Genomic DNA, 52,392 nt, shown 5'->3' on the forward strand with positions numbered 1-52,392 from the left:
GACTTATCTAGCTATAGCCTAATCATCCACTGCGGTGGTTGTATGCTAAATGATAAGGAAATAGAATCTAGAATGCTTATGGCCAAAAAAGCCAATATCCCATTTACAAATTATGGTACATCTATTGCTCATATGAATGGAATATTAAATAGAAGTATAAAACCTATTTATAAGGATTAGAACTTGTGGAACATTTTTGTTCCACTTTTCTTTTACTTGTAAATTCCAATTAATTATTCCATTATAACTTCATAAAAAATATTTGTAAAAGAAGATTATTTAAAAAAATAGTTATTTTCATCTTGTTATGATATAATCTAATTCGAAGGTGGGAGATATTATGGATTTAATTGCTGAGATTATTTTTGGAATTCTTGAGCTATTGGATTGTCTTGGACCAGTATGTTGTGAAATTGGTAAAATGGAAGCAAATCCAGAATCAAGAAAAAGAATTAAAATTTTTATACACATCCTTTTAGTTATACTTATAGCAGTATTAATAACAATTTCATTAGTTTATAGAAAAGGTATTTTTAGTATAGTTTCTGTATCTTATTTATGCTATGTTTCCTTATCTTATTATTTAATCTTTTTCTTTAGAGAAATAATGTATAGACCTAGGGTAATTCCTTATGTTTTATGGCCATTAAGAATATTAAAATATGCCTTTGCAATTGCATTAATTGTTATGGCAAATCTATTATTAACTAATCCTTATGCTAAGGGATGGTTAATTGGTGGTGCAAGTGTAGCATTATTCTTTTATGTATGTATAGATATCCATAGAATTGCAAGATTCTTTCAGGAGTAATAATCACTTATTGAATATATACAAAAATATGCTATACTATAAGTGTCTACGGAGACAACTTTAAGTTAAGAAAAGCGAAAAGGGATGACTGCAATCATCCCTTTTCTCATTAGCGAGGACAAAAGTTTAATGGTTTCTTATTGAATAAATATAAAAATATGCTATACTATAATTGTCTTGAGGGACAAGTAGAGTTAAGAAAACGAAAAGGGATGACTGCAATCATCCCTTTTCTCATTTTGGAAGAAACAACTTCAAGTTAAGATCCTATCTATCGATAGTTCTTCTTATTCATGATAATGAGTAATTCCATTATCACAATAAGAATTATTAGGTAATCCACCTAATACCTCCTAACTACCCGTTGTTTCCTCCGAGTAGAAGTTTAACATTCTGTTGTCTCCTCCTAAAATGAACCATAAAAATATGGCAATATAATCATACCATTTTTATAGTATGCATTCAATAATATATTGTAGATTTGTTGATTATTTATATTAAAAATGATATATTGTTAATATATGGAAGGATTTAATATGGAAAATAAATTTGGTGAAAAAATAAAAGAAATTAGAAAGAAAACAGGTTTAAATCAAGATGAGTTTGCAAAAGAATTAGGCTATACATCTAGATCTACAATTAATAAGATAGAAAAAGGCGTTAATGATATGAGCCAAGATAAGCTTGAATTATTAATTCGTAAGTTTGATGTTGATGTAAACGAGTTATTTGACTCTTTAGTAAAAGATTCTAGTTCTCCTATTATAGATGAAAAGGGAATCAGAAATATCAAAGTACCTGACCCCAATTATACATACCCTAAGGCTGGAATTTATAATATGAAAAATATAAAACCAACAATTACAAGGAGTAATATTATTGTTGGTGATTATTCCTATTATAGTGGTAAGGATTTTGAAGCAAGAGTAACTCATCATTATGAATTTTTAGGTGACAAATTAATTATTGGTAAGTTTTGTCAAATTGGTAATAATATTGAATTCATTATGAATGGAGCAAATCATCAAATGAATGCAGCAACTACATTTCCATTTTATGTAATGGATGGTTGGAAACAAGAGTCTCCCAAAATATCTGATTTACCATTTAAAGGGGATACTATCGTTGGTAATGATTGCTGGATTGGGCAAAATGTTACAGTTTTACCTGGAGTTCATATTGGTAATGGGGTAATTATAGGTGCTGATTCTGTTGTGACAAAAGATTTACCAGCATATTCTATATGTTGTGGTAATCCATGTAGAGTAAAGAAAATGAGATTTAGTGATGATATTATTAAAATCTTAGAAGAACTAAAATGGTGGGATAAAAGTGTAGATGAAATCCAAAAGATTATTCCTATCATTACAAAGGCAAATCCTACTAAAGAAGAATTAGAAGCATTATTAAAATAGGTGGTTGTATGGAAATAGAAGAATTAAATATGAGCTTAGAAGATAATGAGTGGCCTTTTGAATATACTTCTCATGATAGAACAATCGCTCGTGCGATTGTATATTTAGAGGATGATTTTTATTTTGTTAAGGTTGATAGAGATGATGATTTTGGTAAGGCATCCTATATCGAAACCTCTGGCGGAGGAGTAGATATAGATGAGGCATTAGATTTAGCAATAAAAAGAGAATTAAGTGAAGAATTAGGGGTAGAAGTAAATATCATATCTAAAATTGGTATTGTAAGTGATTATTACAATCAAATACATAGACATAATATTAATCATTATTTCTTATGCGAAATTAAATCCTTTGGGAATAAACATATGACAGAAGATGAAATTAATTTATGGCATTTATCTACTATTAAATTAAAATATGAAGAAGCTTTATCTTTATATGAAAAGAATAGAGATACTAAAATAGGTAGGCTCATCGCAAATAGAGAAGTTCCTGTATTAAAGAAAGCAAAAGAGATTTTAGATAATATGAAGTAAAATTGTGGAACTAGTTCCACTTTTTTTAATAATCGTGTTATAATAAATAAAAATACGATGGAGGAAAAAATAAAATATGCAATACAATCAGGAGTATACTTTTCAATTTAGAGATTTACCTAGAGGGAAGGATGAATTATTAAGAATTCCAGAAGCTTCTTTAGATAGTCCATTTAAAACTGCAGCTTTAGCATTACTTGTCCTTTGTACTTATAAGCTAAATAAAGAGGCTTGCTATGAAATGCTAAATGTATTAAGAGGACCAGAACCATTATCTGTAATGGATAAGCAATTCTTACATGACCGTTTAAATGGTAAAGAATATAAGCCATATTCCTTCTTTAGAGGAGCTAGTGTAGATAATGGCTATACACCAGGAGTACCTTATACAATTACAGTAAGACAAAATCCATATTCATTTACAGAAGAAAACTATGCAGTATTATGGGTAAAATCTGTTGGAGCTGATTCAGAGCGTGAAATTAAATTAAGAAAAAAGCCATCTACAGGACAGTGGTTTATTAGAGACTTTGTATGCCTTGCAGATATAAGAATTCCAAAGGCAGAAGATCCTTGGGCATAATTTATCGAATAAATGGTGAAAATTCACCATTTTTTCTTTTTTGATTAATAAAATAATGTTATAATGAAATATAAGATATTCATTTAAAATTATGAGTTATGAGGTGGTTTTGTGGAAGAAAAGCTATATTTAGAAGCTGAAAAGAAAGCCAATCTATTTAATATATATTTCATGGGAATTATGGCAATAATTTCCATTATTGCATTCATATTAAATGAAATAGGAGTATTTAATTTAAATAAGAGTATAGTTCGTATATCCTTATCCTGTGTAATTGTTTTTTTTCTTATTCCTGTTTTAGCTTATTTAATTGGTGAAAAAGCTTTAAAGAAGAATAATATATTAGAAAATAAACACTTCAAATGGTTTATTATTACCTCTGCCTTCTTTAGTATGTTAATACTATGTGTTGCCTTGTCTTTCCAGGCAGTATTAGTATTAGTATTTCCAACCTTGATGGCAGCCCAATATAAAAACCAAAAATTGATGACAATAATTATATTTATTGCATCGATGCTTATAATTATTTTATCTGTTTATGGTGCTTATTTATTTGGTATATATGATGCAAATTTATTAAAGCCATTAACGGAAGAAGAGGCTTCTATTTTTGAAAATAGAGTGAATATATTAAAAACGAATAGAGGCTGGATTATATTACTTCATTATGTAATTCCAAGAATGCTCATTGTAGCTGCAATTGATTATATAGGACTCGCCATTGCGAAAAGAAATACCTTCATGGTAAATGAACAAATTATATTAAGCAAACAGGTACAAGATGAAATCTTAGCTAGATCTTCTATGCAAAATGGAGTAATTATGCATTTGGCAGATATTATTGAATCTAGAGATTTAGAAACTGGGGAGCATATAAAAAGAACTAAGGAATATGTTTCTATATTAGTTAATGAAATGAAAAAGAAGGATAAATATAAGGATGTATTAACCGATAAGGTTTCTGAAATAATTATTAATGCTGCACCACTTCATGATATTGGTAAAATTGCTGTAAGTGATTTAATATTATGTAAAAAGGGGAAGCTTACAGATGAAGAATTTGAAAAAATGAAAATTCATACCGTTAAGGGTGGAGAAATCATTGATAATATATTAAATGATTTAGGCGATAAGGAATTCTTAGAGGTCGCATATGATATTGCAATATCCCACCATGAAAAGTGGAATGGGCTTGGATATCCTTATGGATTAAAGGAAGAAAATATTCCACTTTCTGGTAGAATCATGGCAATAGCCGATGTATATGATGCTCTAACATCAGAAAGATGCTATAAAAAGGCTATGCCTCCTTTAGAGGCAGTAGATATTATATTAAAAGATAGTGGTACTCATTTTGACCCAAGCATTGTAGAAGTATTTAATAATGTTAAAGATAAATTTATTTCTATCGCAAGTAGTAAAGAATAATACACTTGTTTCATTTAATTCATTTGTAATTGTTTATATTTTATTTTATAATGATATAGAGGTTATTACGATTTTTATAATAAATAAGGAAGGGCGATATTATGCAAACCTTACAAACAGTTTGGAACCAAATTAGAAATATACTTGGTTTCAGGAAGAATTCCAAATATGTTTCTAGGCATCTAAATGAGGCAAACATCAGAAGCTCTATTTATATGTGTGCTGTTGTGTTTGTAATTGAAGTTTGGATGATTATTAGAAGTACAAATAAATATGTCGTTCCAGCAATCAATGAAGGAAAGAACTGGTTTGATGCGATATTCAAAAATACATCATTATTCTGGTTATTTATAATTGCCTCTATTGCAATGATGATATTTGGCGTGTTCTATTTAAAAAAGAGTACTTCAAGGAAGTCTTATATTCTCCCATTTATATTTGGTGGATTATTGATTACATATTCTTTATTAATCATAAAAGAAATATCTCAATTTACTTCATGGGATAATTTAAACGACAGAATTAGTAATGAAGGCGTATTAGCATTCTATTTATTTGCCTTCTTACTTGGAGTATTTATCGTATTACATACCTTATATTTTATGAAGCATAAACAAAATAGCTATGGAATATCGATTGTAGTTGTTGTAATGTTTGCACTTATGTGTCTTGCCTTTGGTATAAAGGTTGGATATTCTGATTTCTTCTCAAAGTTTAAGCAGGGTAATGGACTTCCAAAGCCTAATAGTGATGGAGAATACGAAATCAAATCTATGCTATGCTTCTTAACTATGGTAATTTATGTTGGTTGCTTACTAATTTGGAAGCCATATATTTCTATTACTTTGCTAACCTCAATTTTCATGGTGTTCTATGCACTTTTAGATGTAAATAGAGCAAATAGAGTATTTGCAGATGGTGAAAAGGTTAATTATATTACCTTCTTAATTTCCTTAGTTGTAGTTACAGTAACGATTTATCAGCAGCGTGTAAGAGAAGGAGAAAAATCAGAATCCTTAGAGTATGCTGCAGAACATGATGAATTAACTGGTATTCATAATTTATATTATTTAGAAAATAAGGCTAAAGAAATTATGGCAAATCCACTAAAGGATATTAGTGGCTATACATTCTTATTTATAAATATTGAAAACTTTAAAACATTTAATGATCAAAAGGGCTTTGCAGAAGGTAATGTATTCTTAAAATCCTTTGCTAAGGAATTAGAAAGAATATTTGAAGGAGATGTTGTTGCAAGACAAGCCGATGACCACTTTGTGTGCTTGGCTTCCAATGATAATCTACATGAAAGATTAGCTGAATTAAATAAATTATTAAATTCAGGTATTTATGATATTTATTTAGAATTAAAGGTTGGAGGATATATTTCAACAAGAAATGATGAAGACCCAAGAAGAGCTATAGATAAGGCAAGATATGCCTCAGGCTTAATTCGTCATAAATATGGTATTTATTATAGTGAATATGATGAAGAAACACATAAGAAATACCATAAGAGACAATATATTGTTAATCATATTGATCAAGCTGTACAGGAAGGCTGGATTAGACCATATTATCAGCCAGTTGTATGGAGTGATACAAAAGAACTTTGTGGATGCGAAGCACTAGCCCGTTGGATTGACCCTAAATATGGCTTCCTATCTCCAGGTGATTTTATTCCTATCTTAGAAGAGCATAGATTAATTCATAAGCTTGATGTTGCAATCTTTGAAAGTGTATGCAAGGATTTAAGAAGCCATATGGATAGTGGTAAGCCATTTGTTCCGGTATCCTTAAATTTCTCTAGACTAGACTTTGAGCTTATGGATGCTGTTACTGTATTAAATGATTTAGTAACTAAATATAATGTTCCAAGAGACTATATCCATGTAGAGGTTACAGAAAGTGCCTTAACAGATAATATGGATATTCTAAAGCAATCCATGGACCGCTTCCATGAGCTTGGCTTTGCAATCTGGCTTGATGATTTTGGCTCTGGCTATTCCAGTTTAAATGTATTAAAGGATTATAGATTTGATGTATTAAAGATTGATATGAAATTCTTATCTAGCTTTGATACAAACCCTAAATCTAAGGATATCATTAAGAGTGTTGTAGATTTAGCTAAGAAGGTTGGAATGAAGACTCTAACTGAGGGTGTTGAAACAAAGGAACAAGCAGAATTCTTGAATGTAGTTGGCTGTGGTAGACTTCAAGGATACCTATTTGGTAAGCCACTACCTGTAGCGGATATTGATGATGGAATCGAAACTGGAAAATATACTGTTTCTAAGGCAATAATCTAAAAAAGAAGGCACAAGCCTTCTTTTGTTTAAAAATTATAATGTATTAAAGGATGTGGTATTCTTGGAAAAGAATAATGAATTATTTTTAAATTTATATAAAAAATTAGAATCTGTTTTATCCTGTACGGTTAAAGCTAGACCTCAGGATTCTCCTATTTGGGTATTCGAAAATCAATTAAAAAAATCCGAAGACCCTAAAAAGAAGGCAAGAAGTGAAAAATATTCTACTGTACGTCAAATGAGAAATATATTAGCTCATGATGAAATGGGTGATGACGAACCATTTACAGTAAATGATGATACTATAGAGTTTTTAGAATCAGAAATTAAAGCCTTAGAAGAACAAAAAAGAGCATTAGATGTATGTGTTCCTTTTTCAAGGCTTTTATATGCAACTAAAAATTCCTTAGTTACAGTTATCGCAACTAAGATGCTAGAAAAGGGAATTACAAATGTTCCTATTTTAAATGAGAAAAAGGTTATTGGTATGTTTAATGGTAAAGCATTCATTCATATTATGAAAAGTAGAAAGGGAGTTACTATTGATGAGCATACAAAAATGAAGGATATTAAGCAATTCCTATATCTAGATATGAATGATGGTATAAGATATGAATTTGTAGCTAAGGATACAAAATTAGATATTTTATCTCAAGCATTTAAAAGAACAAATAAGGGTAAAATAGAGCTTTTAATTGTAACAGATTCAGGAGATAAATATGAACCAGTCTTGGGTGTAATATCCCCACATGACATCTTAGAAAGAGGTTAAAACTTGACAATCTACTATTTATAGTGGATTGTCTTTTTTCTTTAAAAATGATTTTTAAATACACTCTATTATGATATAATATTTTTTGTTTGAAGGAGGGATGATGATGCAAAATGAAGAAAATAAAGATATAAGAAATATCCCTCTTATTTTAGATGAGGCTAATTATTTAAAAGACGAATCTAAAGAAATATATGATGATTTAAATGAAATATATGAAACAAATGAATGGAATCATTATAATGAATTTGATGGGTTTGATGTAAAAGCTAAATCAAAATCAAAAACAATAGGTATGGTAACAGGTGTAGGTATTTCATCCATAGGATTTTTAACCTTCTTTGTTGCGATTATATTTTCTATGATGATGAATAATTCCTTTACACCTACAGTTACTAACCCTAAAATAGAGGTAATCCATCGAAATACAATTAGTTATTCCTTTAGCTTTACAAACCCATATGGCATTAGTATGTATTGTGATATAGAAAATGAAAATAAAGAATCCTTAGCTAAAACAATAATACAGGGATATGGAACATTTAATGGTGAATTTGAAAATCTAGAGGCTGGTAGTTATACTTTAGTTGTATATTCGGCTCAATATGGCACAAAGGCTTATTATTATACATCAGATGTTATTAAGATATATTAATGGGGGATTATATGCAAGAAAAGAAAAAAGCACCTTCCAAAAAGAAGGTACGTGTACAAGAAAAGTTAATAGAAATACAAACAAAGGAAGCGAAAAGTAGAAGAAGAAAAAGAGCCTTCCGTAAGATTAGAGCTTGGGGTTTAGCAATAATAGGAATAGCTATTGTCATTCTTATTCTATTTTCTAAGAATATTTTTGGTAAAGATTTATTAAATAATGGAGAAGAAAATACATTTATTTCCTCTATTGGTGATTGGTTTTGCAAAACTACAACCTCTTGGATACATACAGGATTAACCATTATTTTAACATTACTAGCAATATTCTTACTTAAGGTAATAAGAAAAGGTGTTGGTATGAAAAATAAGAAGGTTGCAACCTTCATTTCTATCTCATTTTCCTTATTAAAATGGATTATTATCATTGTAGCCTTAATCCGTATTCTAATGGTATGGGGCGTAGATGTATTAACTATTTTAGCTGGTTTAGGTATTGTCGCATTAATCATAGGTTTAGGATGTCAATCCTTAATCTCTGATATTGTTGCAGGAATCTTCTTGGTAGTAGATAATGCATTTGAGGTTGGAGATATTGTAGTAATTGATGGCTTTAGAGGTAAAGTTAAAGAGATTGGCTTAAAATCTACCAAAATAGAAGATGTTGGTGGTAATGTTAAGCTAATTCAAAACTCCGATATCGCAACTGTAGTGAATTTAACTAATTCCTATAGTGTTGCAGTAAATGAAATTGGTATTGGCTATAATGAAAATATTAAAAAGGTAGAAGCTTTAGTTTCTGAAAATATGGATGAAATTGTATATGGTATTCATGGAATTATTAAAGGACCATTTTATAAGGGTGTATCTTCTATGTCAGATTCTTCTGTAATCTTAAGATTTGTTACTACCTGTCTAGAAGAAGATAGATTCCAAATTGAGCGTGAGCTTAATCGTAATTTCTTAATCTTCTTACATGATCATGATATTACAATTCCATTCCCACAAGTTACTGTAAATAAACCAGATCCAAATCACCTAAAGACAACAAAAACAGCGGAAAAGAAATCGGAAGAATTCTTAGATGGTCAAAGAAAAGAGTCTTTAGGAATAGAAGAAAACTAAGATGCGATATTGCATCTTTTTCTATTGGTAAACTCTTTCATAAATCCACTTTATGAATTTGTGCTAAAATTAATTAAGCGAGGTATTTTTATGGAATTAAAGGAAAAAACTAAAAAATATCTAAATAAGAAATGTCAAAGCTTAGATGGAAAGACAATTGTTCTTACAGGTGCAACCTCTGGTGTTGGCTTAAAAGCATTAGAAGAGCTTTTATTCTTAGGAGCAAATGTAATTATGGCTGTAAGAAATCAAGAAAAGGCAGAGGAGATAAAAAAGGAAATGCTATTTGAATTTCCAAATGCGAATATTCAAATCTATCCTTTAGATTTATCTAGCTTTGATTCAATTAAGAAATTTGCGGCAAGAATTAAAAGAAATAAAATTGATGTTTATGGCTTTGTTAATAATGCAGGAGTATTTAAAAGTGATAAGAACAAAACTATAGATGGCTATAATATGGTCATGGGTACAAACTATTTAGGTACTTATTTACTTATTGAAAGATTACTTCCATACCTGCAAACATTACCTCATGAGGTAAAGCTAATTAATACAACATCTATCTCTTATAAATGGGGTAAGATTAATTATAATGATTTCCTTTTTGACAAAAAGAAAAAAAGACCTCTTAAGGTCTATTCAAGAAGTAAGCTTTGTATAACAAAATATTCTATTTATATGGCAAATAAATTAATGGATAGTAATATAGTAACGATCATGACTCATCCAGGAATTGTAAAAACAAATCTTTTAATGGAAATGTTTAAGCCATGGTATATGAGAATATTTAAACCACTTGCGAATATATTCATGAAGCCTGAAAAGGGTGCATTATCTATACCTTATGCACTTACAAATAAAATTAGAAGTGGTAGCTTAATTGGACCTAATGGTCCATTTAAGGGCTGGGGTAAGCCAAAACTAAATAAGCTAAAGAAGAAGGCTTATAATGATATTGAAAGATTAATTGTTCATACGAAAGGTATTATTACAATAACAAATAAGGACATTTAAAAAACGCAGTTTGACTGCGTTTTTTCTTTATTCTAAATAGACTATTGCTTCATATGGAGATAAGGTAATATTTGTATTATTATATTCCTTATCATAATTCTTTAATAATACCTTATTAATACTATGAGGTAAATTATAAGCTATTTCCTTATCCTTCATATTTACTAAAACAATGATGGATTGATTATTATATTCTCTTTTAAATAAGAATATATCTTTATTATCTTCATCTATTGCAATAAATTTACCATAGACAAATGTATCCTTATAAAGTGGATTCTTTCTTAAGCGTATTAATTCTTTATAGAAGGATAGGATAGATTTTGGATCATTTTCTTCTACCTTAGCATTAACCTCTTTATAATCCTTATTGATTTTAAGCCAAGGCTTTGCCCCCTTGTTGAAGCCTGCATTAATACTATCATCCCATTGGAATGGAATTCTATTATTATCTCTAGCTTCCTTAAAGCATGCTTCCATGAAATCCTCATGAGTAATATCCTTTAAGGTTAAAACGAAATCCTTATATGCTCCATGAACCTCTACATCATCATAATCATCTAAAGAATCCATTCTTATATTAGTCATACCAATTTCTTGTCCTTGGTAAATATATGGAGTTCCCTTTTGTAAATAAACCATAGTGGCTATCGCTTTGGCAGATTCATTTTTATACTCAAGGCTACCAAAACGATTAATACATCTACCTAAGTCATGATTTTCTACAAATAATGCATTCCATGAGCAATCATTTAAACCATATTGATATTTAATCCATGTATCCTTACAGAATTTCATATCAATAGGCTTTGGTGTAAATTTACCATGCTTGGAATTATCATTTGTAGAAGAAGTACATTCAAATTGAAATACCATATTGAATTCATGTCTTTCTGGTAATGTGAAATCCTTTGCATCATCAAGTGAGCCCCAAGCCTCACCTACAGTGATAATGTCATAATTACCATAGCTTGTTCTATATAATTCCTGTACTCTTTCATGTAATTTTGGACCATATCCATAAATTCCATTATCTATTTGCTTTCCAATCATATGGATAACATCAAATCGAATTCCTCTTATACCCTTTTTCATCCAGAAATTAATTGCATTTTCAATTTCTTCCATAATCTTTGGATTATCAAAATTTAAATCTGGTTGTTCTTTAGCAAATTCATGGAAATAATATTGATTTAAGGATTCAACATATTCCCAAGCCTCTCCACCAAAGCAAGATCTATGCTCTGGATGTATGGGCTTATCTCTAAAAATAAAATAATCATGATATGGATTATCCTTAGATTTAATAGCTTCTTGGAACCATCTATGCTTATTCGAACAATGGTTTGCAACCATATCCATCATAATATAGATTTCTCTTTTTTTAGCCTCTTCAATTAATAAATCCATATCTGCCATAGTACCAAATAATGGATTGATATCACAATAATCAGCTATATCATAGCCATTATCTACCATTGGAGATGTAAAAAATGGGGTTAACCATAAAATATCTACACCTAAATTCTTTAAATAATCAAGCTTTTCAATGATTCCTTTAATATCTCCAATTCCATCATTATTGGAATCCTTGAAGCTTTTTGGATAAATCTGATAAACAAATTTATCATGCCACCATTTTCTTTCCATATACTCCTCCTCGTTTTACTAATATCATTTTAGCATGTTTATAAATTATTGTGAAAGAAAAATGGCATAACTTTTAGGATTTGTGATATAATCAACCTAAATTGAGTGAGTTTTTGGAGGATGTTTATGAAAAGTATTGGCTTAAAGAAGTTCTTTTTGTACATTACTGGATTCTTTTGTGGAATGAGTGTAATGGCAATAGAGCTTGGTGCATCAAGATTAATGGCACCATATTTTTCTTCTAGCCAGGTTGTATACACAATCATTATTGGTACAGTAATGATTGCGATGGCAATTGGTAATATCTTGGGTGGAAAGATGGCAGATAAATATAAAAACCCAGATTAATTATTTTTAATGATATTTATAGCTGCTGCATGGATTTGTCTTATCCCTGTAACTGGTAAATATATTATTGCAGGAATTGCATTACTTTTAGCTGCAAGCCCACTAGGATCTAATTTTTTAGTTTGGGCAGCATTCCTATCCTGCTTAGTAGTATTTGTATTCCCACTATTAGTATTAGGTATGGTAACACCAAACCTAATTAAGTTTGCAGTTGGTAATTTAAATGAGAATGGTAAGGTTGTAGGTACAATAGAAGCATTAAATACAATTGGTTCTATTATTGGTACATTTATGCCAACCTTCGTAACTATTCCATATATAGGTACATCCTTAACATTTATTATATTTGCAGGAGTATTATTTGCGATATGCTTGGTATATACATTCGCAGTAAGACCAAAGCTTAAAAGAGAAATATTATTTTCTATATTTTCTTTAACTATTTTTGTTTCATCTATTTTTGGTGCTAAGGCAACAGGAATAGCATTTTGGACAAATAGTACAATTTATGAGGGTGAATCTATTTATAATTATTTAAGAGTAGAAGATAAAAGCGATCGTGTAATTTTATCTACTAATGTATTATTTGATGTACAGTCTATAAAGATGAAAACCAATGAAATGACCCATATGTATTATGATTATGCCCTTGCAGCAAATTCTATGGTACAAGATGATGATGGTACTGTAGATGTATTAATTTTGGGCCTTGGTACTGGTACTTTCGCAACAGAAAGTATGAATTATTATAATAATTTAAGAATCGATGGAGTTGAAATTGATCAAAAAATTGTCGATTTAGCTTATGAATATTTTGATTTACCAAAGGAAGTAAATGCTTATACCATGGATGGTAGAAGCTATATAACTAACTGTGATAAGAAATATGATATTATCATGGTAGATGCATATCAAGATATTACGATTCCTTTTCAAATGTCTAGTTTGGAATTCTTTACTATTGTTGGGGATCATTTAAATCCTGGTGGAGTTATGGTAGTAAATATGAATATGAAAACCAACAAGGAAGGCGGAATCGTAGATTATTTATGTGGTACTATCAAAAATGTATTTAATAATGCATATACTGTAGATTGTGGAACGAATAGAGAATTATTTGCTTGTAATGGATTTGATTTAAAGGAATCCTTAAATAACAATTTAACAAAGGTTGAAAATATTGATTTAAAGAATCATTTAACATTTATTAAGGATAATTTGGTTTATGTAGAGGATAAACCATATATCTTAACTGATGATAAGGCTCCTGTTGAGCTTTTAGGTATGGATGTACTTGATGATATGATTTTTGATGAATTAGAGTATTATAGAGGAAAATTGAAAGGAAAGAGTATTTCTGAAATCATTGATATGGTAATGAATGGAGAATTATTCTAAGGTATAAGATATGAAATTAAAAATGGCAGTAGTAGGTAAGGATGTATCTAAATCCTTAAGTCCCAAGATGCATACATTTATATTAAATAAATTAAGTATTGAATGCACATATGATAAGGTATCTATTGATATAGATGAATTTGATAAGAAGTTTCCTAAGGTATTAAAGGAATATGATACATTAAATGTTACTATTCCTTATAAACTATCTTGTATTCCTTATTTAGATAATGTACTTGATGATGCCAGCACATTTGGTGCTGTAAATACAATTGATGCAAGAATTAAATCTGGCTATAACACAGATGGTATGGGATTTATGTTAATGCTTGAGAATAATAATATTCTAGTAGAAAATAAAAATATATTAGTCCTAGGTAGTGGTGGAGTTGGAAGAAGCGTTATAAAGAAGCTAATCGATGCGAATGCGAATGTATTTGCATATGATTTAAATAAAGAAGGCCTACTTAATGTATATAAAGAATTTAATGGCTTTACTCCACTAGATGAAATAGAGAATAAGCCATATGATGTTATTATTAACTGTACTGGTGTTGGTATGCATAAAACAGAGGGTAAATCTCCTGTATCTGAGGATTTAATTAAATTATGTAATGCGGCAGTAGATTTAATTTATGAGCCTAAGGTTAGTGAGTTTTTACGCTTAGCTTTAGTGAATGGAAAAACGATTTGTAATGGGGAGGCAATGCTATTTTATCAGGCATATTATGCAGATTGCTATTTCTTAGGTTTAAAAAAGAATGCGAAGCTCGCAAAGGAATTATTTGAAGAATACCAAAAATTAGCTAAATAGGATGGATTTTTATCCATCTTTTGTTTTATAATAAATATATCGATGGAGTGTGATAGTATGATTCGTGCAATTGCGACTGATTTAGATGGTACTTTATTCTATCCCAAAAGAAAGCTTCGCTTACTTAAAAGTAAGAATCGAAAGTTTTTAAAAAAGCTAGTAAATAGTGATGTTGAAATTGTATTAGTTACAGGTAGAAATAGAAGTATTGCAGAAAAAATTGAAAAAAGAATCAAATCCAAAAGAAAGCTTTCTATGGTTGGCTGTAGTGGTGCATTTATTGTTCATGATGGTGAACTTATAAGAGAAAATGCATTAGATAAAAAAGAAATTCCTGATTTATTTAAGGAATTTGATAAGGATAAAAATATAGTCTCTGTTGTATTAATGGGTAATTTTAAAGGTATGCTAATCGATTTAATCCACTTCCCATCGATTTTTACTCCATTCGCTTTATTAGGCTTAAAGATGCAAGGAGCATATTATGAGTTTTCAAGATTTGGTAGAAAAAGAATAAATAGAATGCTAGAGGATCCAAATTCTAAGGTATATAAGGTAATGCCTTTATTTGGCTTTTCTGAAAACAATAAAAAGGGTATGCAAAAGGCAAAGGAATTTGCAGAAAGAATGCGTAATATCTTAGGTGATTATTATGAATTCTTTGAATCTGGTACAGCTGTTGAAATTGTAGCTAAGGGTACCAATAAGGCAGAATCCTTAAGAGAATTATTCCAAAGATCCAATATTAGTGATGATGAGGTTATTGTTGTTGGAGATTCTGGAAATGATATTCCTATGCTAGATGCCTTTAAAAATAGCTTTGCTATGAAAAGTGCTCCAAGCTATGTAAGAGAGCATGCCTCTGGAGAAATCAATTATGTTTATGAATTAGAAGACTATCTGAAGACCACAAAATAATTGTGGTCTTTTTTCAAAAAGGAGGGCCTTATGAAAAGTGTTGCAATTATAGGTGCAGGAATTTCTGGACTAGCTAGTGGTATATATCTTTTAAAAAATGGTTTTGATGTAACTATTTATGAAAAGAATTCCTATGCTGGTGGATTTTTAACTATATGGAAAAGAAAAAATTCTATCATCGATGGCTGCATGCACTGGATGCAAGGGTCTAAGGATGGTACAAGATTAAATAAGATTTGGAAGGAATTAGGTGCAATAGATTCTAAAACAGAAATGATTCATCCAAATTCCTTTTGTACTGTTGAATACCAAGGGAATGTTTTCCATTGGTATATGGATATAGATAGCCTAGAAAAAGAATTTTATAAATATTCGAAAGATGATGATTTAGAATGCAAAATATTTATAGATGCAGTAAGACAAATGGGTATTATGGAAATACCATCGGATATTCCATATGAGCTAATAGATCCAAAAGAATTAAAAATGGATATGAATATTATGCGTAAGATGAGATATTATCTTTCCTTATCTATTGGCGAGGTTGCAGATAGATTTCATAGTGAAGTCATTAAATATGCTTTAAAGAATTGTTTAGTGAATGAGCACTTTAGTGCATTTTATTTCATTCAAACAATTTCTAATTTCACTAATGGAAATTCTTCAATCCCTAAGGGATGCAGTAAGAGGATGAGAGATGGAATATTAAATAAATATTTATCCTTAGGTGGTAAAATTTATTATAATAGTCCAGTGGATGAAATCCTAATTGAGGATACTAAAGCAATAGGAATTATGCTTGAAGATGGGAAGAAGTATTATGCAGATTATATTATTCCTGCATGTGATATTCATTATTTAGATAATCATATTTTAAAAGGTAAATATAATTTAACTCCTTTTAAGGAATATGATAATAATAAAGAGAAATATCCAACCTATAGCTATGTAATCGCATCCTATAGAACTAAGATGAATTTTAGCAATATGGATATTGCAGTAATAAAGAAAATAGAAGAATATAATTTTAAAGGTATTAAAGGAGACGCCTTGTCCATAAGACAATATGGCTATGATGAGGAATTAATTACTAATGGATATTCTACCGTCCAGGTTTATCTTACAACCTATGAGGATGATTATGAAATAATCAAAGCTATGTCTAAAGAAGAATATCAAAGCTTTAAACAAATGGTAGGAGAATTCTTTAAAAATAAGCTTATGGAATATTATCAAACAAATGATTTTGAGCTTATAGATGTATTAACTCCACTTACCTATGAAAGATATAATAATTCATATAAAGGCTCATTTATGACCTATGCTTTAACTCCTAAGGTACCCCAGGTATCAAGAAGTGCATTTATCGATGGATTAGATAATGTAATTATAGCTAATCAGTGGCTAATGCTTCCTGGTGGTACTGGAGTTGCGGCAGTATCTGGTAAGTTTTCTGCTTCCTTAATTTTATTTAAGGAAGGATTGAATTATAAGCTATGATTTTATTGCGAAATTAAGAAAAACTGATATAATAAATTTATGATGTTTTAGAAAAAGAGGTTTTATATTATGGCAACAGTTGAAATTAATATTCCTATATTTGAAAGGAATTTAAAATTATTTAATAAAAAGGGTTTAAGAAGAAGCTATGCTTCTGTATTAAACCGTTATAGTGAATATTTACAAATTCCACCTTTAGCCGCTACAACAAATTATGTTTTAGAGGTTACATTGGATAAGGATTATGTAAAAGAATTCCAAGAATTATTAACGAAAAAGGGCTTCACAATTTTGGGCTCTGAAAACACTTATCATATCGATAACTTTTTAGTTGATTATGAAAAGTATAAAGAATATTTTAAGGATACACCAGTAGACGTTGAAGCTGTTAAAAAGGAAAGAGATACCTTAAAAGAGGAAACTAAAGAATTTAAAGAAATTGAAAATGATGATGTTAAATTCTTTTTCCTACCATATAATGAAGGAGTTTCTACATTATATGAATTCATTAAAACAAACAGGGATGATATTTTAGCCTATGCTAAGGAAAAGGATATTACAATTATGATGAAGCTTGTTCCTTTCAATAAGCAGGTTGAAGGATTCTTTGGATTTAATTTCTTTGATGCAGATCAAAAGGAAGAGGTTGTTGTTGATTATGCTGCAAGAATTGTTGTAGCAGTAGACTTCAATAAGTTTATTACAGCATTCCAAGGAGCAGTACTTTTAAGTGGTATTGGTGAGACTAAGGAAGAATTAGCTGATTCTGATTTAAATGTACATTTAGTTGCTGAAAATATTAAATATAAAGAGGCATAAGAAAAAAAGAGATTTCATCGTCGAAATCTCTCTTTCTTTTTGTCTTTAAATTGCTGGAGAAGTTTTACCTGTAACATAGTAATCATCATAGCTGAAATGGATTACATAGAAGTTTAAAACCTCATTACCCTTTTCTTCAGTTAGGAATACTAATAATACATAAGCCTCTGGTGCATTTACAGTAACAGGAATTAAGCTTCCTTCTGCCTTCATTGGGAATTCTTCACCATCTTTAAATGAAACAGTAATTGTTTTTTTGGTAGTATTTTCAAATGTGCTTTCTATACTAGATTTTGTAATATAGGAATAGCTTGAAGAATAATTACAAACTCCAACCTTATCTGCAGCTACACAAATAGAAGCATAAGCTCTATATGTAGAATCAGCAGTTTTAGTAAAAGTATTATTTGAATAACGAATTGGAATTAATTCTGGTGAGTTTTCATTTTTAACAACATATAAGTCAAAGGTTGCCTTTTTGGCATCATGTGTATCAATGGATACTGCTTCAAGCTTAACATCAAATAATTGGAAATCCTTATATTCAACAAAAACAGGATCTATAATTAATTCCTGATGATCTTCATCTTGGTATGGATAAACCTTGTTCCCTGTATTTACCTTTATAAATTGTACTGTAAGAACTATAGCTCCAATAATTAGTAGTAATCCTATGATACCACCAATCATAATTAAATAGGTTCCTAAGTTTCTGCCTAAATGAAATTTATTAGGGTCTTTTGGTTCCTTTTTTTTCTTGTTATCGTTTATTCTTTTTGCTTTGTACGACATAAAATTCACCTCGTATAAAACTATTATATCAAAAAGATTATAAAATAAAATGATTAAATTAAATTTGTCCATTTACTTAAGAAAATACTTTCATATTTGTCCATATCTTCATTGACTAACGTTTTCAAAAAAAGTATAATAAGACTAGAGTTTGCGAAAACTCGAGGAATATAATAGGGAGGCCAAATAAAATGGATTGGTTACACATTTTATTGTCTGTCCTTATTGTTTTGGGGTCAGCTGCTGGAGTTTTTGTAGGATATTTCGTTCGTATAAAAAAGAATGATAAGACTATTGCTTCAGCAAAGCAAGAAGCTGAAAGAATTTTAGCTGATGCAGATGCAGAGGCTGAAAAAGCAAAGAAAGAACGTATTCTTGAAGGAAAGGCTGAGATTCAGGCATTAAAGGCTGAAGCTGAGCAGGATATTAAAGAAAGAAAATCCACTGTTGTTGAATTAGAGAATAAACTAAATCAGCGTGAGGATACTCTTGATCGTCGTGCTACAAACCTAGACCGCCGTGAAGAGATGTTAAATTCCAAAGAGAATAAGATTGATGAAAAGAAAGCAGAATTAGAACAACAAAATAATAAGGTAGAAGCAATACTAAAGGCTCAGGAACAAAAGCTTGTAGAAATTGCTGGACTTACTAGAGAAGAAGCACGTAAGGTTGTAATGGATACTGTTCGTGAATCCATGAAGGTTGAAGTTGCAACATATATCAAAGAGGAAGAAGAGCGTGCTAGACTTGAAGTAAAGTCAAAGTCTAAGAATATCTTAGCACTTGCAATTCAAAAGTATGCTGGAGAGACTGCTGGAGAGGCTACAGTAACTACTGTTTCACTTCCTTCTGAGGAACTAAAGGGTAGAATTATTGGTCGTGAAGGTAGAAATATCCGTGCAATTGAGTCTCTAACTGGTGTTGATTTAATTATTGATGATACACCTGAAGCCGTAGTACTGTCTGGATTTGACCCTGTCCGCCGTGAAATCGCAAAGCGATCCTTAGAAATTTTAGTATCTGATGGTAGAATCCATCCAGCAAGAATTGAAGAGGTCGTAGATAGATGCCGCGGTGAAGTTGAAATGGTTATCAGAGAAATGGGTGAGGATGCCGTATTTAAAACAGGTATCGGTAAGATTCATCCAGATTTGGTAAGATTGATTGGTCGTTTGAACTTCCGTACAAGTTATGGCCAAAACGTCCTAAAGCATTCTATTGAAACAGCAATGCTAGCAGGAAAGCTTGCATCGGAAATTGGAGAAAATGAAATATTGGCAAGACGTGCAGGATTATTACACGATATTGGTAAGGCTGTCGATCATGAGATTGAAGGAAGCCATGTTGAAATCGGTGTAGAGCTTGCTACAAAGTATCATGAGCCTAAAGAGGTTATTGATGCAATCGCATCCCATCATGAGGATGTTGCTCCAAAATCTATTATTGCAGTTTTGGTTGCTGCTGCAGATGCATTATCTTCAGCTAGACCAGGTGCTCGTAGTGATTCTTTAGAAAATTACACAAAGAGACTTGAGAATCTTGAAGCTATTTCAAATAGTATTAAGGGTGTTAAAACATCCTTTGCTATTCAGGCAGGTAGAGAGGTTAGAGTTATCGTTAACCCTGAAGAGGTTGATGATTTATCTACAATTACTATTGCCCGTCAAATCAAGGAGGAAATTGAGAATAAATTATCCTACCCTGGTACGATTAAGGTAACAGTAATCCGTGAAATCCGTTCAGTGGATGTTGCTAAGTAAGAAAAAAGGGTGAGTAATGTCACCCTTTTTTTGAAAATTTAAGGAGGTAATTATGAGAATATTATATTTAGGAGATATTGTTGGTGAAAGAACAATTGATGTCTTAAAGAATAATTTAGAAGCATTAAAGCAGGAATATAAAATTAATTTAGTTTTAGTGAATGCAGAAAATGTAAGTGGTGGAAAGGGTATGACAGAAAAGCATTACAAGCAATTAAAGGCTTTGGGTATTGCTGGTATGTCTATGGGAAACCATACGTTTTCTAAATCTGAAATTAAAAATTATATCGATGATGCAACTATTGTACGCCCTGCAAACTTAAATACCTCTTATGGTAAAGATATATTATATATTAAATATAATGATAAGATTATCGCAATCATAAATTTATTAGGAAGAGTATATACATATACACCACTAGATGATCCATTTAAAACAATGGATAATCTATTAGAAAAAATAGAAGCGGATTATATTATTGTTGATTTCCATGGGGATGCAACAAGTGAAAAGAAAGCCTTCTTTTATGATTTTTCAGGCAAGGTAGATGCTATTTTAGGTTCTCATACCCATACCCAAACTGCAGATGAGCAGGTATATAATAATACATGCTTCATTACAGATATGGGAATGTGTGGTGCCTATGAATCTATTTTAGGTGATGATAAGGATATGGTTATTCAAAGATTTAGAACAGGAATGTTTGAGCCATTAAAATGTGCACCTGGTAATGAATTTATGTTAAATGGTGTAATCTTAGATTTTGGTATTAAGAATACCATTACTAGAATTAATAAAAAATATACACTTTAATAATGGAAGAGGAATTTTATCTTGAAATTCCTTTTCTTTTTATTGTATAATCGACTAGCGTGGTGATAATAATGAAAAATGTAAAGGCAATGCCATCTTTAAAAGAGGCAAAACTTAGACGTAACTTGGATATAGAAACTATCCATTACAAAATGAATAATAAATATCAGAATTTAGGAAAAGGTAAATTATACTATATCTACACCTATGGCTGTCAGGGAAATGAGGCAGATAGTGAGGTTATGGCAGGTATATTAGAAGAAATTGGCTATAAGCTTGCAGATAATCCACTAGATGCAGATTTAGTATTATTAAATACATGTGCCATAAGAGAAAATGCAGAACAAAGAATCTGGGGTGTTTTAGGCCAGCTTAAGGGGAGAAAAAGAGATAATCCAGATCTACTTGTAGGTATTTGTGGCTGTATGCCACAGGAAGAATCTGCAACAGAGAAGATTATTAATTCTTATGATGTAGATATTATCTTTGGTACACATAATAGAGACCATTTACCAGATTTAATCTATGAAGCATATATGACAAAAGCCAAGGTAGTAGAGGTGTTATCCAACGAGGGTAATATTTTAGAGGATGCTCCAAAGCATAGAGCATCTACACATAAGGCTTGGGTAAATATTATGTATGGCTGTGATGAGTTCTGTACTTATTGTATTGTTCCATATACTAGAGGTAGAGAAAGAAGCCGTAGTAAGGATGCTATTATTGAAGAGGTTAAGGATTTAGTAGCTCATGGCTATAAGGAAGTTACTCTACTAGGCCAAAATGTTAATGCCTATGGTAAGGATTTAGGTCTTGATTACACATTTGGTGATCTATTATATGATTTAGATAAGACTGGAATTGAAAGAATTCGTTATACTACCAGCCACCCAAGAGACTTAGATTTAAAAACTATGGAGGCTATGAGAGATTGTAAGAGTGTAATGCCACACTTGCATCTTCCTGTACAAAGTGGAGATAATGATATCTTAAAAATCATGAATAGAAAATATACTCATGAAGTATATATGGAAAAGATTAATAAGCTAAGAGAGCTTGTTCCTGATATTTCTATTACTACAGATATTATTGTTGGCTTCCCTAATGAAACAGAAGAACAATTCTTACACACATTAGATTTATGCCATGAGGCAGGCTTTGAGGGAGCATTTACTTTTATTTATTCTAAAAGAGAAGGTACTCCTGCAGCTCGTATGATAGATAATACCCCTGAAGAAGAAAAGAAGGAAAGATTAAACCGTCTTATTGAGGTAACAAATGAAGGCTACCTAAAGGGTCATGAAAGATTTTTAGGTAGAGTTGTTAAGGTATTAGTCGATGGCGAATCTAAAAATGGTGAAGGCATGATGTGTGGATATTCTGAACACAACAAGCTTACTCATTTTAAGAGTACAGATACATCTTTAGTTGGTAAGATTGTTAATGTAAAAGTAACTGAGGCTAAAACTTGGTTCATGATTGGTGAGCTTTGTGAGTAATATTTCTCCTTTAAAGGAATACTTTTCAAACCTCCCTGAGGTTAAAAGAATAAAAGAATTAGAAAAATATATTGATACGAATGAAGAAATAAAAAAATCCTTTAATGAGATTAAAAGGATTCAAAAGAATTTAGTTTCATCTAAAGAATTTCATCAGGATAATCAGTATCAAATGTATTTAGAAGAATATAAGAATGCTAAGATGCATCTACTTGATCTTCCATTTGTAGAAGAATACCTAGAATTAATTGAAATTGTAGGTACAAAGCTTAAGGATGCATCAAGCTGAATTGAAGAAGAACTTCAAAAAACAATTAATGGATGAGCAACTCATCCATTTTTTTAAAATTATAGAAAACATTTATAAAAATTTCTATTTTTAATCGTTTATATAGTGTAAGGAGAGTAAATGATTATGAGAAAACTAGTTAAATTTATGTTGCCTATTGCAACAAGTATTTTATCTTTGTCATTAGGGGCTTGTGCAAAGCAGGATTTATCACAAATTAATGAGGAACCTAATAACATAATCGCTGAAGCTATTAATGTAGAAGGATTTACTAAGCTTGAATCAATTCAAAAGGATGATTTTTTAAATGGTACTACATTTAAAAAGGAAGAGGATATAAAAAAGGAATACAAATCCTTAACCACAACCACAAACTATTCATATCATGGAGCTAATCATCTAAATGAGGATTGTGTAAAGATATATAAGAAAGTAACTATTGATTTTAGCACATTTAATCTATCCTATTTTGAAAGCATGTGGATTGAAGGAGAGGAAAGAGGAGTAATCTCTATGGAAACAGCTAAGGTGGATAATAGTTATACTGTTCTATATTCCATTAGCTATAATAGCTTTCCTATGGATAGCTTGGATTATCAACGTTATGGTGTAAAATCTAGAGCATTCTACCATTACGATTATTATCCAAAGAAGCAGGTAAGTGGAAAAACAAAGGGATATTTTTTATTGTCCTCTAATGAAGAATATATGAATACCCTACTTAGTGAAAGTATAGGAAATTGTATTTATGAGGAAAACTATTTTAATCTTTGTTATACTACTGGATATAAGAAGGATGATACCTATATTGTTCTTGCAATGAATAATCAAATAGGCTTAGAGTTTAATAATGGTATAGTTACTAAAAAGATGGATTATGATAGAACAAGGCAAACATCCTTTGGATATTATGAGGCATATGTATTAAATGGTTCTAATCAATTAGATAGAGCCTTAGAAATGAGTGATGAATATAAGAAAATAGAAGGAATCAATCTAAATGATGAATATTTACCTTTAGCAAGGCCTGATTTTTCATTGCTTTATTACATTTCAAATAGCTTAAATAATGAGAATTACTATCCAAAAGAAGTATTAAATGATTTAACAATTGTAGATTGTGAGGAATAAATTCATAAATCCTGGTTTTCCAGGATTTTTTGCGTAAAAAAAGAGGTGAAAATCCACCTCAAAATTATTTAGTTTCAGCCTCATTTATAATTATGGATTTCGCTAAGGCTTTATAGCTTACTCCAAAGAATAATCCAAAGATAGATATAACCATGATTATAAAGGGAATAATAGAGAATAGAATAGTTTCATTATAGCTTCTTATTCCTATAATTAACAATATAATAAATGCTATTAAGGATAATCCAATAAGAATAGAAGAAGATAAAAGAAGAATAAGTGCTTTTTTATGAAGCTTATTCTTTAATTCTTTAGCTTCCTTTTGGCTTTCTGGATTATCTAAATCAAAGTTTAGCTGTGTGATAATCTCTTCATAGTCCATTATCTTTTTCTACCTAGACCAACCTTGTTGTAAACCTTAGAAAGCTTTCTTTGAGCTAAATACTTAGCATAATCTCTACCACTATCTAATACACTATCAAGCATAGGAGAATCAATGATTTCATAATAACGCTTTTGAATTGGTTCAAGTTCAGCAACTACTGCGTTTGCAACATCCTCTTTGAATGTGGCATAATTAGAATCCTTATATTTCTCTACTAATTCTTCAATAGGTGTATTTGTACAACAGGATAGAATAGTTAATAAATTCGAAATACCAGGCTTATTATCTGGGTCAAATTTAATAACTCCATCAGAATCTGTAACTGCAGATTTAATCTTTTTCTTAATTACAGGAATCTCATCTAATAAAGAAATGAATGCCTTTGGATTAGGATCAGACTTACTCATTTTCTTTTCTGGTTCTGTTAAAGACATAATCTTTGCGCCGGTTTGGGGAAAGAATGGCTCTGGAACGACAAATGTTTCTCCATATTTATTATTAAATCTTTCAGCTAGTGTTCTAGTTAATTCTAGGTGTTGCTTTTGGTCTTTTCCAACTGGAACGACATCAGCATCATATAGTAGGATATCTGCTGCCATTAAAGAAGGATAAGTAAGTAATCCTGCAGAAACACCTTGAACCTGCTTTTCCTTTTTATCCTTAAATTGTGTCATACGCTCTAGCTCACCAATGTAGCTATTGCATTCTAATACCCATGCAAGTTCAGCGTGCTCAGCCACTTCAGACTGAATAAAGATATGTACCTTCTCTGGGTTTAGTCCACAAGCTAAATAAATAGCTGCTAAAGAACGAATACTCTTTCTTAATGTTTGTTTTTCCTGTGGGACAGTAATTGCATGCATATCAGCAATAAAAACGATAAAATCGGTAAAATCCGGATGATCTTGTAATTTTACAAATTGTTTTACTGCACCAATGTAGTTTCCAAGTGTTATATTGCCACTTGGCTGAATTCCTGATAAAAATCTCATAAATAATAACCTCCTAATAAAACAAAAAAAAGCGTCTTAAGAAAATTCTTAAGGACGCTTGTAAGCGCGGTGCCACCTTAATTCCGAATAAATCGGCTCTTTTTATTAAAACTAAAATCCAATTCTTCTAGTGAATACTCTAGCCTTTCACCAACGCTAGTCGCTAAATAGTTGATTCAAAAAGAATACTAATATAATTATATAGGAAAGAAGAAGAAAAATCAATGAAATTAAGCAATATATTTTGTTGGACAAAAACAATATTTTTGTTTATTGAGCGATATACAAAGCATATATTTTTGTCTATTTATAAAATTATTTTCGGCAAAGCATAAAAAAAAGATTTCTCAACAAAATAAAATTTTAATAAACTGCAATTTTGCCGAATAAAATTGAAAAAACATCAAAATGTGGGATTTTTACTGTAAAAAAATGAGAAAATTAAAAAAATATTATTGCATTACATAAAAAAAAAGAATATAATAACAATAAATTTCAAACACTTCTAGCAAATTATTACTACAAGTTTTGGGAGAATAATATCAAAAAAGGAGATTTAATTTATGAAATTAAAAAAATTAACTTTTGCTGCTTTAGCAACAGTAACTACTGTAGTTGCATTAGCTTCTTGTGGTCAAAATAGTGCTTCATATGGTTCAATGGAAAAGCACTATAGTGGTTCCTTAAAGGCTGGTTACACTTCTTTAGCTAACACTAATGAAAATGGCAAATTAGATGCTGCTAATAGCACATACACTGTAGCTGGAAAGACAATTAAGACTTCTCCAGTATTAAAGACTGTTTATCAGACAGAAACTTCAAATGATCAGTTCAATTATTTAACAAATCAGTGGCAACAGAACTCTGACCAGTATTGTAATATGGTTGATGGTTTAGTAGCTAATGATAAGTATGCAAACGTAGTTGGCGCTTTAGCATTAGGTTACAAGACTGAAATTGCTGGTTCTAAGCAGGTTTGGACTTTCCAGTTAAAGGAAGGCGTTAAGTGGGTTGATAACAAGACTGGCGAAGAAAAGGGCGAAGTAAAGGCTGATGACTTCGTTGCTGCAATTGAGTATGTTTTAAATCCAATCAACAACTCTAAGACAGTTGGTATCGTATCAGGCGTAATTGATGGCGCTGAAGATTACATTAAGTCTTTAACTAATGAAGATAAGACTGATGATAAGTCATTTGATACAGTTGGTGTTAAGGCAATTGATGATTATACAATTCAGTATACATTATTTGAACCAACACCTTATTTCTTAACATGTTTAACATATTCTCCATTCTTACCAGTTTCAAGAGCATATCTTGAATCTCAGGGTACTGAATTTGGTAAGTCTGAGAATGATATCCTTGTAAATGGTGCATTTAGAATGACTAAGCATACTAAGGAGTCTGAAATTGTTTTAACAAAGAATGATATGTATTGGGATGCTGAGCATGTATATGTTGGTCAGGTTATTCAAAAGTTCGTGCCTTCAACTGCAACATCTGCTGATATTCGTAAGTGGTTCGAGTCTGGCGATATTGATTCATTCTCTCCAAATGCTAAGGATGAGCAGGGTTACAAGAAGTATGTATTAGGTGAAGATGGTAAGGGTTCTGTTAAGGCTCCAGCATCTGATGATTGTTGTGCAGTTCAGTCTGTTGCAGATAGAACATTCAACGGTTTCTTCAACTTTAACCGTCAAGCTTATGAGTACAAGGATAGCTCTAAGGCTAAGACTGATGCACAGAAGAATGCAACAAAGATTGCATTACAGAACGTTAACTTCCGTAAGGGTTTCTTATATGGATTAAATGTTCTTGAATACTTAAAGATTTATAATCCAAAGGCTCCAATCGAGTTCTTAGGACGTAGCTTTACTATTAGAGATTTATGTACAGCTGATGGTAAGGACTATGTAGATTACTTAAATGATGTATATAACAGAGAACAAGGAACTACTGGTGTTGATTTAACAGGTATCAACAATGGTTCTGACCCTATCTTTGATAAGGCTAAGGCTGCAGCGTTCTTCCAGGCTGCTAAAGAGGAATTAATTTCTTCTGGAAAATTAACTGCAAGTGATTTTCCAATTAAGGTTGATGTTGTTAGAACAGAAACAGTTGAAGATCAGCCATATGAAGATGCAACATATGCTCCATTAAAGGAAGCTGCTGCTGGTGTTATGGATTTAGTCCTTCAGATTGCTGGTGATGACACAACATATGATGAGTGGGTTACTGAAGATGCAAACTATGACTTCAATATGTTAACTGGTTGGGGTCCTGACTATGCTGACCCTAAGACATTCTTACATTGCTATGTTGAGGATGGCGATAGCGTTATGTATTTAGGTTTTGGTGATACATCTGATCCTGAAGTTGCTGCATTACAGACATCTATCTTAGGTGCTTATACTGAAAAGTTCAATGAGGGTGCTGCAATTACTGATGCAACTAAGCTTGCTGAACGTTATCAGAAGTTTGCTGAAGCTGAATATAAGTTAATTTATGAAGATGCAATTATCATTCCATGGTTAACAAATACTGGTTGGAGAGCTAGCGTAACTAAGATTTTACCTTACCATGCTAAGAGAGCAAGCTATGGTTTATCTTCAACAAAGTTCAGTGATTGCATCGTATCTACTGAAGTTGTTACTAAGGAATTAAGAGAAGCTATTAAGGCTGATTATGATTCTAAGAAGTAATTAGAGTAGACTGTGTAGTAAAGAAGTAGTTAAAAATTAAAATTTAATTATTGATTATAAACAAATAGGAGAAGCATGTTTTATGCTTCTCCTAATTTTGTCGTTTAAATAACATTTAGTATAAAGTAGAGAAAGGGGCATAGTTATGGGAATGACTGCTCAAAGCGAAAAGAAAGAATCAAAATTTCTTGTTTTCCTTCGCGAAAAAATTATTGAGAATATGACTCTAAGATATGTGCTTAAAAGAATCGGTGCATCACTAATTACTTTGATTTTATTAGTTGCAATCGTTACAGCACTTATTCGAGCAATACCTGATACCAAACTATATAGTATGCAGGTTTATAACAAGATTAAAGGCTCTTTAGGAGCTACAATTGCTGATAATTATATAAAAAAGGAATTATATAAGTATGGTAGATACACTATTGATGGTAGACCTGTATCAGTAATTGAAAATATTTTTACTTATATTTATTATATTTTACCAATTTATAAGGAAGTGCCTTATGCTTTTGATTTAAATTATGAAAAGGCAATTAAGTCATGGAAAGGATTTATTTATTTAGGCCGTTCAATTTCTACAAATGAATTTGTTGCTGAAGACTTAATTCAATCTATGCCTATTTCCTTATATATTTCTTTAGTTTCAGTATTCTTTACATATTTATTTGCTTTCCCACTTGGCGTTTCAATGGCTAAAAAACCTGGTGGTATAGTTGATAAGATTGGTACTGTATTTATTGTATTAAACTATGCAATTCCTGCTTTAGTATTCTATTTGTTATTATGGAGTTTTGCTGGTGATAAAAATGGTCCTCTTGGATTCTTTAATTTTGGATATAGATTTGATGAGAATAATTTCTTCGGCTCATTGTTTATTCCAATTTTTGCTATTGTATTCTTAAGTATCCCTGGTGTTATTGTTTGGGTAAGAAGATTCATGGTTGATGAATTAAATTCTGATTATGTAAAGTTCGCAAGATCTAAGGGTTTATCTGAAAATTCAATCATGTATACTCATGTATTAAGAAATGCATCTGTGCCACTAGTAAGAAATATTCCTGCAACATTACTTTCAGCAATGATTGGATCATACTTCGTTGAGAAGATTTGGAGTATTCCTGGTACAGGTAAAATGCTTATTAATGCATTATATAGTACAGATGTTTCTGCAATTCAAGGTTTAACTTTCCTTTATAGTGCAATTTCAATGCTTGCATTCTTATTAGGAGACTTAGTTACAGTTGCATTTGACCCAAGAATTAAATTACAAGGATAAGAGGTGAAAGTATGTCAGAAATTGCATTAAACAATGAATATGAATTAGATCATTCATTAGATGATTTATTTGTGCCTGTCAAGATTGATGAAGAAGAATCAGAGCATTTATCTGCTGAACCTTATTCTTATTGGAAATCTGTATTCCGTGTATTTATTCATAAGCCAGCGGCTATTATTTCAATCATTACATTTATTATTTTAATTATTGGTATAGTAGTAATTCCTCAATTCGCAAGCGCAACTGATTTCGAGGGTGGAGTTGCTTTTGTAAATGCAGCACCTTCTGCAAATCATATTTGGGGTTGTGATTCAAAAGGTAGAGATTTATTCTTTATTACCTGGTCTGGAGCAGGAAGCTCACTAGGACTTGCGTTAATTTCGTCTGCTATTGTAACTGTATTAGGTGTTATTTTTGGTTTGACATGGGGCTATTTGAAGAAAATCGATTGGTTCTTTGTTGAATTATATAACTTAGTAGTAAATATTCCATCACTATTAGTATATATGTTATTATCTACAATATTCTCTCATTCCCTTCCATGGATTTCTCCTGAAGGAAGATTGATTTTCTCGTTATGTATTACAGGTTGGTTAGGCCTTGCATATATGATTAGAAACCAGGTATTAATTATTGATAATAGAGAATACAATGTAGCATCTAAGACACTTGCGACACCTGCAAGTAGAATTATGTTTAAAAACTATTTGCCATTCATTTTAGGTATCATTATTACAGATTTCTCTTTAATCGTACCAGGAATGATTTCAAGCGAAGTTTCTATGAGTTACTTTGGAGTTGGTCTTCCAAAGGATAGAATTGCAATCGGTGCTATTCTTGAACTTGGTACTAAGGAATTCCAGCAAAGACCATGGCAGGTTCTTGCACCAGGTTTATTAATGGCAATTATTATCTTTATTTTCTTCTTATTTGGTATGGCATTATCTGATGCACTTGATCCAAAGAAGCATCGTTAGGAGACAATTATGAAAGAAAAAATTGAAGTAAATTTAAATCCTATTGACAATGTAAAGCAAGGAGAAACAATTCTTTCCGTTAAGGATTTAGTGGTAAGATTCTCTGTAAGAAATAAAATTCTTACTGCCATTCGTAAAGTATCCTTAGATATTTATAAAGGTGAGATTATTGCCATTGTTGGTGAATCCGGTTCTGGTAAATCTGTATTTACAAAGTGCTTCACTGGTATGCTAGAAGAAAATGGTAGCATAGATTCAGAATCTCAAATTATGTATGCAGGTGTGGATATATCTAAGTTCACAACAAATGAAGAATGGTTAAACATTCGTGGAAAAAGAATTTCAACTATTTTCCAGGACCCTATGACTTCTTTAAACCCATTAAGAAGAATTGGTTCTCAGATAGCAGAAGTAATTAGACTTCATAGAGGCTATTCTAAGGAAGAAGCAAAAGCAGAAGCTATTAAGCTTTTAAAACGTGTTGGTATTAAGGATGCTGAACAAAGATATGATGATTATCCTTTTCAGTATTCTGGTGGTATGAGACAAAGAGTAGTTATTGCAATTGCTCTTGCATGTAATCCTGATATCTTAATTTGTGATGAGCCAACTACAGCACTTGACGTTACAATTCAAGCACAAATTTTAAATCTAATTAAAGAATTAAAAGAAGAGTATGGCTTTACAATTATATTTATCACTCATGACTTAGGTGTCGTTGCTGAAATTGCAGATAGAGTTGCCGTTATGTATGGTGGACAAATCATTGAATATGGTACAGCAAAGGAAATCTTCTATGACCCACAACATCCATATACATGGGCATTACTATCTTCATTACCACAGCTTGGTGAAAAGGGAGAAAAATTGTATTCTATTACAGGTACTCCACCAAGCTTGTTTAACGAGATAAAGGGTGATGCTTTTGCACCAAGAAATCCATATGCTTTAGCAGTTGATTTTGTAAAAGAACCACCTTTATTTAAGGTAACAGATACGCATTATGCAAAAACTTGGTTATTAGATCCAAGAGCACCAAAAGTAGAGCGTCCACAGATTATTGCTGAAATTAGTGAACGTGTGGCAAAAATCTATTCAGGAGGTGATCATAATGAATAATACCACTTCTGAAAGAAGAGTATTAAATGATGAAGTTTTAAAACAATTTACAACCGAGGATATTGCAAAAATTCAGGCTGAATATGATGTAAATAAAGATGGCTTTCCTGCAATTATACCTCAAAAAAATAGATTAGGAAAAAATGTCGTATTAAGCTTTTATAAGGCTCAAATTAAAAGCTTAGATGGAAAGTTATTAGATGAAGAAGAAGCAACATTTGATATTTTAGACAACGAAGAGTTCAATGCAAATGATCCGTTAGCAAGAACAAAAGTAAAATATTTGAGTGCTTTATTCTCTGTTAATCGTTTTGTAGATGGTGGTGTATATTTCTATGGAAATTATTACACTAGAAAGATGACTCCAAAGTTTGCAAAAGTATTAACAAAAAGATTCATGGATAACTATTTCCATATTGAAGATGGAGATCTTATCTATGAATTTTTCGACAAGATGGATGGTGGTTACCTTCCATATTGGCCACAAAAGAGTTATGAAGAAGGAAAAGAAGCAATCTTTTCTGCAGTAAATGCAACCGTTGTAAAGCTTGGAAATGAGACAAAATCTCCTTTAACCTTCAACTTTAATATTTTCGGAAACGAAACCTTTGATTTAACAAAGGATGGAAAGAGAATTGAAGTAATTAAATCTTTACTTGATTCAAATATGTTAGTTAGTGGCTTCTATTATAAAGGCCGTTTATTGCCTAATAAGTTAGATGATAAATTCAAATTATATATCGAAAAGACTTTTATTAGAAGAAACTTTACGGTTAATCAAAAGGAATTCTTATTATTGAATTTCTCTAAAGATAAGAAGACAAACTATCCATTGTTCTGGCCTAGAAAGGATAAGGATGGTCGTGCTATTAAAATTTCTGTATTAGATGCAGATGTATCTCTTATAGATGTAGATTCAAAATATGCAAGTTTTGATTTATACTGTGATGAACCTTTTGATTTAAATAACGAAGAAAATAGAATTAAGTTTAATGTTATCCAGGGTATTTATTCTGATAAATCTATGCTTAGAGGTGCCTTATATTTTGATGGTATTTTAGTTACTGGAGAAATTAGCAAGGCAGATAGAGAATTTAGAAAGAATATTGTTGAAAGACAATACAAGTTCTATATTGATGATAATGAGGACTTCATAAGAATTAATAAGAATTTTACAATTGAAGACCGCTTCCAACTTCTAAATCTTACAAAGATTTATAATGATTATTATCCAAACAATATTGATTTAATTCCTAATAAGGATGCAACTTATGATGCAAAAAATGAGAATTGCCCAATATTACGTTTTGATCGAGTTAATTTCGTAGATGAATATGGTAAGTTTGTATTAGAAAAAGAATTCTCAATGGATATTAATTCTAATACAAAATATGCTGATGTTGCATCTTCTGAATTTGATATGCTACTTGAGGCAGTATTCACATTAGAGGTTAAGCTAAGAGGTGCAGTATACTTTAAAGGAAAGAATGTTGCACAAAAGAAGAAATCTCCAAGATATGAAGAATTATTATCCTTCTTGTCTGGCTTCTTACCAAGTGATTTACTTAAAAGATTAAACGAGAATAAGCATAAGGAATTCTATAAATATACTATTGATAAAAAGACTGGTATGTTAAAGTATTGGCCAACAGTAGATAAGGATGGTAAGGAAGTATTATTATCTGTTGTAAAAGCGGATATGTTCTTTGCAAATGGTAAAAGAGTTGTAAAGGCATGTAATTCCTTAAATTTTGATATTTATGTTGGAGAAACCTTTGGTCTAGTTGGAGAATCAGGTTCTGGAAAGACAACTATTTCACGTGCTATTTTAGGTGTTTATAACCTAACAAATGGTGCAATTTATTTTAGAGGTCGTTTAATATCTGGTAAGCAAACTGCTCAAGAATTAAAGAATAATAAGAAGAATATCCAGATGATTTTCCAAGATCCTGCTGCTTCATTAAATGAACGTGCAAATATTGACTATATCGTATCTGAAGGTTTATATAACTTCAAGTTATTCAAGAGTAAGGAAGAAAGATTGGATAAGGTTTCTAGAATGATGAAATCTGTAGGATTACTACCAGAACATTTATCTAGATACCCTCATGAATTCTCAGGTGGACAGCGTCAGAGAATTGGTATTGCAAGAGCGCTTGTAATTGAGCCAGAATTAGTATTGGCAGACGAGCCAATTTCTGCGCTTGACGTATCTATTCGTGCTCAGGTATTAAATCTATTAAAGAAACTTCAAAATGAGAAGAGCTTAACTTATTTATTCATCGCGCACGATTTATCAATCATTCGTTATATTTCTGATCGTATTGCAGTTATGCACAATGGTCATATTGTTGAATTAGGTAAGGCAGAAGATATTTATTCTAATCCAATTCATCCATATACTCGTGCATTATTAACTGCTATTCCACAACCTGATCCAGATAGTAAGAATAAGAGAAAGAAACTTGTTTATAACAAGGCGGATTTAGATTATGATAAATGCAATTGGATTATGATTAAGCCAAATCATTATATTCTTTCTACTGAAGACCTTGCTCAAAAGTGGTTAAATAATGATATTGATAAGAAATATCTTATTGATGCAAAAGAGATTTTCTCTAATGTGAATTTAGAAAAAGCTGATACTTTAAAAGAAGAGGCAATTGACGTTAAAGTAAATGAAAACGTCAAAGAAGAAAATGAATAATAATTACAAAAAGAAGCGAATATTAACAATAATTGTGTTTTCTTCAATTCTAATTATCACTCCAATTATTATTGGAATTCCATTGGTTTTTGGATTAAATCGTAAAGAATTATTTGAAATAGTTTTTGTTGTTTTTGGCTTATTAGAATTATTAGCTGTTATGATTATGTATCAATTTAAAGTGAGAAGATTATTTAAGACAGGCACAACAAACGAGGATTTTAAGAAAACTCCAAATTATAATAAGTATAACACAGCAAAATTAGTTTTATTATCTACAGCACTTGTTAATTTATTGTTATCTTTATTGTATTTTTATATATTCCTTGTATAAAATCTTATAATTTAGTATCTACCAAATTGAATAAAAGTGGTAAAACGACTAAAAGGCATGTTTGATTACATGCCTTTTATGTAAGTTGAAGGCTTTTATAGCATAACAATTGTAAAACTCGGGTAATAAATCACATACCCTAGATTTATCTAATAATTGTAAAAAGGCTGTGAGACCCAACTATTTAAAAGTTAGGTTTTTCACAGCCCCTTTTTTGCATCTTTTTAAGAAAAACGTATAGGTTATTTGCCAACACGAAGTATCTTATTTTCTATTATCAAATGCTCTTTTGGATTTACGAATAGATTCAACATAAGTGATGTTATGCTTTTCTAAGAAATGCTTAAATTCCTTTAAACCTTGCTTAACATCATCTACTTCAAATTCTATTTCATAATCTACTTTGCCATAATATACGCTCTTATCAAAGAAGATAGTACCAGATTTATAAGGGGCACTGCAGCGGTATGTTGTAAGCTCGGCTACCTTTTTTACAAAATAAGGTAAATCAATGATTCTAGCATCAAGTCCATTAGCTAAATAATCTAGGGCTTTATCCTTTGAAAGAAGAATATGAGTTTCATCTGCGCCCACATCCGCTCTAGTTTTTTTAGTTAGCTTGTAATTGGAGCCCTTTTGGCGAATTCGAAGTACAGTTTTTTCTTTTAATAACTTTGTATCTTCTGTGTCAAAATAATGATTAATTTGCTCGAAAATATTATTTTCAAGGCCGAATTCCTTAACTAATTCGTGATATGTTTCTTCAGAAATAAAGGTTTTAAATTCAATTTCTTTATTAAGATACATACATACCACCACCCTTCTTAAAAAAATTACTTATCTTATTATCTAATATTTGTAGAGAAAAATCAAGTATTATGGTAAAATAATACCTAAAGTGGTGATAATATGAAATATTGTATTTTAATCAAAAATGATGATCTATCAAAGGAATTAGCAGCATATATACGTAAGAATATTAAATATTCTTATGATGAAAATAACCCTGATATTACAATCGCTATTGGAGGGGATGGAACAATTTTACAAGCGTTCCATAAATATCCTTCTAGTGTTGTTTTTGGACTTCATACAGGGCATTTAGGATTCTTTGCAAATTATAATCCAGATACCATAGACTTATTAATTGAGGATATTAATAATCATCAATATAAAATTGATGAAATGGAGCTTTTATCCTGTAAGATAGAAGAAGCAAATGGAAATACATATTATGCAGATTCAATTAATGAATCTACTATATTATCTCCAAAGAAGACATTAATTTTAGATGTTAAAATTGATGGAGAGCTTTTAGAAAAATATAGAGGTACTGGTTTATGTGTATCTACAAATTATGGCTCTACAGGATATAATAAATCCTTACATGGAGCAGTTGTTGATCATGATTTAACAATTATGCAGCTATCTGAGGTTGCAAGTATTAATTCTAATGCATATAGATCCTTAGGCTCACCACTTATTTTATCAAGTAAAAAAAGCATTACCTTAGAGAGTGAAAATCCAATTGAGGTATCCGCCTCTGTAGATAATCTTTCTTATGATGTAAAAGAATTTAAAAAAGCTACATTCTTTTATCAGGGACATATGATGAAAATGGGGTATCATACCCCTGAAGGATTCATCAAAAGAATTGCTAGAACCTTCATAGATTCGGGTAAATAAGTGAAAGCATTTACACCTTTTGATTTTAGTTGGCACACTAAAATATTATTGCAAGGGGTTTACAAAAGTGATAAAATATAAATTGCAAAAAACTATTATTTAGGAGGAATATATTATTATGGCTGTTAAAGTCGCAATTAATGGTTTTGGTCGTATTGGCCGTTTAGCATTCAGACAGATGTTTGGTGCAGAGGGTTATGAAGTTGTAGCAATCAACGATTTAACTTCTCCAAAGATGTTAGCTAACTTATTAAAGTATGATACTGCTCAGGGTGGTTATGCTGGTAAGATTGGTGAAAACTTACATACAGTATCTTCTAAGGAGCCAGTTTTAGCTGAAGATGGTAAGACTGTTGTTACTCCAGGTTCTATTACTGTTGATGGTAAGGAAATCACTATCTACGCTATGCCAAAGGCACAGGATTTACCTTGGGGTGCATTAGATGTAGATGTTGTTTTAGAGTGTACAGGTTTCTATACTTCTAAGGCTAAGGCAGAAGCTCATATTGAAGCAGGTGCTAAGAAGGTTGTTATTTCTGCTCCAGCAGGAAAGGATTTACCTACAATCGTATTCGGTGTTAATGAGAAGACATTAACTCCAGCTGATACAGTTATTTCTGCAGCTTCTTGTACAACTAACTGTTTAGCTCCTATGGCTGACGCTTTAAATAAGTATGCTCCAATCCAGTCTGGTATCATGTCTACAATTCATGCATACACTGGTGACCAGATGATTCTTGATGGACCACACAGAAAGGGTGACTTACGTCGTGCTCGTGCTGGTGCAGCAAACATCGTTCCAAACTCTACAGGTGCTGCAAAGGCAATCGGTTTAGTTATTCCTGAATTAAATGGTAAGCTAATCGGTTCTGCTCAGCGTGTTCCAGTTCCTACAGGATCTACTACAATCTTAACTGCAGTAGTAAAGGGCAAGGACGTTACTGTTGAAGGCATCAATGCTGCTATGAAGGCTGCTGCAAATCAGTCTTTCGGTTACAACGAAGACCAGATCGTATCTTCTGACGTTATCGGTATGAGATTTGGTTCTTTATTCGACGCTACTCAGACAATGGTTGCTCAGGTAGCTGAGGATACTTACCAGGTACAGGTTGTTTCTTGGTATGACAACGAGAACTCTTATACAAGCCAGATGGTTCGTACAATCAAGTATTTCGCTGAATTAAAGTAATAATATTCTGATTTAATATAAGATTAGCCTGAAGAATTTCTTCAGGCTTTTCATTTGTCTTAAAAATAGATATAATATAAGCGAATTTTGGAGGTTTCCTATGGAATGGATAGATTTTATTAACAAAGAAAAAAAACAAGACTATTTCATAAATCTTATGAAGAAGGTAGAAGAAGAATATAAGAATCATACTTGTTATCCTGAATATAAAAATATATTTCATGCATTTGAGGAAACTCCCCTTAATAATGTTAAAGTTGTTATTTTAGGCCAAGACCCATATCATGAGCCAAATCAGGCACATGGGCTTGCATTTTCTGTTTTATGTGATAAACTACCACCATCCTTAGTGAATATATATAAGGAGATGGAAAGTGATTTAGGTATAAAAATAAACCAAGATGGTAATTTAGATTATTTAGCTAAGCAAGGTGTTCTTTTATTAAATACTGTTTTAACTGTAAGAGAGCATGAAGCATTCTCTCATAAGAATTTTGGATGGGTAACTTTTACTGATCATGTTATTCAATTTTTAGATAGCTTAGATCAACCAATGGTATTTATATTATGGGGAAGCCCAAGTCAAAAGAAGAAGGCTTTACTTAAAAATAAAAAGCATTTAATCATAGAATCTGCACATCCATCTCCACTTTCTGCATATCGTGGATTCTTTGGTTCAAAGCCTTTTTCGAAAACAAATGAGTACTTATACGAAAATAATTGCAATGAAATAGTTTGGTATAAGTAAAGAATATCCTAAAATATTATTAGGGCTATCAATGGATAGCCTGTTTTTTATTTTATAAATTATCCTGTAAACGATTACAAAAATATGGAAATCGTTTACCCTTTTCAATTTGTAAAATTTCACGTATAATGAAAGTGAAATGACAGGTTAGTGATTTTAATATTTCTTATTTTACTTGGAGGATTAGAATGGAAGAAAAAATCTTAACACCTCAAGAAGAGGTTGACGAGCTAGTTCAAAAGGGTTTAAAGGCTTTAGACGAATACGCTCATTTTACTCAAGAACAAATCGATTATATCGTTGCTAAGTGTTCTGTTGCTGCACTTGATAAGCATGGGGATCTTGCTAAAGCAGCAATTGAAGAAACTGGCCGTGGTGTATTTGAAGACAAAGCAACTAAGAATCTATTTGCTTGTGAATATGTTACAAACAACATGAAGCGTTTAAAAACTGTTGGTGTTATCCGTGAGGATGATGTAACAGGTATGGTTGAGCTTGCAGAGCCAGTTGGTGTTGTAGCCGGTATTACTCCAGTTACAAACCCTACATCTACAGCAATCTTCAAATCATTAATTTGTATTAAGACTAGAAACCCAATTATCTTTGGTTTCCACCCAAGTGCACAGAAGTGCTCTGTTGAGGCTGCAAAGGTAGTTTATGAGGCTGCTATTGCTGCTGGTGCACCAAAGAATTGTATTCAGTGGATTGAACATCCTTCTATGGATGCAACAACTGCTTTAATGCAGCACCCAGGAGTTGCTACAATTTTAGCAACAGGCGGTAATGCTATGGTTCGCGCCGCTTATTCTTGTGGTAAGCCAGCTTTAGGTGTAGGTGCAGGTAACGTTCCAGCATATATGGAAAAGACTTGTAACATTCGCCAGGCTGTAAATGATATCGTAATGTCTAAGGCATTCGATAATGGTATGATTTGTGCTTCTGAGCAGTCTGTTATTGTAGATCAGGAAATCTATGAAGAGACTAAAGAAGAATTCAAGAAGTTTGGTGTTTATTTTGCTTCTAAGGCTGAAAAGAAGAAGCTTGAAGCATTTATGTTTGGCGTAAATTCTAAGGAAGAAGTAGAAAACGCAAAATTAAATCCAGCAATCGTTGGTAAGTATGCTACATGGATTGCTGAACAGGCAGGCTTTGAGGTTCCAGCAAATACTGTAATTATCATGGTTGAATGTTCTACAATTGGTGTATCTGAACCATTAACTAGAGAAAAGCTTTCTCCAGTATTAGCTATGGTTAAGTCAACTTCTACACAGGAAGGCTTCGATTTAGCTAAGGCTTCTGTATGCTTCAATGGTTTAGGTCACTCTGCTGCAATTCATACAGCTAACCAGGAATTATGCACTAAGTTTGGTGATTATATTCCTGCAATTCGTATTATTTGTAATTCACCTTCTACATTCGGTGGAATTGGTAATGTTTATAACTCATTCATTCCATCATTAACATTGGGCTGCGGTTCTTATGGTCACAACTCTGTTGCAGGTAACGTAGGTCCATTAAACTTATTAAATATTAAGAAAGTAGGACGTAGAAGAAATAATATGCAGTGGTTTAAGATTCCATCTAAGATTTATTTTGAAAGAGATGCCATCGAGTACTTACATCAGATGAAGGAAATGAAGAAGGCATTAATCGTTACTGACCGTTCACTTGTTGAACTTGGTTATGTACAAAAGATTATTGATCAGTTACAGCTAAGAAGCCCACAGGTTCCATATCAGCTATTCTGTGATGTTGAACCAGATCCATCTATTCAAACAGTATTAAAGGGTGTTGAATTAATGAGATCCTTTGAACCAGATACAATCATTGCACTTGGTGGTGGTTCTTCTATGGATGCTGCTAAGGGTATTTGGTTATTCTATGAGCACCCAGATGTAAACTTCAATGACTTAAAGCAGAAGTTCATGGATATCCGTAAGAGAGCATTCCAGTATCCAGAATTAGGCAAGAAGGCTAAGTTAGTATGTATTCCTACAACATCTGGTACAGGTTCTGAGGTTACTCCATTCGCAGTTATCACAGATAAGGTTGAGCATAAGAAGTATCCATTAACAGACTACTCCTTAACTCCAACTGTAGCTATCATCGACCCAGCATTCGTTATGAACCTACCTAGATCTATCGCTGCTGATACAGGTATGGACGTATTAACTCATGCACTTGAGGCATATGTATCTACACTTGCTTCTGATTTTACAGATGGTTTAGCTATTCAGGCTATTAAGCTAGTATTTAAGTATTTAGAGCGTTCTTATAAGAATGGTAAGAATGACCCTGAGGCTAGAGAGAAGATGCATAATGCTTCTACACTTGCTGGTATGGCATTCGCTAACGCATTCTTAGGTATGAACCACTCTATGGCTCATAAGGTTGGTGCTGAATTCCATGTTCCTCATGGACGTGCTAACGCAATTCTATTACCTTACACAATTCGTTACAATGGTCAAAAGCCTCAGAAGCTTTCTACATGGCCAAAGTACAACTACTACCGTGCAGATGAAAGATATGCTGAAATCGCTCAGATTTTAGGCCTTCCTGCATCTACAGTTGAAGAGGGTGTTGAATCCTTAGCTAAGGCAGTAGGTGATTTAGGTAGAAGAGTTGGTATCAAGATGAACTTCCAGTCTCAGGGTCTTGACCGTGAAACTTGGATGTCTCAGGTTGAAAAGCTTTCTTATTTAGCATATGAGGATCAGTGTTCTCCTGCAAACCCTAGAGTACCTATGGTTGAGGATATGCAGAAGATTTTACGAGATGCATATGACACAACTGAATTCTTAGATAAAGAATAATATGAATTTACTCCTTTAGAAATAAAGGAGTTTTTCTTTTACTAAAAGTATGATAAAATGTCTTTGAATTGAAATGAGGTTTTATTATGCTAACAACAAAACAAAAGGTGTATTTAAGAAGTTTAGCTCAAAAGATTAAGCCTGTAGCCCAAATTGGTAAAGAAGGCTTAAGTGATAATTTAATGGAAACAGTTCTATCTTATTTAAAAAAGCATGAGCTAATGAAGATATCTATTTTACAAAATTCCTATGTAACATTTGAAGAGGCAGAAGAATTCTTTAGAAATGAAGAAATTGAATTTGTACAATCTATCGGAAGACAAATTGTTTTATATAAGCAAAGTGATGATGCGATAGATCCAATTAAGTTTCCTAAAAAATAATATCTATTATTTTTGAACAACCCAATAAATTTTGGGTTGTTTTCTTTCAATTTAATAACTCTTTTGTTATAATAGGATTATATTTGAATGGTCGGTGATAGTATGAAAAGAATGATATTAGTTGATGGAAATTCCTTAATGTATAGAGCATATTATGGAATGAGTGCAGGTGGAAATCCAACTGCGAACTCCAAAGGCTTATTTACAAATGCCATCTATGGCTTTGCTCGTATGATGAATAATTTAATTATGGGGGAATACGATAGTATTTTAGTTGCCTTTGATGCTGGAAAGAAAACCTTCCGTCATGATATTTTAGGTGATTATAAGGCAGGTAGAGCCCCTATGCCAGATGAATTCCGTATGCAAATATCCTATATCAAGGAATTCTTAGATATCATGAGAATTAAAAGATGGGAACAGGATTTATATGAAGCAGATGATATCATAGGTACTATGGCTAAAAGGGCAGAAGATGAAGGATATCATGTAGATATCTATTCATCCGATAAGGATTTATTACAGCTAATTAGTAATAACACAACCGTTCATATGACAAAAAAAGGCTTTAGTGAGCTTGAGGATTTCACCCCAGAGCATTTCAAAGAGGTATATGGTATTGAATATACCGAATGGGTAGATTTAAAGGCTTTAATGGGAGATAAAAGTGATAATTTAGCTGGTGTACCAGGAATTGGTGAAAAAACTGGTGTAAAGCTTTTAAATACCTATGGTAACCTAGAAGGTATCCTAGAGCATAAGGATGAAATAAAGGGATCTGTTGGTGAAAAAATAAGGGGAAATGTAGAATCAGCTACAGTATGTAAGAAGATGGCTACCATCTTAAGAGATTTTCCTATTGGAGTATCCCTAGATGAAACTAAAAGAAAGGAATGCGATAAGGAAAGATTAATCGCATTCTATCAAGAATTAGAATTTAAATCCTTACTAAAGGAATTAACACTTGAAGCACCAAAGGTAACTATGAATGTTTCTGAATATGAATATATAGGAAATGTATCTCGCTTAGGTGAGGTATTAGAGCCATATTCTGCAATGATCTTTGAAACATTTGAATATAATTATCATAAGAGCCCACTATTAGCTATTGGTATTAAAAATAGTAAGGGAACATTTATTGTTGACCCTAACATCATTTTTAATTCTATGGACTTTATGATGTTTTTAGCCGATAAGGAAAATCATAAAACAATCTTTGATTATAAAAGAGCCTATGTTCTATGTAAAAGATTAGGGCTAGAGCTTTTAGGTATAGATTTTGATTTATTACTTGCAACCTATATCATTAATCCATCTGCTGCCAAAGAAGAATTTAGAGGAATTGCTGATTTTTATGGCTATAGTGATGTATATTATGATGAAGCAGTTTATGGTAAGGGTGCTAAAAAATTCATTCCAGAAAAACCAGTATTATATCAGCATATAGCGAAAAAGGTAAATTGCCTATATGAGCTTAAGGATGAGGCATTAAATCGCTTAAAGGAAAAAAATCAGCTAGATTTATTAACTGAAATTGAAATTCCATTATCTAAGGTATTAGGTAAGATGGAATTTCAGGGTATGAAGGTTGATTTAGAGGAATTAAACCGCCAGGAATATAATCTAAGCCAGGATATTAATAATCTAGAGGCTAAAATTCATGAAATTGCAGGTCATCCATTTAATATATCCTCCCCTAAACAATTAGGCACAGTATTATTTGATGAAATGGGATTACCATATCCAAAGAAGAAGGGACAATCCTATTCTACAGATATTGATGTATTAGAGGCTATATATGAGGCAAGCCCAATTGTACCTTTAATTATGGAATATCGTGCAAAGTCAAAGCTTATGTCAACCTATGTAACTGGCCTAAGAGAAATGATTTACCCAGACGATAAGGTACATACTATTTACCAACAGGCATTAACTCAAACCGGAAGATTATCCTCCATTGAGCCTAATTTACAAAATATTCCAATTAGAACTGAAGAAGGACATAAGATTAGAAAAATGTTTATCCCAGAGAATAAGGAAAATAGCTTATATTCATCCGATTATTCTCAGGTAGAATTAAGAGTGCTTGCCCATATGGCAAATGTATCTAAGCTAATTGAAGCATTTAAAAATGGAGAGGATATTCATACAAGAACTGCCCAGGAGGTCTTTGGAACTAAGGAAGTAACTCCAGAAGAAAGAAGAAGAGCTAAGGCAGTAAACTTTGGTATCGTTTATGGTATATCCGCATTCGGACTGGCTCAGGATTTACATATTTCAAATATTATGGCTCAGGATTTCATAAAGAAATATTATGAGGCCTATCCTGAAATTAAAACATTTATGGATAATACAATAGAATTCTGTAAAGAAAATGGCTATGTAAAAACAATGAAGAATCGTATCCGCTATATACCAGATATTAATTCTAAAATTTATATGCAAAGAGAATTTGCAAAAAGAACTGCAATGAATGCCCCAATCCAAGGTAGTGCTGCAGATATTATTAAAATTGCAATGGTCATGATTGATAAGGAAATGGAAGAAAGAAATATCAAAAGTAAAATGCTAGTTCAGGTACACGATGAGCTTGTATTTGAGGTATCTAAGGGAGAAGAAGAAATATTAGCTGAGCTTGTAAGAAGAAATATGGAATCTGCAGTGAAGCTTAATGTACCTCTAATTGTAGATGATTCCTTCGGTAAGGATTGGTATGAGGTAAAATAATGCCAGAATTACCAGAGGTTGAAACCGTAAGAAGAGTATTAAAAAAATCCTTAGTTGGAAAGAGAATTAAGGATATTGATATTAGATATAATCCTATAATTGAAAATGATACTAATTCCTTTAAAGAAAATGTTATAGGAAAAGAAATAATAGATATTGCTAGATACGGTAAATATTTAATGTTTTGCTTAAATAAAGGCTTTATATTATCTCATTTAAGAATGGAAGGTAAATACTTCTATATGAAAGAAAAAATGGATAATAAGCATATCCATGTCGTATTCTATTTCGATGATGATTCTATTCTTTATTACCAGGATGTAAGAAAATTTGGTAGAATGCAATATCTAGATGGTGATATTTATAATATCCCTCCATTATCCTTGATGGGTCCTGATTTAGTCTTAAATAATGATATTTCTATCATAGATTTATACAATAAGATTCATAAAAGTAATAAGACAATTAAGCAATTATTATTAGATCAAGGAATAGTTGCAGGGCTTGGTAATATCTATGTAGATGAGGTATTATATGCATCTCATATCTCTCCAAAGAAAAAAGGAGATAAAATTACTAAAAGAAATATTGAAGATATAATTAAAGAATCGAAAAGAATTTTATCTAAGGCAATAGAGTTAAAGGGTACTACAATAAGAAGCTATACCTCCTCTTTAGGGGTTATAGGAGGATACCAGGATTTTTTACAAGTTCATACAAAAATAGTATGTCCTAATTGCAAAATGACACTAAATCGTGTTAAAATAGAAGGAAGAATGACATACTATTGTAAGAAATGTCAGAGGTGAGGCAAATGAAGAAGGTAATAGGCGTTACAGGAGGTATTGCCTCTGGAAAGAGTAACGTTCTTAGTGTCATTAAAAATCTTGGATATAAGGTTATAGACACAGATATTATTGCTCACGAGCTTCAACAAAAGAATATGCCTATTTATAATGCAATTAAAGAGACATTTGGAAGTGAATATTTCACTTTAGATGGAGAATTGGATAGGAAAAAGCTTGGAAGCCTAATATTTCATAATGAAGAGGCTAAAAATAAGCTTAATTCTATTTCTCATCCCTTAATTCATGAGGTTGTATTAGATGAAATAGGTAAATCAAATGGAATTATCTTTATTGATGTTCCACTTCTATATGAGTCAGGATTTGATTCTTTATGCGATAAGGTTATATGTGTATACCTAAATAGAGAAACTCAAATAAAAAGGCTTATGGAAAGGGATAATATTGATTTAGAATATGCGAAATCAAAAATTAATTCCCAGATGGATTTAAATAAAAAGAAGGAAATGGCAGATTATGTAATCGATAGTAAAGGGAGCTTCGGTGAAACAAGATGTCAGGTTCTTAAAATATTAGAAGAAATTAAAGGAGTGTAGAAAAATGGCAGACTTTATCACAAGCGAAAACGCAAAATCATTAGAATTACAAACACACTATTATAAGGCTACTTATGAACAGCTAAAGGAAGAATATATGCATATTCTTAATAAGGAGCATTATAAGATTGTTTCTGAAAATGATGATTACTGTGAGGTTTATGCAGAAGCCCCACATATGGAGGTCATCGCTAAAATCACTCAGCTAGACCCAGCAAATCCTGAAACCTCTATTGACTTTGAGGTTCATGCTGACTTTGTTGTAGGTGCAGCAAAAAGAGCTACAGCCTTCATCAAGGATGTACTAGAGAAATTAGAAGAAAAATTCGAATTCAAGGGCGTTTCCCTTCATAAGTAGGAGACCATGGCCCAGAGTCTAGTGGCTGGCACATCAAAATTTCATATTTATTCTAGCTTTAATTTATCTTCCGATGATGTTAGTGCATTATCCCTTTTATATGCGCCTTTAATCGGTAATGATGCATTTACGCTTTATATGGGGCTTTCCGCCCTTTTAAATCGTAATAATTTAAAAAGTGAAGAAATTATACATCAGGACCTATTCGATATTTACTCCTTGAAGCCTGTGGATTTTTTGAAATCCAAAAACAAGTTAGAGGGAATAGGTCTTTTACTTACATATGAAAAAAACGGGGACTATATTTATGTGCTGTTACCACCCCTATCCCCTAAAAACTTTATAAAGGATGCTATTTACGGTTTATACCTATATTCCAAGGTAAGAAAAGAAACTTATGAGTTTATTAAAAATCATTTCTCTATTGAAAAGCCAGAGGTATCTGGCTATAAGGAAATCACAAAATCTTTTGATGAGGTATATTCTTCTAGAGTAAATAGTGATGAAACATTTGAAAAATTCTCCTATATTTTAGGTAAGAATCCAACAAATTATTTAGAAATAAAGAATGCAACATTTGATTTTGAAAAGTTTACAAAGGAAATCAACGAAGACTTCTTAGAAGCTGGCATTGATAATACATTTAAAGAACAAATTATTAAATTATCTTTTGTATACTTATTTAATGAGCATGATATGGCTACATTATTTATGGATTCTATTAACAAAAATGGCTTCTTTGATTATCGTATATTAAAGAAGAAGGCAAATGTATTATTCGAATATAGAAGAAATATGAATGCACCTAAGCTTGTTGAAAAGGAAAATCTAGATGGTAAGCCATCGGATTTAATTTCATTCTTGGATAATGCATCTCCAAGCCAGGTATTACAAATGGTTAATCCAAATTATCCATCAACATACCTATCTACTATAGATGAAATCTATAATACAATTTCCCTACCTCGAGGTGTAATTAATTGTATGATTATTAAAACCCTAAGAGATAAGGGTGGAGAATTACCACCAGTAACTTATTTTAAGAAGGTTGCAGAATCTTGGATAACTGATAATGTATTATCTACTAAGGATGCAGTACAATATATTACAACGGCAAAGGAATTACAAAGACCTAAATCCAAAAAGGATAGAGAATTCTCTTCAGAATCTAAAACAAAAGTAGTATGGGAGGAGGCATAAAATGGACAAAATTAAAATGCCTGAATTTGATATAGAACAAGTAGATAAGTTTATTTCAGATGTAGCCTCTTTATACCCTAAGCATAATGTTAACATTAACAATGTTAATGATTTTGCGCTAATGTTTGAAGAAAAAAGAAATTGTGCAAGATGTAAAGGATTAGCCTATTGTAAAAATAATAATGTAGGCTTTTGTCTATCTTGTAATGATAAGGATGAATTTTCCTTTGAGGCTTGTAGATATAAAAAGGAAGATGACAAAAAGAGAAATTCCTTAATTAAAACATTATATCTACCAGATGAGGTATTAGAAGCTAAATTAGAGAATTTTGATGTAAAGGGTTCTGATTCTAGAGAAAAAATTTATAAGCATATTGTAGAATATGGACAGGATAAAGACTTTGAAAAAGGATTATACTTATATGGATCATTCGCTGTAGGTAAAACATACTCTTTAGCAGTAATCGCAAATGAGCTTGCAAAAAAGGGTATTGAATCCTTACTTATTTATTTCCCTGATTTAGTATTAGATTTAAAAAGTGCACTTGGATCTTCTAGATTTGAAGAGCTCATCAATATGATTAAAGATATTGATGTATTAATGCTAGATGACTTAGGTAGTGAAAATATGACACCATGGCTAAGAGATGAAATCTTAGGTCCTGTTATTAATTATCGTATGATGGCTAAAAAGCCATTATATATTTCATCTAATTTAAATCCTAAGGATTTACAAAATCATTTTTCAATTGATGATACAAAACCATCTAATTTAAAGGCGGAAAGAATTCTTTCAAGAATGACATCTTTAGCAGTATCCTTAAACATGAATGATTCAAAATCCTATAAAAGATAATGGAGGCTAGCCTCCATTTCTTTTTTTCTTGAATATTGGAACTATAAATAGTATTATTATAATGCAAAATGAGGGTGAGAATTATGAAAGGAAATTACATTAAAGAGAATAGATTAAGGCTAAATATGACTCAAAGTGATTTAGCTGAAAAGCTAGATGTTAGTGTTTTAAAAATATCTAGATGGGAAGATGATTCTATAGAACCTAGCTTAGATGAAATATCAAAGATGGCATCCATTTTTGGTGAAGGTGATAATTTAGAAGAAAATATTGATAATACTAATCAGAGTTTAGAATTACTAAATGAAGAGAATGCTATAGAGGATAGTACCTTAGATGAACTAAAGGTAGATACACCCCTCTTTGAGGATAGTTTAAAACAATCTAAAGTAATTCATGAGACTTGTAGAAGATGTGGTAAAACAATTACAAATAAAGATGATTTATTTGTAATAATTCATTCTGATTCAGATAATGTTAAACCATCGATTAGAGAAGAATATGTTTGTAGAATATGTAAATTTGCTAGTGAAAATAAACCAATAGTTTTAAAATCATGTCTAAAGAGTCCTTATTTTTTGGTACTAAGTATTCATGCAATTGTATGGCCTTTAATTCATATAATGATCTTTTTAGGTATTGCTTTTAGTTATTTTTTTGAAGGTAATACAGCATTATTTATATTTTTTACTCTATTTGCAGTTATTATTTCTACATATATTGGATGTGTAATTTCACATAATAATTTTATTTCTAAGATATTCTATATTGGAATAGATTATATAAGGAATGCAGCAAAAAAATATAAACCTTGCAGTCGGTTTGATTTTGCGGGTTGTGCAAGGAATGAAAGAGCGTTTAGATTTTCAGGGCATATATTGCTCTTTTCGTTTTTAGCTTCTTTGTTTGTTGGTATTTTTACAAGTATATTTGTTTATCCATATGCATTAATCAAAAATTTGAAAAGAGCATTTTAATAAGAATAAGAATATAAAAGATGATGGAGGCACTTGCCTCCATTTCTATTTTTGTTGCATTTTTTCTTAATTGTTTTATAATATGTTTTGGAGGAGAGATATTATGATTAGTGAAGAATTAAAAGAGAATAAGGAAGAAGAACCTGTTAAGAAAAAACAAAAAGAGCCTATTTTAGTTATGCTTAGAATTCATGCGATTGTATGGCCACTACTTCATCTTGCAATCTTTTTACCAATAGGTATTTATGATATTCAAAATGGTAGCTTAGGCTTAGGTATTTTCTTTATTGCATTTGCTGTAACAATTGCAGTATCTATTGGATCTATAATACTTCAAAATAATTTTGTTTCTGCTATATTCTTTAGCGGATTAGATCCATTGACTGAACAATATGATAGCCATGTTAAAGGTACCCACACAGGGTTAAGAGATTTTAATAGAAAGTCTTTGCTTGTTGATGCACTATTTTATGCATTTTTATTTACAGCACTATTTTCTATCATTATAGGTGCAGTTGTTGGTATATTTGTTTACCCATATGCACTTATTAAGAACATAAAGCATTCTTATTTCTATATTTAAAAGACATATAAATATAATTATTGATTTCAAGCGTACAATCGATTATAATACATATAGTCAATGAAAAGGACAAGATATAAAGATTATTTTCTTTATAAGAGATGGCTAGAAGGTGAAAATGCCAAAGAAAACCTTTATATTACTACCTTGGAGATGAATGAAGGAAATGTCATTCCGTACGCTTGCGTTAAAAGCTTATTGAGTGTCAGGCTTTTTTAGCCTGGAAGATAAGGTGGTACCGCGATAATACGTCCTTAAGAATTTTCTTAAGGATTTTTTTTATGGAGGAAGAAAAAATGTTAAAGATTACTTTAAAGGATGAAAGTGTAATTGAGGTAGAAGAAGGCAAATTAATTATTGAAGTAGCTAAGAGTCTATCTTCTAGCCTTGCAAAGAAATGTGCTGTTGCAGAATTCAACGGCAAGCTTGTTGATTTAAAAATGCCATTAACTGAAGATGGTAAGCTAGATTTAGTAACATTTGAAGATGAAAGAGCATTTGAGGTTATTAACCATTCCTGCGCTCACTTAATGGCTCAGGCGATGAATAGATTATACCCAGGCACAAAGTTTGGTGTAGGTCCTGCAATTGAAGAAGGATTCTACTATGACTTTGCAATTCCTGAGGCTATTACAAATGAGGATTTACCTAAGATTGAAAAGGAAATGCAGAAGATTGTTAAGGAAAATCTTCCTATTGTTCACTATATGCTATCTAAGGCTGATGCAAAGGCTAAATTTGCAAGCGATAAGTATAAGCTAGAATTAATTGATGCCATTGATGATGATATGGTTGGTATTTATGAACAGGGTGAATATACTGATGTTTGCCGTGGACCTCATGTAATGTCTACTGGCTTAATCAAGAACTTTAAGCTTTTAAGTGTTGCTGGTGCATATTGGAGAGGAGACTCTAAAAATGATGTATTAACTAGAGTTTATGGTACTTGCTGGCCAACTCCAGAGGCTTTAGCTCATCATTTAGAGGTGTTAGAGGATAGAAAGCAGCGTGACCATAGAAAGCTTGGTAAGGATATGCAGATTTTCATGTTCGATGATTTAGTTGGACGTGGACTTCCTATGTGGTTACCTAATGGCTTTATTGTAAGAAGATTATTATCTGATTACATTATGGATAAGGAATATGATTTAGGTTATCAGCATGTTATGACTCCATCTTTGGGTAATGTTGAATTATATAAGACTTCTGGTCACTGGGCTCATTATAAGGACGATATGTTCCCTGCAATGGAGCTTGATGATGAGGCATATGTTTTAAGACCTATGAACTGTCCTCATCATATGGTAATGTTTAGATCTAAGCCACATTCTTATCGTGATTTACCAGTAAGAATTGCTGAAATCGCAAATGACTTCCGTTTTGAAGCATCTGGTGCTTTAACTGGTATTGAAAGAACAAGAGCATTCTCTCAAAATGACTCTCATATTTTCTGCCGTCCTGATCAGATTGCCCAGGAATTCAAGGCAGTTACTAAATTAATTTTGGATGTTTATAAGGATTTTGGATTCGAAAAATATAGATTCCGTCTATCCTTAAGAGATAAAGAAAATACAGAGAAGTATTTCGGTAATGATGAATTATGGGAAAAAAGTGAAAATGAGCTTCGTAATGTATTAAAAGAATTAGGCGTTGATTATTATGAGGCTTTAGGTGAGGCTGCCTTCTATGGCCCTAAGCTTGACGTTCAGGTTAGAAGTGCCATTGGTCATGATGTAACTCTATCTACAATTCAGCTAGATTACCAGCTTCCTGAAAGATTTGAATTAACTTATATTGATCAAAACAATCAAAAGGTACGTCCTGTAGTTATTCATAGAGCTATTTTAGGCTCTATGGACCGTTTCATTGCCTTCTTACTAGAAGAAACTAAGGGTGTACTTCCTGTATGGCTAGCTCCAGTACAGGCTATGGTTATTCCTGTTAATAACCAATTCCATTTAGATTATGCAAATGAAATTGTAGAAATGCTTAGAAAGAAGAAAATTCGTGTTAAGATGGATGATAGAGATGAAAAGCTTGGCTACAAGATTCGTGAAGCTCAAATGAAAAAGATTCCATATCAGCTAGTTATTGGTGATAATGAGGTTAAGGATGGTACTATCACATATAGACAGTATGGAAAGAAGGAACAGGTAACTGTTTCTAAAGAAGAATTCTTAAATATGATGGTAGCATTTAACGAAGAAAGAAAGTAATATTATAGGCCTAAGAATTTCTTAGGCCTTTATTTAAAAAAGCCTACTATAAATAAATCAAGAGAGATTTGAAAAAATAATTAAGATTTATTTATATCAAGCATAAAAATCCTCGATTTTGAGATTTTTAAAAACGAGGATATGAATTATCTAGCTCTTTGAAAATTATATATGGTTATTTTTGTGGAATAAAAGATTGCTTATTCTTTAAAAGAGAGAAAATAACTCTTACTAGTTTTTTGTCAATATGACCAATTGCTACATAATGATGTTTACCTTCGTTAATCTTTTTAGAATAATAATCACCAAATGTTTTATCCCATCTCCAAATACCTGATGAGACTTGGTGAATAGACCATCTTAAGTATTTAGAACCACGT

General features: G+C 31.5%; 45 protein-coding genes, 4 pseudogenes and 1 other annotated feature. Of the genes and pseudogenes, 43 read left to right on the forward strand and 6 right to left on the reverse strand.

Annotation, left to right across the window (positions count from 1 at the left end):
* From EI71_RS05675 to EI71_RS05725, 12 genes and pseudogenes are all read left to right on the forward strand, one after another.
* Window positions 1–180 (forward strand): annotated as a pseudogene (locus EI71_RS05675) ([FeFe] hydrogenase H-cluster maturation GTPase HydF); the annotation flags it as partial.
* A 160-nt stretch (window positions 181–340) separates the two neighbouring features.
* Window positions 341–811, forward strand: a complete 471-nt coding sequence (locus EI71_RS05680) for a hypothetical protein (protein WP_119016290.1) — start codon at window positions 341–343, stop codon at window positions 809–811.
* 536 nt (window positions 812–1,347) lie between these two features.
* Window positions 1,348–1,530: pseudogene (locus tag EI71_RS10535) on the forward strand (helix-turn-helix transcriptional regulator); the annotation flags it as partial.
* A 120-nt stretch (window positions 1,531–1,650) separates the two neighbouring features.
* On the forward strand, window positions 1,651–2,226 hold the full coding sequence (locus EI71_RS05685; protein ID WP_425453577.1) for a CatB-related O-acetyltransferase: 576 nt from the start codon (window positions 1,651–1,653) through the stop codon (window positions 2,224–2,226).
* 14 nt (window positions 2,227–2,240) lie between these two features.
* Entirely contained in the window at window positions 2,241–2,762 is a 522-nt protein-coding gene (locus EI71_RS05690; RefSeq protein ID WP_162849814.1) for an NUDIX domain-containing protein, read from the forward strand.
* Between the two features lie 76 nt (window positions 2,763–2,838).
* Window positions 2,839–3,345 carry a DUF6935 domain-containing protein gene (locus tag EI71_RS05695; RefSeq protein ID WP_119016293.1) on the forward strand — a complete coding sequence of 169 codons (507 nt, stop codon included), beginning with the start codon at window positions 2,839–2,841 and terminating at the stop codon, window positions 3,343–3,345.
* 111 nt (window positions 3,346–3,456) lie between these two features.
* Window positions 3,457–4,773 carry an HD-GYP domain-containing protein gene (locus EI71_RS05700; RefSeq protein ID WP_119016294.1) on the forward strand — a complete coding sequence of 439 codons (1,317 nt, stop codon included), beginning with the start codon at window positions 3,457–3,459 and terminating at the stop codon, window positions 4,771–4,773.
* Window positions 4,774–4,874: 101 nt separating this feature from the next.
* Window positions 4,875–7,082 (forward strand): bifunctional diguanylate cyclase/phosphodiesterase, encoded by a 2,208-nt coding sequence (locus tag EI71_RS05705; RefSeq protein WP_119016295.1) that lies wholly within the window; start codon window positions 4,875–4,877, stop codon window positions 7,080–7,082.
* Between the two features lie 22 nt (window positions 7,083–7,104).
* On the forward strand, window positions 7,105–7,854 hold the full coding sequence (locus EI71_RS05710; protein ID WP_211321052.1) for a hypothetical protein: 750 nt from the start codon (window positions 7,105–7,107) through the stop codon (window positions 7,852–7,854).
* A gap of 106 nt (window positions 7,855–7,960) precedes the next feature.
* Window positions 7,961–8,509 carry a hypothetical protein gene (locus EI71_RS05715; protein ID WP_119016297.1) on the forward strand — a complete coding sequence of 183 codons (549 nt, stop codon included), beginning with the start codon at window positions 7,961–7,963 and terminating at the stop codon, window positions 8,507–8,509.
* Window positions 8,510–8,520: 11 nt separating this feature from the next.
* On the forward strand, window positions 8,521–9,630 hold the full coding sequence (locus EI71_RS05720; RefSeq protein WP_162849805.1) for a mechanosensitive ion channel family protein: 1,110 nt from the start codon (window positions 8,521–8,523) through the stop codon (window positions 9,628–9,630).
* A gap of 90 nt (window positions 9,631–9,720) precedes the next feature.
* Window positions 9,721–10,644: an SDR family NAD(P)-dependent oxidoreductase gene (locus EI71_RS05725; RefSeq protein WP_119016299.1), complete on the forward strand. Its 924-nt coding sequence runs from the start codon at window positions 9,721–9,723 to the stop codon at window positions 10,642–10,644.
* 27 nt (window positions 10,645–10,671) lie between these two features.
* On the opposite strand, the gene EI71_RS05730 is transcribed toward EI71_RS05725, so the two are convergent.
* A complete protein-coding gene (locus tag EI71_RS05730; RefSeq protein ID WP_119016300.1) occupies window positions 10,672–12,294 on the reverse strand; it encodes a glycoside hydrolase family 13 protein in 1,623 nt (540 codons plus the stop codon).
* Between the two features lie 126 nt (window positions 12,295–12,420).
* On the opposite strand from EI71_RS05730, the gene EI71_RS10360 reads away from it, so the two are divergent.
* The 6 genes from EI71_RS10360 (at window position 12,421) to EI71_RS05755 (ending at window position 18,091) form a co-directional block, all read left to right on the forward strand.
* Window positions 12,421–12,642 carry a hypothetical protein gene (locus EI71_RS10360; RefSeq protein ID WP_211321053.1) on the forward strand — a complete coding sequence of 74 codons (222 nt, stop codon included), beginning with the start codon at window positions 12,421–12,423 and terminating at the stop codon, window positions 12,640–12,642.
* A gap of 9 nt (window positions 12,643–12,651) precedes the next feature.
* Window positions 12,652–14,040 (forward strand): spermidine synthase, encoded by a 1,389-nt coding sequence (locus tag EI71_RS05735; protein ID WP_211321054.1) that lies wholly within the window; start codon window positions 12,652–12,654, stop codon window positions 14,038–14,040.
* Window positions 14,041–14,050: 10 nt separating this feature from the next.
* A complete protein-coding gene (locus tag EI71_RS05740; RefSeq protein ID WP_119016301.1) occupies window positions 14,051–14,854 on the forward strand; it encodes a shikimate dehydrogenase family protein in 804 nt (267 codons plus the stop codon).
* A 57-nt stretch (window positions 14,855–14,911) separates the two neighbouring features.
* Window positions 14,912–15,772 carry an HAD-IIB family hydrolase gene (locus EI71_RS05745; RefSeq protein ID WP_162849806.1) on the forward strand — a complete coding sequence of 287 codons (861 nt, stop codon included), beginning with the start codon at window positions 14,912–14,914 and terminating at the stop codon, window positions 15,770–15,772.
* Between the two features lie 30 nt (window positions 15,773–15,802).
* Window positions 15,803–17,272, forward strand: coding sequence for a phytoene desaturase family protein (locus EI71_RS05750; protein WP_162849807.1), 1,470 nt, complete (start codon window positions 15,803–15,805; stop codon window positions 17,270–17,272).
* A 69-nt stretch (window positions 17,273–17,341) separates the two neighbouring features.
* Window positions 17,342–18,091 carry a hypothetical protein gene (locus EI71_RS05755; protein WP_119016304.1) on the forward strand — a complete coding sequence of 250 codons (750 nt, stop codon included), beginning with the start codon at window positions 17,342–17,344 and terminating at the stop codon, window positions 18,089–18,091.
* A 45-nt stretch (window positions 18,092–18,136) separates the two neighbouring features.
* On the opposite strand, the gene EI71_RS05760 is transcribed toward EI71_RS05755, so the two are convergent.
* Window positions 18,137–18,883, reverse strand: a complete 747-nt coding sequence (locus EI71_RS05760; protein WP_119016305.1) for a hypothetical protein — start codon at window positions 18,881–18,883, stop codon at window positions 18,137–18,139.
* Window positions 18,884–19,074: 191 nt separating this feature from the next.
* Here EI71_RS05760 and rny point away from each other — a divergent pair, with 191 nt between their 5' ends.
* The 5 genes from rny to EI71_RS05785 all read left to right on the forward strand — a co-directional run bounded on the left by rny (window position 19,075) and on the right by EI71_RS05785 (window position 24,376).
* Window positions 19,075–20,643: a ribonuclease Y gene (gene rny / locus EI71_RS05765; RefSeq protein WP_119016306.1), complete on the forward strand. Its 1,569-nt coding sequence runs from the start codon at window positions 19,075–19,077 to the stop codon at window positions 20,641–20,643.
* A 52-nt stretch (window positions 20,644–20,695) separates the two neighbouring features.
* On the forward strand, window positions 20,696–21,457 hold the full coding sequence (locus EI71_RS05770; protein WP_162849808.1) for a TIGR00282 family metallophosphoesterase: 762 nt from the start codon (window positions 20,696–20,698) through the stop codon (window positions 21,455–21,457).
* 71 nt (window positions 21,458–21,528) lie between these two features.
* Window positions 21,529–22,956, forward strand: a complete 1,428-nt coding sequence (gene miaB, locus EI71_RS05775; RefSeq protein WP_119016308.1) for a tRNA (N6-isopentenyl adenosine(37)-C2)-methylthiotransferase MiaB — start codon at window positions 21,529–21,531, stop codon at window positions 22,954–22,956.
* Window positions 22,949–23,245 carry a YlbF family regulator gene (locus EI71_RS05780; RefSeq protein ID WP_162849809.1) on the forward strand — a complete coding sequence of 99 codons (297 nt, stop codon included), beginning with the start codon at window positions 22,949–22,951 and terminating at the stop codon, window positions 23,243–23,245. The genes miaB and EI71_RS05780 overlap by 8 nt, the downstream gene beginning before the upstream one ends.
* Window positions 23,246–23,371: 126 nt before the next feature.
* A complete protein-coding gene (locus EI71_RS05785) occupies window positions 23,372–24,376 on the forward strand; it encodes a hypothetical protein (RefSeq protein ID WP_147387568.1) in 1,005 nt (334 codons plus the stop codon).
* Between the two features lie 64 nt (window positions 24,377–24,440).
* Here EI71_RS05785 and EI71_RS05790 read toward each other — a convergent pair whose 3' ends face one another.
* Window positions 24,441–24,758 carry a hypothetical protein gene (locus tag EI71_RS05790; protein ID WP_119016311.1) on the reverse strand — a complete coding sequence of 106 codons (318 nt, stop codon included), beginning with the start codon at window positions 24,756–24,758 and terminating at the stop codon, window positions 24,441–24,443.
* A complete protein-coding gene (gene trpS, locus EI71_RS05795) occupies window positions 24,758–25,753 on the reverse strand; it encodes a tryptophan--tRNA ligase (RefSeq protein ID WP_119016312.1) in 996 nt (331 codons plus the stop codon). Before trpS ends, EI71_RS05790 begins: the two co-directional genes overlap by 1 nt.
* A gap of 563 nt (window positions 25,754–26,316) precedes the next feature.
* On the opposite strand from trpS, the gene EI71_RS05800 reads away from it, so the two are divergent.
* From EI71_RS05800 to EI71_RS05825, 6 genes and pseudogenes are all read left to right on the forward strand, one after another.
* Complete coding sequence (locus EI71_RS05800) at window positions 26,317–28,455, forward strand: ABC transporter substrate-binding protein (protein WP_119016313.1); 2,139 nt, start codon at window positions 26,317–26,319, stop codon at window positions 28,453–28,455.
* A gap of 151 nt (window positions 28,456–28,606) precedes the next feature.
* Entirely contained in the window at window positions 28,607–29,737 is a 1,131-nt protein-coding gene (oppB, locus tag EI71_RS05805; RefSeq protein WP_342769490.1) for an oligopeptide ABC transporter permease OppB, read from the forward strand.
* Between the two features lie 11 nt (window positions 29,738–29,748).
* Window positions 29,749–30,714 carry an ABC transporter permease gene (locus EI71_RS05810; protein WP_119016315.1) on the forward strand — a complete coding sequence of 322 codons (966 nt, stop codon included), beginning with the start codon at window positions 29,749–29,751 and terminating at the stop codon, window positions 30,712–30,714.
* Window positions 30,715–30,723: 9 nt separating this feature from the next.
* Entirely contained in the window at window positions 30,724–31,833 is a 1,110-nt protein-coding gene (locus EI71_RS05815) for an ABC transporter ATP-binding protein (RefSeq protein ID WP_119016316.1), read from the forward strand.
* A gap of 1,630 nt (window positions 31,834–33,463) precedes the next feature.
* Window positions 33,464–34,399, forward strand: a pseudogene (locus EI71_RS10540) (ATP-binding cassette domain-containing protein); the annotation flags it as partial.
* Between the two features lie 112 nt (window positions 34,400–34,511).
* Window positions 34,512–34,874, forward strand: a complete 363-nt coding sequence (locus tag EI71_RS05825; protein WP_119016317.1) for a hypothetical protein — start codon at window positions 34,512–34,514, stop codon at window positions 34,872–34,874.
* A 264-nt stretch (window positions 34,875–35,138) separates the two neighbouring features.
* Here the strand turns inward: EI71_RS05825 and EI71_RS05830 are convergent, their stop codons facing one another.
* Window positions 35,139–35,681, reverse strand: a complete 543-nt coding sequence (locus EI71_RS05830; RefSeq protein WP_119016318.1) for a CYTH domain-containing protein — start codon at window positions 35,679–35,681, stop codon at window positions 35,139–35,141.
* Between the two features lie 102 nt (window positions 35,682–35,783).
* Here EI71_RS05830 and EI71_RS05835 point away from each other — a divergent pair, with 102 nt between their 5' ends.
* The 14 genes from EI71_RS05835 to thrS all read left to right on the forward strand — a co-directional run bounded on the left by EI71_RS05835 (window position 35,784) and on the right by thrS (window position 52,012).
* On the forward strand, window positions 35,784–36,560 hold the full coding sequence (locus EI71_RS05835; protein ID WP_119016319.1) for an NAD kinase: 777 nt from the start codon (window positions 35,784–35,786) through the stop codon (window positions 36,558–36,560).
* A 118-nt stretch (window positions 36,561–36,678) separates the two neighbouring features.
* On the forward strand, window positions 36,679–37,749 hold the full coding sequence (gene gap, locus EI71_RS05840; protein ID WP_119016320.1) for a type I glyceraldehyde-3-phosphate dehydrogenase: 1,071 nt from the start codon (window positions 36,679–36,681) through the stop codon (window positions 37,747–37,749).
* A gap of 100 nt (window positions 37,750–37,849) precedes the next feature.
* Window positions 37,850–38,497 (forward strand): uracil-DNA glycosylase, encoded by a 648-nt coding sequence (locus EI71_RS05845; protein ID WP_119016321.1) that lies wholly within the window; start codon window positions 37,850–37,852, stop codon window positions 38,495–38,497.
* Between the two features lie 188 nt (window positions 38,498–38,685).
* The gene (adhE, locus tag EI71_RS05850) at window positions 38,686–41,310 is read left to right on the forward strand and encodes a bifunctional acetaldehyde-CoA/alcohol dehydrogenase (protein ID WP_119016322.1); all 2,625 of its coding nucleotides are present in this window, start codon (window positions 38,686–38,688) and stop codon (window positions 41,308–41,310) included.
* An 86-nt stretch (window positions 41,311–41,396) separates the two neighbouring features.
* Entirely contained in the window at window positions 41,397–41,693 is a 297-nt protein-coding gene (locus EI71_RS05855) for a YhbY family RNA-binding protein (protein WP_119016323.1), read from the forward strand.
* 102 nt (window positions 41,694–41,795) lie between these two features.
* On the forward strand, window positions 41,796–44,420 hold the full coding sequence (polA, locus tag EI71_RS05860) for a DNA polymerase I (RefSeq protein WP_162849810.1): 2,625 nt from the start codon (window positions 41,796–41,798) through the stop codon (window positions 44,418–44,420).
* Window positions 44,420–45,229: a DNA-formamidopyrimidine glycosylase gene (gene mutM / locus EI71_RS05865; RefSeq protein WP_162849811.1), complete on the forward strand. Its 810-nt coding sequence runs from the start codon at window positions 44,420–44,422 to the stop codon at window positions 45,227–45,229. Before polA ends, mutM begins: the two co-directional genes overlap by 1 nt.
* A gap of 5 nt (window positions 45,230–45,234) precedes the next feature.
* A complete protein-coding gene (gene coaE / locus EI71_RS05870; RefSeq protein ID WP_162849812.1) occupies window positions 45,235–45,822 on the forward strand; it encodes a dephospho-CoA kinase in 588 nt (195 codons plus the stop codon).
* 4 nt (window positions 45,823–45,826) lie between these two features.
* Entirely contained in the window at window positions 45,827–46,180 is a 354-nt protein-coding gene (locus tag EI71_RS05875; protein ID WP_119016327.1) for a hypothetical protein, read from the forward strand.
* Window positions 46,181–46,186: 6 nt separating this feature from the next.
* Window positions 46,187–47,380, forward strand: coding sequence for a replication initiation and membrane attachment family protein (locus EI71_RS05880; RefSeq protein WP_119016328.1), 1,194 nt, complete (start codon window positions 46,187–46,189; stop codon window positions 47,378–47,380).
* A 1-nt stretch (window position 47,381) separates the two neighbouring features.
* Window positions 47,382–48,236 (forward strand): ATP-binding protein, encoded by an 855-nt coding sequence (locus EI71_RS05885; protein ID WP_119016329.1) that lies wholly within the window; start codon window positions 47,382–47,384, stop codon window positions 48,234–48,236.
* An 83-nt stretch (window positions 48,237–48,319) separates the two neighbouring features.
* Window positions 48,320–49,213 carry a helix-turn-helix domain-containing protein gene (locus EI71_RS05890; protein ID WP_162849813.1) on the forward strand — a complete coding sequence of 298 codons (894 nt, stop codon included), beginning with the start codon at window positions 48,320–48,322 and terminating at the stop codon, window positions 49,211–49,213.
* 103 nt (window positions 49,214–49,316) lie between these two features.
* Window positions 49,317–49,796 (forward strand): hypothetical protein, encoded by a 480-nt coding sequence (locus EI71_RS05895; RefSeq protein WP_119016331.1) that lies wholly within the window; start codon window positions 49,317–49,319, stop codon window positions 49,794–49,796.
* Window positions 49,797–49,847: 51 nt separating this feature from the next.
* Window positions 49,848–50,055 (forward strand) — a binding site (T-box leader).
* Window positions 50,056–50,092: 37 nt separating this feature from the next.
* A complete protein-coding gene (thrS, locus tag EI71_RS05900; RefSeq protein ID WP_211321056.1) occupies window positions 50,093–52,012 on the forward strand; it encodes a threonine--tRNA ligase in 1,920 nt (639 codons plus the stop codon).
* Window positions 52,013–52,187: 175 nt separating this feature from the next.
* Here the strand turns inward: thrS and EI71_RS10165 are convergent.
* Window positions 52,188–52,392: pseudogene (locus tag EI71_RS10165) on the reverse strand (IS110 family RNA-guided transposase); the annotation flags it as partial.

Origin of the sequence: Anaeroplasma bactoclasticum, assembly GCF_003550015.1 — a bacterium.
In the GTDB taxonomy this organism is placed as follows: Bacteria; Bacillota_I; Bacilli_A; order Acholeplasmatales; family Anaeroplasmataceae; genus Anaeroplasma; species Anaeroplasma bactoclasticum.

Bases quoted from the DNA above. Each gene is read 5' to 3' on its own strand.
- EI71_RS05680 (WP_119016290.1), top strand. From the start codon at position 341: ATGGATTTAATTGCTGAGATTATTTTTGGAATTCTTGAGCTATTGGAT.
- EI71_RS05685 (WP_425453577.1), top strand. From the start codon at position 1,651: ATGAAAAATATAAAACCAACAATTACAAGGAGTAATATTATTGTTGGT.
- EI71_RS05695 (WP_119016293.1), top strand. From the start codon at position 2,839: ATGCAATACAATCAGGAGTATACTTTTCAATTTAGAGATTTACCTAGA.
- EI71_RS05705 (WP_119016295.1), top strand. From the start codon at position 4,875: ATGCAAACCTTACAAACAGTTTGGAACCAAATTAGAAATATACTTGGT.
- EI71_RS05715 (WP_119016297.1), top strand. From the start codon at position 7,961: ATGCAAAATGAAGAAAATAAAGATATAAGAAATATCCCTCTTATTTTA.
- EI71_RS05720 (WP_162849805.1), top strand. From the start codon at position 8,521: ATGCAAGAAAAGAAAAAAGCACCTTCCAAAAAGAAGGTACGTGTACAA.
- EI71_RS05725 (WP_119016299.1), top strand. From the start codon at position 9,721: ATGGAATTAAAGGAAAAAACTAAAAAATATCTAAATAAGAAATGTCAA.
- EI71_RS05730 (WP_119016300.1), bottom strand. From the start codon at position 12,294: ATGGAAAGAAAATGGTGGCATGATAAATTTGTTTATCAGATTTATCCA.
- EI71_RS10360 (WP_211321053.1), top strand. From the start codon at position 12,421: ATGAAAAGTATTGGCTTAAAGAAGTTCTTTTTGTACATTACTGGATTC.
- EI71_RS05735 (WP_211321054.1), top strand. From the start codon at position 12,652: ATGATATTTATAGCTGCTGCATGGATTTGTCTTATCCCTGTAACTGGT.
- EI71_RS05740 (WP_119016301.1), top strand. From the start codon at position 14,051: ATGAAATTAAAAATGGCAGTAGTAGGTAAGGATGTATCTAAATCCTTA.
- EI71_RS05745 (WP_162849806.1), top strand. From the start codon at position 14,912: ATGATTCGTGCAATTGCGACTGATTTAGATGGTACTTTATTCTATCCC.
- EI71_RS05750 (WP_162849807.1), top strand. From the start codon at position 15,803: ATGAAAAGTGTTGCAATTATAGGTGCAGGAATTTCTGGACTAGCTAGT.
- EI71_RS05755 (WP_119016304.1), top strand. From the start codon at position 17,342: ATGGCAACAGTTGAAATTAATATTCCTATATTTGAAAGGAATTTAAAA.
- EI71_RS05760 (WP_119016305.1), bottom strand. From the start codon at position 18,883: ATGTCGTACAAAGCAAAAAGAATAAACGATAACAAGAAAAAAAAGGAA.
- rny (WP_119016306.1), top strand. From the start codon at position 19,075: ATGGATTGGTTACACATTTTATTGTCTGTCCTTATTGTTTTGGGGTCA.
- EI71_RS05770 (WP_162849808.1), top strand. From the start codon at position 20,696: ATGAGAATATTATATTTAGGAGATATTGTTGGTGAAAGAACAATTGAT.
- miaB (WP_119016308.1), top strand. From the start codon at position 21,529: ATGAAAAATGTAAAGGCAATGCCATCTTTAAAAGAGGCAAAACTTAGA.
- EI71_RS05785 (WP_147387568.1), top strand. From the start codon at position 23,372: ATGAGAAAACTAGTTAAATTTATGTTGCCTATTGCAACAAGTATTTTA.
- EI71_RS05790 (WP_119016311.1), bottom strand. From the start codon at position 24,758: ATGGACTATGAAGAGATTATCACACAGCTAAACTTTGATTTAGATAAT.
- trpS (WP_119016312.1), bottom strand. From the start codon at position 25,753: ATGAGATTTTTATCAGGAATTCAGCCAAGTGGCAATATAACACTTGGA.
- EI71_RS05800 (WP_119016313.1), top strand. From the start codon at position 26,317: ATGAAATTAAAAAAATTAACTTTTGCTGCTTTAGCAACAGTAACTACT.
- oppB (WP_342769490.1), top strand. From the start codon at position 28,607: ATGACTGCTCAAAGCGAAAAGAAAGAATCAAAATTTCTTGTTTTCCTT.
- EI71_RS05810 (WP_119016315.1), top strand. From the start codon at position 29,749: ATGTCAGAAATTGCATTAAACAATGAATATGAATTAGATCATTCATTA.
- EI71_RS05815 (WP_119016316.1), top strand. From the start codon at position 30,724: ATGAAAGAAAAAATTGAAGTAAATTTAAATCCTATTGACAATGTAAAG.
- EI71_RS05825 (WP_119016317.1), top strand. From the start codon at position 34,512: ATGAAAACGTCAAAGAAGAAAATGAATAATAATTACAAAAAGAAGCGA.
- EI71_RS05830 (WP_119016318.1), bottom strand. From the start codon at position 35,681: ATGTATCTTAATAAAGAAATTGAATTTAAAACCTTTATTTCTGAAGAA.
- EI71_RS05835 (WP_119016319.1), top strand. From the start codon at position 35,784: ATGAAATATTGTATTTTAATCAAAAATGATGATCTATCAAAGGAATTA.
- gap (WP_119016320.1), top strand. From the start codon at position 36,679: ATGGCTGTTAAAGTCGCAATTAATGGTTTTGGTCGTATTGGCCGTTTA.
- EI71_RS05845 (WP_119016321.1), top strand. From the start codon at position 37,850: ATGGAATGGATAGATTTTATTAACAAAGAAAAAAAACAAGACTATTTC.
- adhE (WP_119016322.1), top strand. From the start codon at position 38,686: ATGGAAGAAAAAATCTTAACACCTCAAGAAGAGGTTGACGAGCTAGTT.
- EI71_RS05855 (WP_119016323.1), top strand. From the start codon at position 41,397: ATGCTAACAACAAAACAAAAGGTGTATTTAAGAAGTTTAGCTCAAAAG.
- polA (WP_162849810.1), top strand. From the start codon at position 41,796: ATGAAAAGAATGATATTAGTTGATGGAAATTCCTTAATGTATAGAGCA.
- mutM (WP_162849811.1), top strand. From the start codon at position 44,420: ATGCCAGAATTACCAGAGGTTGAAACCGTAAGAAGAGTATTAAAAAAA.
- coaE (WP_162849812.1), top strand. From the start codon at position 45,235: ATGAAGAAGGTAATAGGCGTTACAGGAGGTATTGCCTCTGGAAAGAGT.
- EI71_RS05875 (WP_119016327.1), top strand. From the start codon at position 45,827: ATGGCAGACTTTATCACAAGCGAAAACGCAAAATCATTAGAATTACAA.
- EI71_RS05880 (WP_119016328.1), top strand. From the start codon at position 46,187: ATGGCCCAGAGTCTAGTGGCTGGCACATCAAAATTTCATATTTATTCT.
- EI71_RS05885 (WP_119016329.1), top strand. From the start codon at position 47,382: ATGGACAAAATTAAAATGCCTGAATTTGATATAGAACAAGTAGATAAG.
- EI71_RS05890 (WP_162849813.1), top strand. From the start codon at position 48,320: ATGAAAGGAAATTACATTAAAGAGAATAGATTAAGGCTAAATATGACT.
- EI71_RS05895 (WP_119016331.1), top strand. From the start codon at position 49,317: ATGATTAGTGAAGAATTAAAAGAGAATAAGGAAGAAGAACCTGTTAAG.
- thrS (WP_211321056.1), top strand. From the start codon at position 50,093: ATGTTAAAGATTACTTTAAAGGATGAAAGTGTAATTGAGGTAGAAGAA.